Annotated in this window: 57 protein-coding genes and 1 pseudogene (1 of these 58 running past the window's edge); 17 read left to right on the top strand and 41 right to left on the bottom strand. The window is 35.7% G+C overall.

Annotated features, from left to right (window positions below):
* Positions 1 to 544 precede the first annotated feature (544 nt).
* Positions 545 to 931, top strand: a complete 387-nt coding sequence (locus tag MKY80_RS10080) for a hypothetical protein (protein ID WP_107922193.1) — start codon at positions 545 to 547, stop codon at positions 929 to 931.
* Positions 932 to 1,217: 286 nt separating this feature from the next.
* On the opposite strand, the gene MKY80_RS10075 is transcribed toward MKY80_RS10080, so the two are convergent.
* Positions 1,218 to 1,472 carry a transposase domain-containing protein gene (locus MKY80_RS10075; RefSeq protein WP_275444019.1) on the bottom strand — a complete coding sequence of 85 codons (255 nt, stop codon included), beginning with the start codon at positions 1,470 to 1,472 and terminating at the stop codon, positions 1,218 to 1,220.
* Positions 1,473 to 1,627: 155 nt separating this feature from the next.
* Positions 1,628 to 2,236, bottom strand: coding sequence for a YpjP family protein (locus MKY80_RS10070; RefSeq protein ID WP_008175017.1), 609 nt, complete (start codon positions 2,234 to 2,236; stop codon positions 1,628 to 1,630).
* 407 nt (positions 2,237 to 2,643) lie between these two features.
* Between MKY80_RS10070 and MKY80_RS10065 the strand changes: the two are divergent.
* Positions 2,644 to 2,835, top strand: a pseudogene (locus tag MKY80_RS10065) (LysR family transcriptional regulator); the annotation flags it as partial.
* Positions 2,836 to 3,597: 762 nt separating this feature from the next.
* Here MKY80_RS10065 and MKY80_RS10060 read toward each other — a convergent pair.
* The 7 genes from MKY80_RS10060 to MKY80_RS10030 all read right to left on the bottom strand — a co-directional run bounded on the left by MKY80_RS10060 (position 3,598) and on the right by MKY80_RS10030 (position 9,445).
* A complete protein-coding gene (locus MKY80_RS10060) occupies positions 3,598 to 5,553 on the bottom strand; it encodes an AraC family transcriptional regulator (protein WP_342532825.1) in 1,956 nt (651 codons plus the stop codon).
* Positions 5,554 to 5,863: 310 nt separating this feature from the next.
* Complete coding sequence (locus tag MKY80_RS10055; protein WP_239355067.1) at positions 5,864 to 6,016, bottom strand: hypothetical protein; 153 nt, start codon at positions 6,014 to 6,016, stop codon at positions 5,864 to 5,866.
* Between the two features lie 549 nt (positions 6,017 to 6,565).
* Positions 6,566 to 6,751: a DUF4097 family beta strand repeat-containing protein gene (locus MKY80_RS10050; RefSeq protein ID WP_258954671.1), complete on the bottom strand. Its 186-nt coding sequence runs from the start codon at positions 6,749 to 6,751 to the stop codon at positions 6,566 to 6,568.
* Entirely contained in the window at positions 6,748 to 6,978 is a 231-nt protein-coding gene (locus tag MKY80_RS10045) for an AraC family transcriptional regulator (protein ID WP_342532823.1), read from the bottom strand. Before MKY80_RS10045 ends, MKY80_RS10050 begins: the two co-directional genes overlap by 4 nt.
* Positions 6,979 to 7,136: 158 nt before the next feature.
* A complete protein-coding gene (locus tag MKY80_RS10040) occupies positions 7,137 to 7,928 on the bottom strand; it encodes a PhzF family phenazine biosynthesis protein (RefSeq protein ID WP_043989862.1) in 792 nt (263 codons plus the stop codon).
* A gap of 279 nt (positions 7,929 to 8,207) precedes the next feature.
* A complete protein-coding gene (locus tag MKY80_RS10035) occupies positions 8,208 to 8,411 on the bottom strand; it encodes a cold-shock protein (protein ID WP_090001655.1) in 204 nt (67 codons plus the stop codon).
* Between the two features lie 557 nt (positions 8,412 to 8,968).
* Entirely contained in the window at positions 8,969 to 9,445 is a 477-nt protein-coding gene (locus MKY80_RS10030; protein WP_008175037.1) for a CarD family transcriptional regulator, read from the bottom strand.
* Between the two features lie 449 nt (positions 9,446 to 9,894).
* On the opposite strand from MKY80_RS10030, the gene MKY80_RS10025 reads away from it, so the two are divergent.
* Positions 9,895 to 10,032, top strand: coding sequence for a hypothetical protein (locus tag MKY80_RS10025; RefSeq protein ID WP_175487824.1), 138 nt, complete (start codon positions 9,895 to 9,897; stop codon positions 10,030 to 10,032).
* A gap of 415 nt (positions 10,033 to 10,447) precedes the next feature.
* Here the strand turns inward: MKY80_RS10025 and MKY80_RS10020 are convergent, their stop codons facing one another.
* The 5 genes from MKY80_RS10020 to MKY80_RS10000 form a co-directional block, all read right to left on the bottom strand.
* Positions 10,448 to 10,837, bottom strand: coding sequence for a hypothetical protein (locus MKY80_RS10020; RefSeq protein WP_089984643.1), 390 nt, complete (start codon positions 10,835 to 10,837; stop codon positions 10,448 to 10,450).
* 216 nt (positions 10,838 to 11,053) lie between these two features.
* Positions 11,054 to 11,971, bottom strand: coding sequence for an LCP family protein (locus tag MKY80_RS10015; RefSeq protein ID WP_008175040.1), 918 nt, complete (start codon positions 11,969 to 11,971; stop codon positions 11,054 to 11,056).
* Positions 11,972 to 12,028: 57 nt separating this feature from the next.
* Positions 12,029 to 12,721 (bottom strand): hypothetical protein, encoded by a 693-nt coding sequence (locus tag MKY80_RS10010; protein ID WP_174804736.1) that lies wholly within the window; start codon positions 12,719 to 12,721, stop codon positions 12,029 to 12,031.
* 42 nt (positions 12,722 to 12,763) lie between these two features.
* Positions 12,764 to 14,539, bottom strand: a complete 1,776-nt coding sequence (locus MKY80_RS10005) for an acyltransferase family protein (protein ID WP_008175042.1) — start codon at positions 14,537 to 14,539, stop codon at positions 12,764 to 12,766.
* Between the two features lie 442 nt (positions 14,540 to 14,981).
* Positions 14,982 to 16,163 carry a DUF418 domain-containing protein gene (locus MKY80_RS10000; RefSeq protein ID WP_090001659.1) on the bottom strand — a complete coding sequence of 394 codons (1,182 nt, stop codon included), beginning with the start codon at positions 16,161 to 16,163 and terminating at the stop codon, positions 14,982 to 14,984.
* 192 nt (positions 16,164 to 16,355) lie between these two features.
* On the opposite strand from MKY80_RS10000, the gene MKY80_RS09995 reads away from it, so the two are divergent.
* Genes MKY80_RS09995 through MKY80_RS09985 form a run of 3 tightly spaced genes read left to right on the top strand, consistent with a single transcriptional unit; the run spans position 16,356 to position 19,612 of the window.
* Positions 16,356 to 17,051 (top strand): response regulator transcription factor, encoded by a 696-nt coding sequence (locus tag MKY80_RS09995; protein WP_342532814.1) that lies wholly within the window; start codon positions 16,356 to 16,358, stop codon positions 17,049 to 17,051.
* A gap of 3 nt (positions 17,052 to 17,054) precedes the next feature.
* Positions 17,055 to 18,512, top strand: a complete 1,458-nt coding sequence (locus tag MKY80_RS09990) for a HAMP domain-containing sensor histidine kinase (protein WP_008175053.1) — start codon at positions 17,055 to 17,057, stop codon at positions 18,510 to 18,512.
* A complete protein-coding gene (locus MKY80_RS09985; RefSeq protein ID WP_089984649.1) occupies positions 18,509 to 19,612 on the top strand; it encodes a hypothetical protein in 1,104 nt (367 codons plus the stop codon). The genes MKY80_RS09990 and MKY80_RS09985 overlap by 4 nt, the downstream gene beginning before the upstream one ends.
* A 1,089-nt stretch (positions 19,613 to 20,701) precedes the next feature.
* Here the strand turns inward: MKY80_RS09985 and MKY80_RS09980 are convergent.
* The gene (locus MKY80_RS09980) at positions 20,702 to 21,577 is read right to left on the bottom strand and encodes a LysR family transcriptional regulator (RefSeq protein WP_342533027.1); all 876 of its coding nucleotides are present in this window, start codon (positions 21,575 to 21,577) and stop codon (positions 20,702 to 20,704) included.
* 105 nt (positions 21,578 to 21,682) lie between these two features.
* Between MKY80_RS09980 and MKY80_RS09975 the strand changes: the two genes are divergently transcribed.
* Positions 21,683 to 22,579 (top strand): DMT family transporter, encoded by an 897-nt coding sequence (locus MKY80_RS09975; RefSeq protein WP_171364778.1) that lies wholly within the window; start codon positions 21,683 to 21,685, stop codon positions 22,577 to 22,579.
* A gap of 483 nt (positions 22,580 to 23,062) precedes the next feature.
* Here MKY80_RS09975 and MKY80_RS09970 read toward each other — a convergent pair whose 3' ends face one another.
* The 9 genes from MKY80_RS09970 to MKY80_RS09930 form a co-directional block, all read right to left on the bottom strand.
* Positions 23,063 to 24,484, bottom strand: coding sequence for an MDR family MFS transporter (locus MKY80_RS09970; RefSeq protein ID WP_090001661.1), 1,422 nt, complete (start codon positions 24,482 to 24,484; stop codon positions 23,063 to 23,065).
* Positions 24,485 to 24,554: 70 nt separating this feature from the next.
* On the bottom strand, positions 24,555 to 25,133 hold the full coding sequence (locus MKY80_RS09965; RefSeq protein ID WP_008175062.1) for a TetR/AcrR family transcriptional regulator: 579 nt from the start codon (positions 25,131 to 25,133) through the stop codon (positions 24,555 to 24,557).
* Between the two features lie 272 nt (positions 25,134 to 25,405).
* Positions 25,406 to 26,302 carry a hydroxymethylglutaryl-CoA lyase gene (locus tag MKY80_RS09960; protein ID WP_089984658.1) on the bottom strand — a complete coding sequence of 299 codons (897 nt, stop codon included), beginning with the start codon at positions 26,300 to 26,302 and terminating at the stop codon, positions 25,406 to 25,408.
* Positions 26,303 to 26,321: 19 nt separating this feature from the next.
* Positions 26,322 to 27,677 (bottom strand): tripartite tricarboxylate transporter permease, encoded by a 1,356-nt coding sequence (locus MKY80_RS09955; protein ID WP_008175065.1) that lies wholly within the window; start codon positions 27,675 to 27,677, stop codon positions 26,322 to 26,324.
* The gene (locus MKY80_RS09950; RefSeq protein WP_237068776.1) at positions 27,674 to 28,123 is read right to left on the bottom strand and encodes a hypothetical protein; all 450 of its coding nucleotides are present in this window, start codon (positions 28,121 to 28,123) and stop codon (positions 27,674 to 27,676) included. Before MKY80_RS09950 ends, MKY80_RS09955 begins: the two co-directional genes overlap by 4 nt.
* Positions 28,116 to 29,372: a hydroxymethylglutaryl-CoA reductase, degradative gene (locus MKY80_RS09945; protein WP_342532808.1), complete on the bottom strand. Its 1,257-nt coding sequence runs from the start codon at positions 29,370 to 29,372 to the stop codon at positions 28,116 to 28,118. The genes MKY80_RS09950 and MKY80_RS09945 overlap by 8 nt, the downstream gene beginning before the upstream one ends.
* Positions 29,373 to 29,510: 138 nt before the next feature.
* The gene (locus tag MKY80_RS09940) at positions 29,511 to 30,059 is read right to left on the bottom strand and encodes an XRE family transcriptional regulator (RefSeq protein WP_008175072.1); all 549 of its coding nucleotides are present in this window, start codon (positions 30,057 to 30,059) and stop codon (positions 29,511 to 29,513) included.
* Between the two features lie 288 nt (positions 30,060 to 30,347).
* On the bottom strand, positions 30,348 to 31,232 hold the full coding sequence (locus tag MKY80_RS09935) for a ribokinase (RefSeq protein WP_008175073.1): 885 nt from the start codon (positions 31,230 to 31,232) through the stop codon (positions 30,348 to 30,350).
* Between the two features lie 17 nt (positions 31,233 to 31,249).
* Positions 31,250 to 32,203 (bottom strand): nucleoside hydrolase, encoded by a 954-nt coding sequence (locus MKY80_RS09930; RefSeq protein WP_171364776.1) that lies wholly within the window; start codon positions 32,201 to 32,203, stop codon positions 31,250 to 31,252.
* A 93-nt stretch (positions 32,204 to 32,296) separates the two neighbouring features.
* On the opposite strand from MKY80_RS09930, the gene MKY80_RS09925 reads away from it, so the two are divergent.
* Entirely contained in the window at positions 32,297 to 32,929 is a 633-nt protein-coding gene (locus MKY80_RS09925; RefSeq protein ID WP_342532804.1) for a Crp/Fnr family transcriptional regulator, read from the top strand.
* A gap of 152 nt (positions 32,930 to 33,081) precedes the next feature.
* On the opposite strand, the gene MKY80_RS09920 is transcribed toward MKY80_RS09925, so the two are convergent.
* The 6 genes from MKY80_RS09920 to MKY80_RS09895 form a co-directional block, all read right to left on the bottom strand.
* Positions 33,082 to 33,624, bottom strand: a complete 543-nt coding sequence (locus MKY80_RS09920; protein WP_043989898.1) for a histidine phosphatase family protein — start codon at positions 33,622 to 33,624, stop codon at positions 33,082 to 33,084.
* Positions 33,625 to 34,004: 380 nt separating this feature from the next.
* Positions 34,005 to 37,454, bottom strand: a complete 3,450-nt coding sequence (locus MKY80_RS09915; RefSeq protein ID WP_342532801.1) for an immunoglobulin-like domain-containing protein — start codon at positions 37,452 to 37,454, stop codon at positions 34,005 to 34,007.
* Positions 37,455 to 38,040: 586 nt separating this feature from the next.
* Complete coding sequence (locus MKY80_RS09910; protein ID WP_342532798.1) at positions 38,041 to 38,832, bottom strand: nucleotidyl transferase AbiEii/AbiGii toxin family protein; 792 nt, start codon at positions 38,830 to 38,832, stop codon at positions 38,041 to 38,043.
* A 572-nt stretch (positions 38,833 to 39,404) separates the two neighbouring features.
* On the bottom strand, positions 39,405 to 39,965 hold the full coding sequence (locus MKY80_RS09905) for a hypothetical protein (protein WP_342532797.1): 561 nt from the start codon (positions 39,963 to 39,965) through the stop codon (positions 39,405 to 39,407).
* Between the two features lie 64 nt (positions 39,966 to 40,029).
* On the bottom strand, positions 40,030 to 40,818 hold the full coding sequence (locus MKY80_RS09900; protein ID WP_089984670.1) for a class I SAM-dependent methyltransferase: 789 nt from the start codon (positions 40,816 to 40,818) through the stop codon (positions 40,030 to 40,032).
* Entirely contained in the window at positions 40,806 to 41,237 is a 432-nt protein-coding gene (locus MKY80_RS09895; RefSeq protein WP_342532793.1) for a BrxA/BrxB family bacilliredoxin, read from the bottom strand. Before MKY80_RS09895 ends, MKY80_RS09900 begins: the two co-directional genes overlap by 13 nt.
* Before the next feature lie 258 nt (positions 41,238 to 41,495).
* On the opposite strand from MKY80_RS09895, the gene MKY80_RS09890 reads away from it, so the two are divergent.
* Complete coding sequence (locus MKY80_RS09890) at positions 41,496 to 42,023, top strand: GNAT family protein (RefSeq protein WP_090001672.1); 528 nt, start codon at positions 41,496 to 41,498, stop codon at positions 42,021 to 42,023.
* A 217-nt stretch (positions 42,024 to 42,240) separates the two neighbouring features.
* Here MKY80_RS09890 and MKY80_RS09885 read toward each other — a convergent pair whose 3' ends face one another.
* Positions 42,241 to 42,423, bottom strand: coding sequence for a hypothetical protein (locus MKY80_RS09885; RefSeq protein WP_043989873.1), 183 nt, complete (start codon positions 42,421 to 42,423; stop codon positions 42,241 to 42,243).
* 1,221 nt (positions 42,424 to 43,644) lie between these two features.
* On the opposite strand from MKY80_RS09885, the gene MKY80_RS09880 reads away from it, so the two are divergent.
* Complete coding sequence (locus tag MKY80_RS09880) at positions 43,645 to 43,767, top strand: YjcZ family sporulation protein (RefSeq protein WP_080709324.1); 123 nt, start codon at positions 43,645 to 43,647, stop codon at positions 43,765 to 43,767.
* A 200-nt stretch (positions 43,768 to 43,967) separates the two neighbouring features.
* Here the strand turns inward: MKY80_RS09880 and MKY80_RS09875 are convergent, their stop codons facing one another.
* The 5 genes from MKY80_RS09875 to MKY80_RS09855 all read right to left on the bottom strand — a co-directional run bounded on the left by MKY80_RS09875 (position 43,968) and on the right by MKY80_RS09855 (position 47,277).
* Positions 43,968 to 44,195 carry a hypothetical protein gene (locus tag MKY80_RS09875; protein ID WP_043989875.1) on the bottom strand — a complete coding sequence of 76 codons (228 nt, stop codon included), beginning with the start codon at positions 44,193 to 44,195 and terminating at the stop codon, positions 43,968 to 43,970.
* A gap of 191 nt (positions 44,196 to 44,386) precedes the next feature.
* Complete coding sequence (locus MKY80_RS09870; RefSeq protein WP_008175097.1) at positions 44,387 to 44,587, bottom strand: cold-shock protein; 201 nt, start codon at positions 44,585 to 44,587, stop codon at positions 44,387 to 44,389.
* Between the two features lie 303 nt (positions 44,588 to 44,890).
* The gene (locus tag MKY80_RS09865; RefSeq protein ID WP_089984672.1) at positions 44,891 to 45,451 is read right to left on the bottom strand and encodes a DUF4256 domain-containing protein; all 561 of its coding nucleotides are present in this window, start codon (positions 45,449 to 45,451) and stop codon (positions 44,891 to 44,893) included.
* 1 nt (position 45,452) lies between these two features.
* Positions 45,453 to 45,755, bottom strand: a complete 303-nt coding sequence (locus MKY80_RS09860) for an RNA polymerase alpha subunit C-terminal domain-containing protein (protein WP_043989877.1) — start codon at positions 45,753 to 45,755, stop codon at positions 45,453 to 45,455.
* A 91-nt stretch (positions 45,756 to 45,846) separates the two neighbouring features.
* Positions 45,847 to 47,277: a hypothetical protein gene (locus MKY80_RS09855; RefSeq protein ID WP_342532789.1), complete on the bottom strand. Its 1,431-nt coding sequence runs from the start codon at positions 47,275 to 47,277 to the stop codon at positions 45,847 to 45,849.
* A gap of 439 nt (positions 47,278 to 47,716) precedes the next feature.
* On the opposite strand from MKY80_RS09855, the gene MKY80_RS09850 reads away from it, so the two are divergent.
* Entirely contained in the window at positions 47,717 to 48,700 is a 984-nt protein-coding gene (locus tag MKY80_RS09850; protein ID WP_090001723.1) for an AraC family transcriptional regulator, read from the top strand.
* A 30-nt stretch (positions 48,701 to 48,730) separates the two neighbouring features.
* A complete protein-coding gene (locus MKY80_RS09845; protein WP_090001675.1) occupies positions 48,731 to 49,525 on the top strand; it encodes an SDR family oxidoreductase in 795 nt (264 codons plus the stop codon).
* A 180-nt stretch (positions 49,526 to 49,705) separates the two neighbouring features.
* On the opposite strand, the gene MKY80_RS09840 is transcribed toward MKY80_RS09845, so the two are convergent.
* The gene (locus MKY80_RS09840) at positions 49,706 to 52,924 is read right to left on the bottom strand and encodes a collagenase (protein ID WP_342532785.1); all 3,219 of its coding nucleotides are present in this window, start codon (positions 52,922 to 52,924) and stop codon (positions 49,706 to 49,708) included.
* 420 nt (positions 52,925 to 53,344) lie between these two features.
* On the opposite strand from MKY80_RS09840, the gene MKY80_RS09835 reads away from it, so the two are divergent.
* The 4 genes from MKY80_RS09835 to MKY80_RS09820 all read left to right on the top strand — a co-directional run bounded on the left by MKY80_RS09835 (position 53,345) and on the right by MKY80_RS09820 (position 54,869).
* On the top strand, positions 53,345 to 53,476 hold the full coding sequence (locus MKY80_RS09835; protein ID WP_139150585.1) for a YjcZ family sporulation protein: 132 nt from the start codon (positions 53,345 to 53,347) through the stop codon (positions 53,474 to 53,476).
* 103 nt (positions 53,477 to 53,579) lie between these two features.
* Positions 53,580 to 53,807 carry a hypothetical protein gene (locus tag MKY80_RS09830; protein ID WP_253734783.1) on the top strand — a complete coding sequence of 76 codons (228 nt, stop codon included), beginning with the start codon at positions 53,580 to 53,582 and terminating at the stop codon, positions 53,805 to 53,807.
* A gap of 189 nt (positions 53,808 to 53,996) precedes the next feature.
* On the top strand, positions 53,997 to 54,197 hold the full coding sequence (locus MKY80_RS09825) for a hypothetical protein (protein ID WP_342532782.1): 201 nt from the start codon (positions 53,997 to 53,999) through the stop codon (positions 54,195 to 54,197).
* A 201-nt stretch (positions 54,198 to 54,398) separates the two neighbouring features.
* On the top strand, positions 54,399 to 54,869 hold the full coding sequence (locus MKY80_RS09820; RefSeq protein ID WP_342532780.1) for a DinB family protein: 471 nt from the start codon (positions 54,399 to 54,401) through the stop codon (positions 54,867 to 54,869).
* Between the two features lie 37 nt (positions 54,870 to 54,906).
* Here MKY80_RS09820 and MKY80_RS09815 read toward each other — a convergent pair whose 3' ends face one another.
* Together MKY80_RS09815 and MKY80_RS09810 are read right to left on the bottom strand one after the other, a co-directional pair.
* A complete protein-coding gene (locus tag MKY80_RS09815) occupies positions 54,907 to 55,527 on the bottom strand; it encodes an HAD family hydrolase (RefSeq protein ID WP_342532778.1) in 621 nt (206 codons plus the stop codon).
* A gap of 16 nt (positions 55,528 to 55,543) precedes the next feature.
* The gene (locus MKY80_RS09810) at positions 55,544 to 55,942 is read right to left on the bottom strand and encodes a pyrimidine dimer DNA glycosylase/endonuclease V (RefSeq protein ID WP_008175115.1); all 399 of its coding nucleotides are present in this window, start codon (positions 55,940 to 55,942) and stop codon (positions 55,544 to 55,546) included.
* Positions 55,943 to 56,020: 78 nt separating this feature from the next.
* On the opposite strand from MKY80_RS09810, the gene MKY80_RS09805 reads away from it, so the two are divergent.
* Complete coding sequence (locus MKY80_RS09805; RefSeq protein ID WP_008175116.1) at positions 56,021 to 56,482, top strand: GNAT family N-acetyltransferase; 462 nt, start codon at positions 56,021 to 56,023, stop codon at positions 56,480 to 56,482.
* A gap of 105 nt (positions 56,483 to 56,587) precedes the next feature.
* Here MKY80_RS09805 and MKY80_RS09800 read toward each other — a convergent pair whose 3' ends face one another.
* Both MKY80_RS09800 and MKY80_RS09795 read right to left on the bottom strand, forming a co-directional pair.
* Positions 56,588 to 56,974 (bottom strand): hypothetical protein, encoded by a 387-nt coding sequence (locus tag MKY80_RS09800; protein ID WP_008175117.1) that lies wholly within the window; start codon positions 56,972 to 56,974, stop codon positions 56,588 to 56,590.
* A 57-nt stretch (positions 56,975 to 57,031) separates the two neighbouring features.
* Positions 57,032 to 57,671, bottom strand: partial view of an oleate hydratase gene (locus MKY80_RS09795; RefSeq protein WP_008175118.1) — the 3' portion only. It continues 1,133 nt past the right edge of the window; 640 of the gene's 1,773 nt are visible here — the last part of the coding sequence; its start codon lies beyond the right edge, outside the window; it ends in the stop codon at positions 57,032 to 57,034.

The following is a 57,671-nucleotide window of genomic DNA, read 5'->3' as shown; positions in this document are numbered from 1 at the left end:
ATTTTAAAACGTTGGGAACTAATATAAGTTCCCATATACATTTCTCCTCATGGAAGTATACTGCTTCGTTAGCTGCAGAAGAACCAGTTCTACCCTCTTAGCCCTCCATCAGTAACATTTACCCTAAACCACCTTGATTAAAAACTTTCAAAGTGATTTGATGTGGCTCTATTGTTAGCCTTATTTATTAATATTATCATCAATGTCGGTCTGTCTTTTCCTAATATTTAGGTTTTTATAAATACCAAGAGAGGAAAACCTTATCGCACCATCTTGCCTCCCATTTTACAAGATAAATTTTTGAGTACCTAATCTATAACGAATGTAACATCTATTACTTTTGTAAGAATTATATTGTAGTTATTAATGCTATAATGTTTGTGCATCAGCAAACTGATATTAAAAATACTGAATGAATTTTCAAAAACCCCCATTTATTAACTATAAAGGTTATAATAAAGTATAAAAAATGCTAAATTAAACCTATTTCAAATTTAACTAAAGTGTTTGACTTAAAATATTTTGTAATTAAGGAGAATTATTAATGCAAATTCAAGCCAGTAATACATTAAATTATTTGAAAACAGAGGTAAATAAAAATATAAAAAATGAAAGTCTCTTAGATTTATTTGGAATTAAAAATATACATAAAGACAAAGACGAAAACGAGAAAAATATCAAACCTAAATTTGAAACCAGATATGAAGATGGTTATATACGGACATATCTTGTGAAATCGAATGGACAAAAATTAGTTAGATTACTTGTTAAGGAGGTTAAACAAACCTCAGAAAACATGAAAGAGTCCATAGATTTAGAGGATATGTTGATACAAGAGCTTGAAAAGTTATCTAATCCCAAAAAATATGAACATAATACTTCTATTTTTGAAAAAGAAAAAAATATTTATAAATATAAAACAGGTATTTGAGGACGAACAGTAAAAACCCTGATTAGAATTGATTATTAATTTGCGAGGTTTAAAAATCCTTATTTATTGCTTATTGCCACAATCCAAAGATTGTGGCAATAAATTCATATAAGGCACGAAGCCTCTGCATCACTCCATCATCTGTTTTACAATGTTATCCTTAATGCTAGTTGCTGATAAAGCGTAAGCCTGAAATACAAAAATTAGCGCACCTTCTTGGTACGCACGACGTATAGCCAGCTATCTGAGTTTTTTTCAGATAGCTGGGCTATTTTAAACATGTGGGTTAGATATTTTTCGACCAAGGCATGTAATCTTGTAAGATCTCTGGCTGTTGTTGAATCGATAAATTTGGTAGCTCCGTTAATAGCTTCACAAGGTACCGATAGAAATCAATGCCGTTTGTTTTGGCTGTTTCTGCTAAACTCAAACAGATGGCATTTGCTTTAGCACCGGCTTCACTAACAGAAAAAAGCCAGTTCTTGCGACGAATCGCATTTTCGGCTTGATTATTATCCATCTCAATTCGACCATCGAACAGATGATTTTAGGGTACAATTTGGGGTACGTACTATTCCCTAACACCCCTCTCACCCTTTCATATTACTTATTACTTAACGAACCACAACAAACATTGATATATCAACGTTTCCCTACAAAAAAACACTCGCTATATAAACGAGTGTTTTACGTTTTTTATGACAACCACTTCGGTGGTGTGTTTTTTTCCCAGTAAATATCGCCTAGATTATAGTGTGCCATGAAGTCGTCCTCGACGCTGTGATAGTGGAAGTTGTAATAATAGCCTTCCTGAGGTCTTTTTTCAGTACGTACATGGAAGCGGATGACATCTGATCCTGTATCGTTATTGATTACATTGAAAATTTTCTCACCATAATTACCACTTGGCTTTTCAGAGATGGTTAAAGATGCTAAGGATTGCTCGTCCAAACTAGCGACAGTCATGGCAATCGCCTCCTCCATTTTTGGGAAGATGATGTTGTCAAATTCATGGCTAATTTTAGGACCAATTTTAGTACCAAACTTTATGTATGATTGCTCTCTCGCTGCATCCATAAGCAAGGCATTATAATCAATTTCTTCCTCTTGGATATGAACCTGCTCGTCACTACTATAATCAGGTTCAGCAGCTAGAGCTGTGCTTGTCCCCGATGCAGGACCGATAGATGCACGATTCGAAGGATTTTGATCGAATGCTTCCCATATTTCATGCGTTGGCGTAATTAAACCAAATGTTAAAAACGCAACCATTATGACAATACTTTTTTTAACCCACGTTTTCATTCAGTATCACCTACTCTTTATGTACAAATTGGTAATTCTCCTATTATTATATACGTTCTCGCCATTAAAAGGTTTCATATTTCTATAATTCATTGTACAATATTTATGAATAATGTGTCGGTTTTTTAAAGGAGGTACAAAGCATGAGCATCGTAATGGGTATTGGACTTTTATTAATGTTAGGTTACTTATCATCTTTATGTTTCACGGACTAATTTTTTTATTTTGTAATAAGCACTTTATTAAGCCCTCAGAAGCCTGTTATATGCAGTCTTTTGGGGTTTTTCATTTTTCTTTACAATGCATATTAACGCAAAATAATGTACAAAGTTGGGGCTAATATTATTAATAATTCTTAGCGGCGTGTAAGCAAAATTTTTTAATTTAGTAATACGTATTAACTCAAAGTGGTTATAGAAAACATGAAAGCATTTGTTATGGTGGCGGAGTTAAGAAGCATTTCAGGAGCTTCAATTGAACTAAATCACCTTCAATCCAATATGACTGCAAAAATAAAAAAGATTGAATCACATTATCACCAAGAACTGTTTATCAGAAATTCAAAGGGAGTAAAATTAACAAGATATGGAGAAAAATTATAGCATCAATATAAAAAAATACTTTTTCTTTGGGAAGAAACAGAGAATTAGATGAAAAAGAATGAGGAAAAACTTTGCTCTTTTTAACTGAAGTAATCAATCGAAATTGATAGTACTATACAGATCCAACTCGTTAGCTTCTTCCACATGTGTACTCACCTCTTCACCATCATACAGTACAAAACTCTCGTAATTCTATCAAATTTGAGATGTTATAGACATTAGAAAGACAAATATCGCACCATATTAGGGCGATATGATAAAGCATATATTGCAAATTTGTCAAAGTCTGATGTAAATACAATTTCTACGCCTGGTAATAGTACTCGGTGTAAATTTGGAATAATCATTTTTCAGCTATGTTGTTCAACAAACGCGCCCGATTGTTGAATAACTATTTTTTATTATTAATAGCGTTTTCTCATGTATTTCTATATCAATTTTAGGTAGTATAAATACTAACAATTTTCTCGTTTAATAAATTTTTTTTGCTTTTTTAAACCAATTTTTATTGTGAACGGACTACATTCACGTTTAAAACATTGGATAAATCGTTTTAAAGGTGTTGATTCTAAATACTGTTTCATTGAACTCTTATACAATCCTTCACTTATTAAATAGATATGATTTGTCATTTGGACTATAGGGGTATCTACATTATATTTTGAAAAGACATGATAAAAGAGACATTTCCAAAATCGAAAATGTCTCTTTTCTAAATGTTTGATATTTATATATCACAGACGTTCTTTAGCTACACTTTTATTTTGTTTTGGTAGCTTCAATAATCCATTTAGCTAAGTTGTCTATTTGCCCTTCTACAGCAATCGGGTCTCGAAACCATGACTGACTTTCGTTCCACAAGTATACTTTTCCATCTCGAATTGCAGGTAAGTTACCCCAAATCGGATCAGCCTGCAGTTCCTCTAACGTCGATTTAGTTGTTAAAACCAAATAATCACCTGTATACTCAGGAAGCATTTCTAACGAAAACTCATAAAATGATTCTGCTAGCATGTGTTCTGGCACAGTTGAAGGTGGAGTTGCACCTAATATTTCATACATAATTCGACCGCCACGCCCAGATTTCGGTCCAAATAAGAATACTTTTCCATCGTATTCCTGCATGACAGACACTGTTTCTCCCTCATTAAGTACATGTTGAACTTCTTCACGTAATTTATTTGTGTGACTTTCAAAATTGGTAATCCATTTTTCAGCGACATCCTTTTTATCTAATAAATCACCAAAATAACGTATTTCCTCCTGAATCGTTTCAAAGCTATTGTAAGGCATAGCCACAGTTGGCGCAATCAGCGAATATTTTTCTACTGCTTCTTCTTGATTCAGTTGGGTAATGATTAAATCTGGTTTCAATTGAACCAGTGCTTCTAGCGAATCTCCCACATCTGTCACACCGTCAAGCATCCCTTCTATGTATGGACTATCCATTAAAAAAGAAACAGATGCAACTGGTTGGACGTCAAGTGCCAACACGGTTCCTAAATAGGCAGGTGCCGCTACACGTTGTGGTTGGGCAGGCACTTTCACATCTCCGAGTGCCGTTGTCATTGTTCGCATTTGAATGTTGGCAGGTGCTTCAGACTTACTTTGATTCGATTCAGTTGAGTCACTATTTTCGTTTGCCCCTTCTGATGATGTCCCACATCCCGATGTGACCATAGTTAGACACAATAGCGCCATTGCTAACAGATTTTTCTTTCTAATTGCCATATCATTTCCTCCATCTAGCATTAATTGATAATGAATATCACTATCAATTAAATGATACATTGCTGGATGTGGAGCAACAATGGACAATTTTGTCCAATTCATTGTATCTTTTGAACCTATATCCTGATATTGCTTGCGGTATTCCCCTGGTGTTATACCTGTTTGCTTCTTAAACATACGGTTAAAATAGATAGTGTCAGGATAACCAACATAAGCAGCTACTTCCTGTAGTGTCGCTTCGGTATCACACAGTAACCTTCGCGCTAAGTCTATACGTAAGCGTATCGTATAATCAAGTGGACTGCATCCCATCTGTTCTTTGAATTTCCTCGAAATGTATTGCGGAGTGTAATTCATTTGCTGGGCCAGCTGCTCCATGGAAATCATGCCACAATAATTTTTTGCGATATAGCGGACAACTTGTTCGGTTAGCGATGGGGCATGTACATGCTCCATCCGCTCCTGTAACGCTGCATGTACGAAACGGATGAAATCCCCTTTGGCCTTCAGTCTCATCAATTCGTGGTCATTCTTTAGATTATTCTCTTTGTCTACCTGTTTATTGTTAATTTGTTGCCAGTCTGCAAACATAGATTCTAGCATCTCCAACATAAAAAGTGGTTCGGAGGGGGACACTGCCCAGCTTTTCATAAATGGATTGTCTGTTTGCATCATCATATGAAACTCTCGCATTGCGGAAGCAGGTAAAGAAGCATTATATAAAATCATATAGAGATCAAGAAAATCAGTAGTTTGAACCGTTAGCCGCTGCCCCTTACCAATATGTAGTAAATGAAACCTTTCGGATAGCCACACTTCATCATTTACCCACAGTTCAGCATGTCCATTTGCAACAAACATAAACATGCTTGCTGGTGTTACATAATCATAAATCACATCGCCTCGCCCTATTCGTTTAATTCGAACGTCCAGTACACGAATGACAACTTGATTCCACAATTGAATTTGTTCACCTATATTCATAATAAAACCATGTAACGAATACTATCTACCCAGTCCATTAGATTGCTCCTTCCTATGCTATTACAATTTAATCAGTTATGATAATCATTTTGATTTTCGTTTCAAGTTATGTCAAGAACAGTACATTAAAGTGTTGGATGTAATTTATTATGGTTTCAAAAAAACTTCTACGCCCCTTTATATTTATTTTACCGCAGCAGTAAAATACTGCTCCACCAAGTGTGCTGTCTCTATTTTTCAAAAAATGCACTTACTTATGGTACGGTTCACCACTATTAATGCGAGATTACCTCCTCCACAATCTGGCCCTTTAATTAAAACGAGCGCTAATTCTTGTTACAGAAACGCGCCCGACAAGTGCATCGTCCCTATTTTGCACATACTGGTAAGCCAGTCTGTAGTACTTCTCTTTATTCTGCATCACAAAATCTGCGATGTTTGTTCCTAAATCTGTTTTATTCATCTTTTACAACCTCTCCTTAAGGTAAAAAATTCATTATAAGCGCACTCTATTGATTTTGACGTACTACTAACTTAAAAAGTTTTTCTACCACAAATTAAAATATAACCATTCAAATATTCTTCTTTTACTACGTTACAGATTATTATTTATGAATCTCCAAAGAATAAAAAAGGTAGCAACATTTACTGCTGCTACCTCAATACTTAAGTATATATCAATAACAAAAAGTCGTTCTTCTTCAACTATTCTGCGCCGTTAGTTTAAATGAGAAACTTCATAATCTTACTCTATAAATCAACAATAAAATCCAATTTTATTGAAAACGTTCCTCAACAATCTGGCCCTCACTTTATATTATTTGAATTCAAATGCCTGAACTTCCTTTTATTGTTTTTTTTCCAACTTCTTAATTCAGCAATTGCAATTGTTTTTTTATATAACGACAGATAGAATGGCTCTCACTAATATCAATCCCAGTAGATAAATGTGGTCCCTGTTGTTCAAGTTCTCGTCTTAACATTATTTATTAACCACACAGATTGTAAGTTTTTATTTTATAGTTATTACACCTTCTTTGCTAATTAATTCTAATTTGTTTGAGGCTTCTCCAATCTTTCCTTTTTTTAATTTATCTGTATGTTTTTCTTTCTGATAACCTTCTAAATTTACACTTATGTCGGATGATTCACTGTTCGCTGTAAGCTCTAATGATTTGGGTGTTTCTTTATATGCTATTGTAATATCTCCCTTAACCGAATATATTCAGTTACTGTCATGCCAATCGTGGATTGGAATATTCGATGAAAGTGATACTTTGAAAAATTTGATTGTGCTGCAATATTTTCCAAGGGTAGTGGTTCATGTAGGTTTTCTTCCCCATACAAAATAATTTTCTTAATTATAATTTCATGGTTATACAACGAAGGCACCTCCTTTAAATATAGGATATCAAAGTTCTTCATTCGCTTTTTGATATATCTTGCGAAGTAATCGCTGCATCCTAAAAATCATTAAAAAGAGGTTGATGTAATGTCAGCCTCTTTTTATATCTGCAACAATAGGGTCCTTTAAAAGAAAAAGACGCGTTCTTAAATAATCGCGCCCTATTACGGAAGATTAGCTAATTATATAAATGTCCTTTCAGTAAAGTTACACAGTCCCCAATTAACTCAACTTTTTCTCCTTTTATCTTTAGTTTTATTTCACCCCCGCGCTCTGAATCCTGATATGCTGTAAATTCTTTCTTATTTAAGAGACCACTCCAATATGAAGCTAATGCGCAGTGTGCAGAGCCTGTAACGTAATCTTCGTTAATTCCTATCTTTGGAGCAAAATACCTTGATACAAAGTCATACTTATCTAATCCACGACTAGTAATAATTATACCTGGACCCTCTAGTTCTCGAATTGCATCCAAATTAGGCATTACGTTATGAACCATATCATGGTTTTCCAGTTCTAAAATGTACCGATCTTCTGCCCAAGCAGCATCTTTTATGTGGAAATCAATAACACGTTTTAATTTCTCAGTCACTTCTGTTTGAGTTGATTCTTTTAAATTAAACTTTAGAATTATTTGTTGTTCAAATAGCTCAGTTTGAAGAAGTCCTGATTGAGTATAAAAGTTAATTGTTGACTCTGATGAAGAAAAACCCTCACTCCATAAAATATGAGCAGCTCCTAATGTACCATGCCCACATAAATCAATCTCTTTAGTCGGTGTGAACCATCTAAGTTGATAGTTATTTCCATTTTCCTTTGAAATAAAAGCTGTAATAGGTTGATTGAGTTCTTTTGCTAAGTATTTCATCCACTCTTCTGATCTTTTCTCTCTTAAGAAAACTATTGCTGCAGGATTTCCCTTAAATTTTTCTTTTGTAAAAGCATTGATAAAATAAAATTGGCTATTCATATGCCGTCCCATCCCTAAATTTAATAGCTTCATATTCTTATCTATATTTTAACATAAATATCCATTTTTCTTTAAAGGTATTGTTAAATTAAATGGCCAGTTTGTGGAACAATAAAAAATCCTGCATACCAACACAGGATTTTACTTAAAACTATTTATTAACGTCATGACTTTTTTTCAAATCTACATCCAATTCTAATTGCCTTTTAATTGAGTAAATAGTGTTTCTAGAAAGAAGCAGACTCTCATAAAAGAGCCTGCCTTCCCTGTTTTGTAAAATTAAGCAGCTGTACGTACGTTTGAAGCTTGAGGTCCACGTTGACCTTCCTCCACATCAAAAGTCACTGCTTGACCTTCTTTTAAGGTTTTGTAACCTTCGCCTTGAATCGCTGAGAAATGAACGAATACGTCGTCTCCACCTTCACGTTCGATGAATCCGAAGCCTTTTTTGCCATTAAACCATTTTACATTACCTTTTTCCATTTGTTTTGCCTCCTAGTATGTAAACACACACAATGTAATACTATCCATGCTCTCAGTGATCATCAAGATGAAAAGTTACAAATCCTTTACATCGAACAAAAATAATTCTTTTTAAGAAGAATATTTTTTAAATAAAATGTAAATACATAGAAAAATCCACTGACCGTCTATGTAGATGTAAAAAATTCTTAAAGTATAGAGGTGAGATTGATTGTTTTTTCTTCTAGAAAAAATGACTTAAATAATATATTGTATACCTAAAACAATGAAACCCCTACCTCTCTTTCATCCTTATGGCTCCTTGTCCGTGCCAGTGTGAATCAGGATTGCAAAAATCAGGTGACTATTTTATAAAGTTATTTTTTGAAACTTCAAACCTTCGTAAAAGAAATTTAAATAATAAAAATTGATGAAATTGTAGAACAAAAGAGGTTAATGCTCTAAAGGTGAGTGGGAGAAGTTGAATGTCTTTAAAATGATTTACTTTTAATAATAAACATATTCCCTAAAAATTCAGAATATTTACGCAAAATGTAATACATTATCTTAAATTAACCTTAACAGAAACTTTTTATTTGATTTACAGTAATCCCTTTAATTAATACTAGTTCACTAATCAAAAATTCATGTGCGTTATCTAACATTTTTTTTTCGCTTGAATTAAGTCCTTGTTCTTTCTTCATACGAATTAAATCACGTACAACTTCAGTACATTCTTGTATTTTACCCGTATTTATTTTGTCCGTGTTCACTTTATACCTTTGTTTCCAAGGCAGTAATCTATCTGATTCTCCATGTTGAAAAATGTTTATGATGTGTTTTAATGCAATTATGTCAGTAACAGGGCGTATACTAGAACTCAATATTTTACCTGTAGGAATCATGATTTGCATATTACCGATTAACATTTTTATGACATAATACTGTTGCTTTTCCCCTGAGATTTCCTTTTCTTCTATAGCTTTAATTATACCTACTCCGTGCATTGGATAAACAATGTTATCGCCAATTTCGAACAAATAATCCACCTCCAATATGGTAATCTTCTTAACCTTAACATATAAATTGTTTATTATCAAATTTTTTAATAATATCATAAATATATTTTATTTGTCAAATACTTTTTATTTAAAAATCAGAAAGAGGACTCTGTATCCCTTTAACTGTTAGTTCAAGAAGAATATTATTAAATTCATTTTTCAAACCAAACTACAGTACTTTTTAGCGGAAAATTATCGTATGAGAGGATAGACGACACTCAATTATACGAGGTTAAATAATATAATTACAATAGAACGTACACGTGATGATATTGGTACGCGTACCCCGAAAACTAAAAATAGTTATCGAAGAATTTTGGTGGATAATCTTGTAATTGATCTATTAAAAAAATACCAAGTATGGTGTAAACAAATTTTATTGAAACATGGCAAACTTGACATTCAGTTATTTGTATTTATAAATAAATTCAATAACCTATTGCATGGCCATTCATAAAATATTTAGAGATACGATTTTAAAAGCTGGTTTCCATGTAATGAAAGAGTTAGAAGAACAAGCAGTGGAAGTTTTCAGTAGAAGTTTGGAATGCGGAACTGGGGCTAGCAGTGGGGCTAATTAATGTAAAAGTCCGTGTAAACGTTGATAAATCAATATTTTTGCCATTTATTTAATGTTTCACGGACTAATTTTTTTTATTTTGTAATATGTACCCTACAAAGCCCTCAAAAGCCTGTTATACGCAGTCTTTTGTTGGGGTTTTTCATTTTTCTTTACAATGTATATTAACGCAAAATACATTGGCTCGATATCTGAATGTACTCTTTCTACAAAAGCATCATCTTCAAATATTTTTTTAGAATATTAATAATTTGGAGAGCAAAGCGACAACTAATATAGCTGCATATTTTTCTAGGCTAAATATTTGTAAAGTTCGTAGAAATCACCTACCAAATCAAAAACAAAGTTTTTTGGGAGTGTGAGTACACTCCCGTTGTTTGCGCTTCTCTTTCTTTTACCTTTATCTTTTCATTGTTTTATTTACAATTCTTAAAGCCTTCATTGTAAACCATTTTTAGGAATTGTAAACGTTCTTTACTCTCCAACCTATTTAACAGTCTACGCCATTCTTTAAAGGCATCCCCAGCTGTTGTTAATGTATCAAGAAAGTCTTCATCCAATCCTTCGTTTTTCAAATTTTCTTTGATTATAATAGTCATATCTGAAAATATAAGTGTATCGCCTTCTTCAGCAAATGCAACGTAATTAGGTGTTACACGCATAGCTTGCTTGAACGTTGGTCGTTCCATTGTTGGATGGGGCTTATCAAAACTACATATTAACTGTTCACCTGTTGAGTAGACGTGCACATATATAACGTTATAATCAATTTGATGTTTTTTAGCCTCTTTCTTCTCTTCAGTCATAACTTATACCAACCTATCTTTTACGCATCTTCTAAAGATTTTTAAATAACATTAGCAAGTTCGGCACCAATCTTTTTTGGGGATTTCTCCAGATTCTAGAGCTTTTTTCTCCAAATCCGTTTTCGGTAGAAGATTCTTTTTTTACACATTTTGTCTCACTTCTAAAGTAGTTGTTGAGATATTTACACGTTGTTTTTATATGCCACTTCAAATATTTTACATTAACTCATCTGAAATCTCTAACCTTGTATCATCATTTACAATGTAGTACCAAATACCATCTATTGTCTTTCCCTCACCCTTGATCTCTATTTGCTTTATTATTTGAGCAGCAGATTTATATGCTTTTTGAATATCAATTAGTTGTTCTAGTTTTAAGTTTGTTTGTACATTTTTTTCTAATATTTTTAATATTTTCGGATATTTTACCAATGAAGAAAATTCAGTACCCTTTTCAATAATTTTACTTATCACTTCTCTTTGCCTTGTTTGCCTACCGAAATCTCCAAGAGGATCTTCTTTCCGCATTCGAACATATTTAAGAGCAACATGACCATTTATTTGTTGTTTTCCCTCAGGTATAAACACATCTTCAAGAGTGAAAGCAAATTTATTATTTACTGTCACTCCACCAACCGCATCAACAATATCCCTAAAACCTTCCATATTAACCTTAATGTAATAGTCAATAGGAATATTTAAAAATTGTTCAACAGCCTGGACTGTTCCTTCCACTCCACCATAAGCATAAGCCGCATTTATTTTACTATAAGAATTTTTCATAGGATTATAAACTCTCGTATCACGTGGAATGCTTACCATTGTTGATATTTCTGATTTAGGATTAACAGTAACTACTATCATAGAATCAGAACGACCAACATCATTTGGTCGCTCATCCACCCCTAGTAGTAAAAATGAGAGGGGTTTTAAATTTTCTATATTAGTTTTATTTTGCTGTTGTTTATCATTATCCTTGTCTTTATTCAAAGGTTTATAAATATGGTCAACTGATTGTGCTACAGTTCTATAGATCCCATAACTAACTAAACCAGCAAAAATAATAAATAGAGTTAGCACAAGTATTATTATCTTTCTGATATTCAATTTTTTCTTCTCTTTTAATTTATACATATACTTCACTGTCCTTACTATTTACTTAGTGTAAGTAATCTTTGAAAACATACATCATTAATTATTTTCATTTATTGTTTCTAGAATCAAAGAAGCATAGAATTCAGCACCTTCTGGTTTCAAATGTACTCCATCCTGATAAAAGTAATTTTCTTTTCCTTCACTAGCTGCATACCAATCAATAATAGTTGCGTTTTTAAACTCAGGAGCAACCTCTGAAATCGTATTGTTTACAGTTTCCTCCCATTCTTTAGGGACACGTGTATTTATAAGGTAAATTTGCTTATCGCTAAGTAAGGAAAGTAAATTACGTAATTGGTTTGAAGTAAAGGGGCCATTTGTCCCAAGCTCTATAACAATTTTCCCACCTAATTTCCCTTCTGTTTGTAGCTGTTTAATAGTTTCTTCCCCCTGTATCATTTGACGACCAACTTTTCCATCAACTAAGATTCCTGGAAGTAACTCTTCTAAATAAGGAGCGACACCAACAATGACCGAATCCCCAATAACAGTAACCCCTGTCACATCTTGAGTATTAACATTTTTTGAAACTTCCGTCTTCCCCTCCACTTCCACCTTGTCATGAATCTCCTCAATGTGAGTTGCTTTTACTTCTTCTATGGATTTATTTGTCGGAACGGTTTTATTCATACCATAACTAACAATGCCAATGGAAATGAGCAATAGTGCTAGTACAAGGATTAGTTTCTTTTTACCTTTTGTTTGTTTCTTCTCTTTTAATTTATACATAATACTTTCCTCTCTTAATGTGAATATAATTTAAAAACTCTCCTAAATATTTTCCTTAACTGCTTCTAGTATTATAGAAGCATAGTATTCTGCACCTTTTGGTTTCAAATGCACTCCATCCTCATAAAAATAATTTTCTTTTCCTTCACTAGCTGCATACCAATCGATAATAGTCGTGTTTTGGAACTCAATAGCAACCTCTGAAATCACTTTGTTCACATTATCCTGCCAATCTTTAGGGACACGTGTATTTACAATAAAAACTTGCTTATCATGAAGTGATGAAAGTAAATTACGTAATTGATTTGAATTAAAGGGACCATTTGTTCCCAGCTCAATAATAATCTTTTCGCCTAATCTCCCTTCTGTTTGTAGCTGTTTGATAATTTCTTCCACTTGACTCATTTGACGACTAACTTTTCCATCAATCAAGATTCCCGGAAGTAACTCTTCCAGATAAGGAGCAACACCAACAATAACCGAATCCCCTATGACTGTAATCCCAGCCCCATCCTGATAAACAAAATTTTTTGAAACATTCTTTTCTTCCTTAGTGTCAATTTTTTCCTCTACATAAAGTATTTCCTCTTCATTAGCCGTGGCTTTAGATTCAATTTGGGTGATATACACTCTAAATATAATAAGAAAAAATAAGCTATAAAGAATGCTTGCCAAGTATATCGCACGCATATAATATCTTCTTAAGCGCCATTTGCTACGTGGATTTTCTTTAGAATTTCTTCGCCTAAAGGGTTCCTCTATATACTTGTAAGATAAAGATGCCAAAATAAAGCTAAAAACTAGTTGAATTGTGATGTGTGTAATACTAAATTCTTTGTTGGTTGTATTTGATAAAATAATGATTGGAAAATGCCATAAGTATAAGCTATATGACCTAACCCCTATCCAGCGTAAAGGTTTACATCCCAACATTGTTCCAATAATGCTTGCAGGATGTGCAAGGACCGCAACTAAAATTGCAGTAATAAAACTTAAAAATACAAATCCCCATGGATAAAGTGATTCATTAAATTTGTTGGTACAAACCATTAATATGAGAGTTATTAATAAACTTACTACTCCTATTACGTCTAAAATTAGTCGTGCTTGATATGGAACTTGATCTCTTTGTTTTAATTGTTTACTTGGCCAAATAAAAGCCAGAGTTGCACCAATAAGTAAGCCAAATGCTCTAGTATCAGTACCATAGTAAACTCTACTTGGATCAGTGCCAGGTTCATAAATCCATCCCATTGATATAGCTGATAAAGCTGCAGCTATTAAAATCCATTTGATAAGATCGCTTCTTCGTTTAACTATTGTTAATCCGATAACTAGAAAAAGTGGCCAAATAAAGTAAAATTGTTCTTCTATGGAGAGAGACCACAAATGTCCAATAGGTGAAGGAGGACCGAAACTTTCAAAATAAGAAACTTTGTTAAAAATTAACCACCAATTATTCACATAAAATAAAGCTGATACAAAATGACCCTTTAATGAAAGTAATCTATCTAAATCAAATATTAAAAGCCATGTTCCTACACAGAATAGCATCCATAGCATAGCTGGAAGGAGCCTCCTAAATCTTCGTATCCAGAAATTTAGCAGATTAAATCTTTGTTTCCCTTTCCACTCGTTGATAATTTGATCAGTAATGAGATAACCAGAGATAACAAAAAAAATCCCTACCCCAAGGAGACCTCCTTGTGCCCACTTAAGGTTTAAATGATATGCTATGACTGCAAGAACTGATATAGCTCTAAGACCATCAAGACCTGGCATATAGTGTTTATTTTTTTGATTTTGGATTTTATTCATGTTGTTACTTCAGTCCTTACTCTATTTATTGAAGGTTGAACAGTGGCATCAAAATCCTTTTTGCTCTCATTCAAACGCCACATCTTTAATATAAGGTTTGAATATCGCAGAAGTTTAACATACTTGTAAACAAATTGTCACAACAATAAAAAAGCTAAATTTGATATATGTGAAACTAAAATGGAAGTTTAAAATTTTGTGTTATCATACGAACACACTAAAATTTGTCGTACAAAGAATTTTGTGATGAAATGTATTACATGGATTTAGTTTGCTTTTTATTTATCGAGTTTTTATATTAAAAGCGATGGGACAGTCTTGTTTAAAAAGACTGTCCCATCGCTTTATTTTAAATGTATGATTTTTTTGAGGTGTATTTTTAATTTCTATTTCATGTATATTGCTATACCTTTTAATAAACCTTTATTTGTGGCAATAAATACTATATTTTTTCTTTCAAGTGATTGCTAATGCACCTTTCGGTTTGATTGCGTAGGGTAAAAAAACTATCAAAATGTCGCAAGGATGCCTCTAGTGGACCTTTAGGAAGGCAAGATAATAACCACCCTACCACCAATGCTATTATAACGATTAACATGTCTCCAAATGGTATTTCACCTAGACTAAAATTACCGCCAGCTAGTTGAATACCCCATACCACAACAAACTGAATTGCATACATCGTCAACGCCATACGTCCAACTAAGGCGAAAGGAATCACTAATTTAGAAATTTTTTTGGATATGATACAAACTATTCCAAGAGCAAAAAATGCTGCCCCAAGACCCATCAACGTCTGGAAAGAGGATGCACTATGTGAACTTGTTAAAAGTAGACTGTGCCACATTGGTGGTTCCACATTATATGGCCAGATTGCGTACGGGTCTAGTTCAATACTGTTTACCCCTTGAACACTTATAAGCCAATTTTCAAAGGTTTGACTTAAATCAGGAAGTACAAATTTAGACAACATAATACTAATTATAAGCATAATTGAACCACTACCTGCCAATGAAAGAGCAGTATGTGTACTAGTAAGATCAAGACGACCAATAGCCATTCCTGCCACAAAAACAGAGGAAAGTGCTAAAGCTGACATTGGACCCCCGGCAATATCATACAGAAGAAAAGCTTCAGAAAACAAACTCCCTCCAAGTACCATTACTGGTGGTCCTAACAAGATTAAACAAATTGCTGTTGTAACAAGCACACGAGTCGAACGGTACACCAGAGGTAAAGCAAGTACAAAAAGCGCTGCATAAGCGGGTAATATCACCCCAAACGGTGTATTTAACATAATGAGAGTATACCCAATAAGATCGATAAAAACCGCCCGTGCTAGCATGCGTGACCTAAAAGCAGTTTTTTCTATACCTTTATCCCTCATTCCCTGTGCCATGAGAGAATAAGAAATACCACCACAAAGTACAAATAGTAAAGTTGTATTTCCTGAAACGATTGCTGCATTCTTTTCATTCAAAGCAAAGTGTTGCACATACATTCCTAAGACTGCCAATCCACGCGCAACATCAAGAGCGACCAAACGACCGAGACCACCTGAGCTCCTTTTAGAACCATCAGGAGTTTCATTTTCGATTAACAATAAACATTCCTCCTTTTCCATATTGGGGCTATAACCATAGCCAAATATAACTCTCAATTGTCTCTAAAGATTAATCAATATGTAAACAAAATGTCACAAAACAACTTTGTATTGGCTTTCTTTGAAAGCTTCTTGTATCATCTAGACACTGGATAATACTAAATTTGATATGGGACTATACTTAAATAGATATAAAAAAAGGTGGACATTTACATGGACAAAACTAAAATTCTCATAATAGAAGATGACGAACCAATTGCTGATTTGCTGTCATATGGTTTAATGATGGAAGGTTTTCATACACGCATTGAAGCAACAGGATCTTCTGGGTTAAGTGCAATAGCAATATACAAGCCTAATCTACTTTTACTTGACTGGATGCTTCCCGATTGTAGCGGGTTGGATATTTGTAAACAAGTAACAACCACTTACAATATTCCCATTTTGATGATAACTGCTAAATCTGATATTACCGATAAAGTAATTGGGCTAGAATATGGAGCAGATGACTATATCACAAAGCCGTTTGATTTGCGTGAGGTAGTTGCTAGGATTAGAACAATTTTTAGAAGATTAGATCAAACGAATAGCTTGGAAAAGCAAGAAAAAAGTCAAGATATTAGATTTAAAAATATTTTAATTCTACCAGAAGAAAGGCTGGTAATAAAAGATGATATAAATATAGAGCTTACTCCCAAGGAATATGATTTATTAATGACTCTAATAGGACAAAAGGGTAAAATCTTTACTCGATCAGAGTTGCTCGATTTGGTATGGGGGTATGATTTTGTTGGTGATACACGTACTGTTGATACTCATATTCAGCGTCTTAGAAAAAAACTTGATGCAGGAGACATTATTACCACAGTATTTGGAATTGGCTATAAATTTGAAAAGCAGGTGAAGTAAAGGATGCTAAGAACTATTAAAGCAAAATTTATTTTTGGTTTTTTCGCCATCTTTTTTTTATCTTTTCTAGTACTTAATTACACTGTAAAAGAAGTAACTTGGACTAATAACGAGAAGATTATAACTTCTGATTTAGTTGAGTTAAAAAAAAACAGTAATGTGTATGTTCGCCAATCTTTTTTAATTAATCATTATAAAAATAACAAGCTTTATTTTGGTGAAATGGCAGAAGAAATGGTACACGACTTAAACTTTTCTACAGGTAGTAATGTAAGTGTTTATAGTTTAGATGGTTCGTTATTATATTCTTCTGATAAAAAGTCCTTTTTAGAAAAAATAGATACTGATCTTCAACAAGCTATTAAGGGAAAAACTGCTTATCATATCTCCTACTATCAAAATAAAGCCAAGGTTCTTTTCTCTTACCCTGTTGTAATTGATGGATCAGAGGTTGGAATTTTACGTTTTTCGAAAGATTTTAGCCTTCTTTATAATCAAAGTAAAAGGATTTTAGATATTATTTTTTATATAGCCGTGGTTATTTTTACTGTAGCATTTCTTTTTTCATATATTCTTTCAAGACATATCACTATTCCCCTCGTTGAATTAACACATGCATCTAATCAGGTTAAAAAAGGAAATCTTAATGTTAATATTCATTTTAAAAGAAAAGATGAAATAGGTGAATTGGCAATGAATTTCAATGATATGATCAAACGAATTAATAGTCAAATATCTACAATAGAAAGTGACCGTGATCGTTTAAAAGAGTTAAACAAGAAGGAAAAGCTATTTTTTGACAATATTACTCATGAGCTTAAAACTCCTCTTACTTCCATTCTCGGATATGCAGAAATTATAGAGCAAAAAGGAGAATCTGATAGAAGTTTTTTTAAAAAAGGTATGAAACACATTATTGAGGAAAGTCGGAGACTCCACAATATGGTAGTTAAACTTCTTGAAATATCTAAAGGCACAACGAGAGAATATCCATTCGAAAAAGTAGATACTAGTGAAATTTTAAAAGATGTTTGTGATTCTATGTCGTTTCGAGCTGAACGTTACAAAAAAAGTATAAATAGCGACATTCAAGAGGATTTGTATGTTTATGGTGATGACAATCGAATTCGCCAACTTTTTATTAACCTATTAGATAATGCTATAAAATACAGTTCACCTTTTTCACAAATAAATATTAGTGCAGAACTAGTAAAAGAAAAAATAATTTTAAAATTCATGAATCCTAGTAATCACATTGAACAGGAACAATTCACCAACCTATTTCAACCCTTTTTTTCAATAAATCAAGAAAAAGCAGAGGAAGGAAGTGTAGGATTAGGTCTAAGTATTGCAAAATCTATTGTAGAGGATCATAAAGGGATTATACGTATCTTTAATGAAAATCAAAATACCATAGTATATGTAGAAATGATATACATGAAGGATGAAAATTTATTATGAAGAAAAAACATTGGTTACATTGGTCAGCCGTACTATTTTCCCTTACCTTAATTATGACAGGTTGTAATATAGGAAAGCGTACAGAAACCATTATAATTTCAGACAATTCGGAGCAGCCTCCCATGGATCAGATGAATAAATCTTTTAAAGTTAAATCCATTTATCGTCTTCCACCGGCTAGTAAATTACTTGGTTGGTCTGATAATAAATCAGTCATTGGAATCTTTAAAGAAGAGGGATTATCTCATCTACAACGATTATCTTCCCCATATGAAAAACCTGAAGTTTTGCAGAAAATGAATAACAACATTTTTAACTTATATATGTCACCAGATGGTAAAATGATTGCTCAAACTAGATTGTCATCATATGGTCCTTCATTAAAGCTTATCTCTGTAAAAGATGGAAAAGAAAAAATTGAGATACCACTTAAGTCTAACCAGAATATCTACCTCCAAGATATAGCATGGTCTAACAACAGCAGATTTCTATGTTTTCTTAGCTCTAGCTCAATGATTGATGAACCAACAACTATTGGTGTATTTGATATAGTTTTAAACAGCCTTCAAACATACGAATTAGTTGAACTCAAAGATAAGGGAACTTTCGTAGGGGTAAATATCTCAGATGATGGAAAAAATTTGTTATTTACTATAATTCCGCCATCTAAACCTTCTAATGATAGTAGTCTTATTTTCGTGACGATAAACAGTAATAAAATAGAAACTAAGTACACACATCAAACAAATGGAAGTAAAACTACTTGGTTAAATAATTATCAATTTGTATTCCTTGGTAAAGATGAAACATTATACGAATATGATAGCCGTAATGGTGATCTTGCCATCTTATTAGAAAAAGTAAGTATATATGAATTTTCAAATGATCAAAAGAAAATCGCCTATTCTCTGAGTGATGAAGATAATGTTTATATAGGAAGATTTCAAGGTAAAAATATACTCAATGTAGAAACCATTTATCAAGGGTTAACACCCTATGAACTCTATTGGAGCCTTGATAATCAAAGCTTACTTTTACAAGGTAGAAAAATTTCTCAAATTCTTCAAACAGAAGAACAAGTATTTATTATTGATTTTTAGTTAAATGTATTAAAAATACTAAACCTTTAACTGTAGAAGAATTTAAAGGGTTAATGAATTATTAATACCGAATATACATTTTCAATGATCATCGTATACTCATCAAACTTTTTGCATAACCTATTTTTTGTACAATTAAGGTAAGAAATATGTATGGGAGACTTATTCACACTCAGTATTGTGAAATGATTGGCTATTCTTTATAGTTGAACTTCCACAAAATTTGAAGAAACATTTCTTACATGGTAGTAGGAACAAAACGAGGACAATCAAATAAACAGATTAGAACAATCAATCTTGTTTTGAATTAAAAATTGAAGATGAAAAATAAATTAATTATAAATGTTAAAAAAGGTTCATTTGATTCATGCCAGAGAGAACTAAATGATATCAAATGAACCAAAAAAACAATCAATGTTGGAATCTCGTACTAAGTATTGATATTGCAACATTGTTTTTGGTTTTTCTCATACAATATGATTGTATTTTTCCACTTGCTTATTATCCTTCCTTTGCCCGTTCTGCAAACAACTTTCTTCCTAATCCTGTAATGACACAAATCATTTCCAAAATCTCCTTCCCCTTAGGCATTTTTCGGTAATTTCTAACTGCTATCTTGCAATACACGTCATATAAAATGATATTTTAATTTAAAAATAAAGCCTTTGAAACGGAAGTCCCCTCTTTAGGTTTTATAGTAACTTGTTGTAAAGGATAGCTGTTGCTATCCCTGCTTCTTCTGCGACTGTTTTAAAGCTATGAACGAAGAAATTAAAAAGTTAAAAGAAGAAAAAAGAATCTCATTATTCCATTAGTTGAGATGCAAGAATTGACGGCTATGATCGTCAATTCTTTCATAAGTTTCCGTTCCTAATAAATAAAATTCGATAACATTAATTTTTATCTTCTAGTGTAAATTTAACGATATAAAATCTGCCCCCTAAATGTTAGTTATTGTCTAACAATTGGAGGTCGGTTCATCCTTTCCAATGATTCTACAGAAAGAATAGCGTATTATTTCATTTTAGGGAGTATTTTGTTTTGATAGCTTGATAGCAATGTGGCGGTACCCTAACCTTATAATTGACTTTACTCATCAAAAGTTTCAACTAAATTTTGCATCTCATCAATTAACAACTTTACTGAAATAGAAGCCTTTTTAATTGAGGGTACTGCTAGAGCAATTTCTCTGCTATATTTAGGTTCTAAATTTTTTATGCAAAGGTCATCTGGTAAATGCACTATGGTAAGCTTATGAACGATTGCTATTCCTAGTCCTTCTTGGATCATCTCCAACATTGTATTTATATGGGAAACAGTAAATTCCGCCTTTAACTTGACTTTACTCTTTTTAAATATACTGATAATTGGTAGTTCAAATCCTCCTCTGCATAATATGATTGGTTTATTATCCAAATCATTAATATGAATAAACTCTTTATCGGACAACGGGTGAGTCTTTGATAAAACGACAACCATCTTGTCCGTGGCAATTGGTATAACATCCATCTCTTTTCTGGGAAGGGTGATGAATCCTACATCGATGACTCTAGTAGATAGCCATTTTTCGATTTCATCTAAAGTGCCTTCGTAAATGACAATCTTTAAAGAAGGATATTTTTGTTGAAAAATCTTTATGATTTTAGTCAAAAACTTAGAAGCACTCGAAAAGCTTCCAATTCGTATAGTTCCAACCTCAAATCCCTTTTCCGCAGCTACTTCCTGCTCAATTTTGTCTACATGATTCAACACTTCCTTAATATGGAATAATATACGTTCTCCTACATCTGTTAGAATTAATCCCTTTTTTCGATCCCTCAACAGTATGGTAACTCCTAATTCTGCTTCTAAACTCAATATGGCATGACTAACAGCTGGCTGAGTCATATGTAAAGTATGCGCTGCTTTTGTAAAACTCCCCGTGTCTATTGCTGTAGCTAACACCTGTAATTGTGATATCGTCATCATAAGTAAATACTTATACCTCCTATTAAAATAATTGATTTTATTTATACTATATAAGTATAGTATCATAAATGATGTAATCATACCAAGGAGGCGTTATGTTAAATGAACAACCATATAAAAGTGAAAAACTTTTTTCTTCTTACTTTTCTAGTCATCATATGGGGGATACATTGGCCACTGGCTAAATTTTCCTTAAATTATTCATCTCCCCTATTATTTTCTGGACTGCGATTATTTATAGGGGGACTTATCTTACTTATAATTGCTATTCCAAGATATAAAATGCTTCGTTTTAAAGAAACATGGCCTATTTACTTTGTATCAGCATTCTTCAATATTATTTTATTTTACGGTCTACAAACAGTTGGTTTAAATTACTTACCTGCAGGACTTTTTACATCAATTGTTTATCTCCAACCAGTTTTAATGGGTATATTCTCATGGATTTGGCTTGGGGAATCCATGCATTTTCTTAAATTTGCTGGGTTAATTTTAGGTTTTGCAGGTGTGGGTGTCATTTGTTTAGGAGGATTAGCAGGACATATTTCGATTATCGGCGTTCTTCTTGCTTTATGTACTGCTGTTAGTTGGGCGTTCGGTACAGTGTTTATGAAAAGAACAGCTCAAAAAGTTGATGGAATTTGGCTAACTACACTTCATATTATAATTGGGGGACTGTTCCTACTTGCGTTAGGAACGGGAACGGAAAGTTGGTCTTCTATATCATGGAACATACAGTTTACTCTATCCTTATTATTTATTTCTATATTTGTAATTGCATTTGGTTGGCTTGCTTTCTTTACATTAGTTAGTTCCGGGGAGGCAAGCAAAGTATCAACATATACTTTTTTAATCCCTGTTATCTCTATTTTAGTGAGTTCTTTCTTTCTACATGAAGCAGTTACAATTAATCTTTTCGTAGGAATGATCATAGTCGTACTTAGTATTGTGCTTGTTAATATAAAGCCTAAAGAGAAGACTTCTGTTTCATCAGCATAAATATCATTTTAAGAATATAAAGAGGTATTGCTTTGAAATAAAGTTAACAAAAACAACCTGCACAATCCCTTATTTAATAATAAAAAAGAAGAATCCCTTTTGAAAAAAGATTGATCAAAAGAGATTTTTCTTTAGCAGTTTTAAGTTAGGCTTTTATAAAAAAGTTTGATTATTTTCTACCTGTGTTGCTCCACAATCCGCCGATCCTAATGCCCCTGAAAGTTTAGGAACGATTAAAAATGCAAATTTACGTAAATAGATTGTCTATTGATACACGTTTTATTCATATAGCATATAGTTTTTTCAGCAAAATCTTGAAAAGTATTATTGTAGCTATGTTTATATACCTTTGTATAAAAAACTGTTTAAACAATGTCCATTAGAAAAATCACGAAACGTTGATATACCAGCGTCCGTGACTTTTTAGTGTCGGCCCAAGCTTTGATTTAGGAAACAATTTTAAATTTGCTTTGTAAAAACTACTTAATCTTTTTCCACATGCACTCGCTTCACAAAGAATGATAAAATAAGTCCGATGATTGAAAGGCCAACGATAAAGATGTACGCATGCTTTGTTCCTTCCGCCATTAATTCACCTGGTGTAGCGTTTGGAAATTTCTCCATATGCAATGTTTGGCCATTTACCAATAATGTAATTGCCAACGCTGTTCCGATACCACCAGCAATTTGTTGTAATGTACTCATGACTGCGGCTCCATCACCATATAATTTGCGTGGTAATTGGTTTAATCCATTTGTTTGCGCAGGCATAATAATCATGGAAACACCGATGAAAAAGATGGTATGTGCCAAAATTACTTGCCAAATTGGTGTATCTACAGAAATCGTAAAGACAAAAAGTAAGCTTGAAATAACCGCTAAAAGATACCCAAGTGGCAAAAATTTCTTTGCGCCATATTTATCAAATAACTTTCCTACAAAAGGAGAACAAAAAGCATTCATTGCACTACCAGGTAAAAGAATCATCCCAGCTACTGTGGCACTAAATAGTAAAGATGCTTTAAGATACATTGGTAATAGAATGGCTGATGATAATATGAGGAGCATGCCGCTGAATAATAACAGCGTTCCTAATGTAAACATAGGAAATTTAAACACTCTCAAGTTAATCATTGGTTGTTTCATTTTCATTTGACGAATACTAAATAATATAATGGATACCGCACCTACAATAAAAGGCATATATACCGAAACAGAGTTAAATGATTTCTCCGCAATATTACTTAAACTATACATTAAACCGCCAAATCCAAGCGTGGATAACAGGACAGAAAACAAATCAATCGCAGGTTTTGTAATAGTTGATACGTTATCAATCTGTTTAAGCCCGATAATTACTAAAGCTACATAAAAGATAAGACTAATCCAGAAAATATAAGCCCAATTCAACGAATCAACAATAAGACCAGCTAAAACAGGACCAACTGCAGGTGCTGTTGTAATGACAAGTCCCATTAATCCCATCACAGCTCCACGTTTATAGATCGGAAAAATTAGTAAAATTACATTCATCATTAATGGTAAAATAATTCCCGTTCCAAGAGCTTGAACGATACGACCAACTAGTAAAACTGCAAAACTAGGTGCTGCTGCAGCTAAAATGGTTCCTACAATAGAGAAGATTAACGAACCGACTACTAGTTGTTTTGTTGTAAACCATTGAATGAGTAGTGATGAAACAGGTACGAGAATACCAATTGTTAATAGATAGCCCGTCGTAAGCCACTGGGCAGTCGCTGCTGACACACTAAAATCTGACATAATGTTAGTCAGTGCCATATTCAAGGCCGTCTCACTAAATAGCCCGATAAATGCAGCAAACATCAGTACAAAAGCCATACCTTTAGGGCTACGTACTGGTACAACTTGATTGGATGAAGACATAAATTACTTCCTTTCTTCCCTAGCAATAATTAGACCGGTCTATATAAATTTACGATGAATAAGTCCCTTTTTACTGGGACAGTAGTAAAGGGATCATCTTGTTAACATGATGTAATGGCTCACACGATTTTTTTGTAAAACATAACGTAACGCCCCCTTCAATTAAGGCACTAATTGTTTCACTAATTAAATACGCGCGATCTTCGTTATAGCCACTTATTCTTAATTTATCGTAATAAAGATTTTCCCACATTGTAAAGGTTTCTTCACAAGCCTGTCGTAGATTCTCATTGACAAATACAGTTTCCATCGCGAGCAATCCGAGTGGGACGTTTTTAAATTGTGTTTTGCGTTCTATGTCTCTAAAATGTTCAGCAATATTTCCGATATGATATTGAAATGCTTCGACTGGGTCATCGTAAACGGCTAAATTTTCTTTGATAGCTGTTGAAATCGTCTTTGCAGATAAATTAATCGCTTCAATTGCTAATTGTTCCTTACCATTAGGGAAATGATAATATAACGAACCTTTAGGCGCTCCGCTCTCTTTAAGTATTTCACTTAACCCCGTAGCGTGATAACCTTTCAAATGAAAAAGCAAGGTTGCTGCTTCTAAGATTTTCTCTCGGGATGTTTCTTTACTAGACATATATCTTGCCTCCTTCAAAATTATAACGAACGGTCTAGATAATTGTAAATACATTTTTTTATGTTGTCAATCTAAAATCTTTACTTTTTCACTACGTAAACGATTATCAAAATTTAGAACGCTTAGTTTAAAATGGTTGTCTGTAAATATGGTTCAAAATAGCTTCTTTGTCGTTATGTTCGTATTTTAGATTCTTCCTAAAAAACAGCGCCCCCAACTATTAGCATATAACTAACAATTGGGGGCGCTGATTGATTCCCATATTCTCTTTCCTATTTACTTTGCACTTTATAAACTTTACTATCAGGCTGTCTGTTCATTGCCTGTTGTAAAAATTGAGTTGCGGTAAATAATTTGTCTTCATCAATAGTTGTTTGAATGCCTAAGCGATGTAGGAAATTCACTAAATCATTCGTTGAGACATTGCCGCTTGCACCTGGGGCATAAGGGCACCCACCCAAGCCACCAATAGCACTGTCGTATTTTGTGATTCCGAGTTCAAGAGCAGTAAATATATTGGCTAAAGCGCGGCCATACGTATCATGAAAATGAAGGGCAAACAGATTACTGTCGTATTGCGTGAGCAGCTCTGTTAAAATAGCCTTCACCTGTACAGGGTCTGCTACACCGATTGTATCGCCCAGCGAAATCTCAGAAACGCCCATTTCTATATAGGCATCAATTATTCTCTTGACGGTTTGAATTTTTACCTCGTCCCCAAACGGACTGCCAAATACAGTTGAAATATAGCCTCTTAACGCTATACCTTCACGATTTGCTGCTTCAGCTACAGCCTTTAGGTTATGCAAAGATTGGTCGATGGAAGCATTCAAATTACTTTGATTATGCTCCTCAGAGGCAGAAATAAATAATGCAATTTCATCAACTTTTTGTTGAATGGCCCCTTCTATCCCTTTTAAGTTAGGGACAAGCGCTGCATACGTTATTTTTTCATTACGTGTGATTTTCTCGAACACTTCATGATGATCGGCCAAGGCTGGTATCCATTTTGGACTAACGAACGAGGATACTTCGATATGGCGGACACCTGTTTCACTGATTAAGTTAATCCATTGTACTTTCAAATCAGTAGGAATAAATAAATTCTCATTTTGTAAGCCGTCACGCGGACCAACTTCTCTTATTTCCACTTTTTTTGGTAAAGTCATAAAGATACACTTCCTTTAACTAAATGCCGAATAGCTGCAGCATAATCCAGCTTGATGCGTAGAATACCATGAATTGCACGCCGGCACCTACACCTAAAATACGATTTAATAAACCACCAACCGTTGCGACTGTAAATGTTAAAACTACCCCTAACAATTGTGCCTCGTTATAGGCAAGCAAGAACGCTAATCCTATGAACATGGCTACGATTGCTTCCTGGCTAATATATTTTAATACTAATACGGACGCTTTACGTGCATAATTCATCGCAAACGGATAAGCAATTAAAGCCGCCACACTAATACCGATTAACCCAAAAATGAAAAAATCCCATGAAGACATTAACGTGTGTAGGTTGTTTACCGGATCCACAGTAAAAATCGGTGGTGCATTAAATAAAGGTGATGCTGGTCCAAGTGCTACTGGGCTTAACGGAATACCGAATGCAATTAATGGAATAATAGCTTCAGCGATATATGTCGATTCCGTTACTCCATTCATGACAGTAAGACTCGTTGTTGATTTTTTATAGGCACCTTTTGTGCGAGAGCCTACAATTTCTCCCATTAAAGAAGTCATCCCTACAGGACTAAAGACAAATGTTAAGGAAGAAAGAAACGTTGTAATGCTCGTGAAAATCGTCTGTCTTTTCGATAAAATTTTAAATGGATTCGGAAAATATCCTTTCCATGATTTCGTTTCAGGTGCAAGATTATATTGATTTTGCTTACTGCGCGTTAAATCATTTTTAGCAACAGGAGATGCTGCCATTAGAATATTACTAAACATTGGCCCAATGGCGATCCCTAAAAAGAATGTAATACTTAAATGTTTATCAAGCATTGCAAAGCTAACGCTATCTAGAGCCTTAATGAAAAACGCAAATGGAATAATGATTAAAAGACTTGCCCATTTCCCTTTTGAAAAGAACGCGATTAAAATAGCGGCAAGTGTAAAAATAATGCCTGACGAAGATTTAAAAAAGTCGGCAAATTGACCTAAAAACTGACCTAATAGGACGGCAGTTGGTAAGGCGATAAATGCACCGATGACACCGCCTGAAATCATTTTACGTAGTGCAACATGCGGCATGCCTAAACGGCGTAATGTATTTGCATGGTCGATTAACGGTACAGCCGTTGTGTCACCAGGAATACCTAATAACGCAGTTGGTACAGCATGTGTTAAATGCTTAGCTAACACCCCCGCCATGAAGAATGCGAACACACCTTCAGGAGGCGCTCCCAGTAAAATAACTAGCAATGTAATGGGTACCATAATTGCAGTTTCATCTGTACCTGAGATAAGACCAATGACAGTGAAGATAGCTGCACCTAGAAGAGCAAATAGCAGAGCAATTAAATATATACTCATTTTTTATCCGCTCCCTTCAAGCCTTGTAAGCTAGAAAGAATACCAAATTCCTCGAGCTCTTTTTTTGTCACAGGGTCTTCCTCAATTAAGCGTATTTCCTCATCGATATCAATTTGTAAATCTTCAAACGCTTCCTTTAAAGAATGACTAGATGTTTCATCCTCTACTAAAATACGCTTTGGTTTAAATAGAATGGTATTGATAACGACAACTATTAGAATACCTGCAATTCCTGTTAATAGTGAGTAGGAGTTAATCATTTGAGGGTCTGCAAACTTCGGAAATACCCACTGGCCTAATTGATAGCCCAAAAAGCTGGCTGCAACGCTTAAAATAATTGAAATGATTAACTGATTACCAGAAACCGTGTCACCTAGAATTTCGATAAACTTTTTTTCATCTACATTTTTTTGCTCATTATATGGAGTATTCGCCAAGTTACTCACCTCGCAGAGAATTTGTAATCTCTAAAACACGATCATAACGGAAATCTTTCTCTTCAACTGCCTGCTGCACAACACGGTCAATAATATCGCCTGTTGCTCCAGCCATTACAGCCAAGTTTTTGGCATGCAGACGCATATGACCTGATTGAATACCTTCTGCGGAAAGTGCTCGTAAGCTCGCTAGGTTTTCTACTAATCCTACCGCGGCAATATAGCTGGCTAGTTCCTCTGCAGATTGCACATCCATAATTTTTAGCGCGGCTTTTGCAACAGGATGAGTCTTTGTAGCCCCTCCCACAATACCAACAGCTAACGGTAATTCCAATGTACCAACAAGATTGCCTGCTTTATTCAGCTCCCAAGTCGTTAAAGAACGATATCTGCCAGAACGGGCAGCATAGGCATGAGCGCCTGCCTCAACAGCACGTGTATCGTTACCCGATGCTAATACTGCAGCAGTAATACCATTCATAATTCCTTTATTATGGGTAGCAGCACGGTACGGATCAGAATCTGCAAATTCGTAAGCACTTACAATATTTTTCGCGATCGCTATCCCCCCGAGCATTTCTGTCGAGAATTCACCACGAGCACGAACAATACGCTTATCTGCTAAATTTGAAATTATTCTGAGCACAACTCGTCCATTTGTAATCCGTTCGATTAATGGTGACACAGATTCTGCCATCGTATTTACAGCATTTGCCCCCATCGCATCCTTCGTATCTACGATTAAATGCACAACAACCATTGTTTCTTTTGCTGTGTCGATTAAGTGCACCTCTACATCCTTTACTCCGCCGCCCAGCTTTACTAACGTCGGATCTTTTGCATTACAGTGTTCGATGATTTCATCTTTATGTTCAAAAATTTTCGCCCTTGCTGCATGAGGGTCATCAATATTTAATACTTGAATCTGTCCGCGCATAACTGTTCCTGAGCTGGAAGTAAAAATTCCGCCTAACTCATATGCTGCACGTGCAGCATTACTAGCTGCAGCAATCACAGACGGTTCTTCCGTAGCCATTGGAATAAATACCTCTTTACCATTTACTTTAAAATTGGCTGCTACCCCTAAAGGAATTGAAATGTGTCCAATAACATTTTCAACCATTGCATCTGCAAGCTCTAATGAAATTCCACTGTTTAAAGCTTCAACTTCCTCGTTTGTTAACTTTGATTTTTCAGCGATTAACTTAACTCGCTCTTCCACTGAAAGTAAATAAAATCCTTTAATTCGTGAAGTCATCCCCATACCCCCAAAAATATAAAAAGTGTAATACAATTCAACTAAGTTGAATAGCATTACACCAATTGTAAATTGTCTGAATAGTATTGTAAACAAGAAAATTGTATTTTCGATCATATTTACGTTTAAAAGATAGATTTAATCCTCCACATAAATTGTTAATACTTTTGAGTTTTCCGAAGAGTTGTTAATAAAGATATGTTCTTTTTTTCCTGAAAAATACGCCGAGTCACCTTCTTCTAAATGGTAAAACTTATTATCGTATTTCAAGATGATACTACCTGAAATGATGTAAATGAATTCATCATTTTCGTGTGTATAAAGGGCTAAATTTTCTGCCCCATTATGTACAGTGACAATTGAAGGATTGATATTGCTCATATAGCTCTTATTCGCTAACAGCTCGTATTGATAACCGAGCTGATTCGTTTCAACCGTCTCATTGCGCTCTTTTTTCGAAACAATAGAAATGCCATCAAATTGATCCTGGATAACAAACCAAGCCATAGGCACATCAAATATTTCCGCAATTTTGGACAATGTCACCAGGCTCGGTGTCGCTTTGCCATTTTCTATTTTTGAAATATGACTTTTCGTTAAATTAATCTGCGAAGCTAAATCATCCTGAGACATTTTATTTTTCTTTCGCATCTGCTTTATTTTTACTCCAACTTCTAGTAAGTTCATTCATTCCAGTCCCTTCGATCAGTTAGGCTTTTTACATAACTATACTATATTTTTAAATGTAGGATAGAAAATACGGAAAGTAGCTATTTGAGGTCTTGAAATGATGAGGATGTGTAATGTTGTTCACTACACACCCTTTACTATGTTTTATGAGATAGATTTATTAGCAGTCTGTCCATGCATTGCGCCCTGTTTTGTGAATCAGCTAAACAACGTAAAAGTTTGTAAAAAGAACCCAAAAAGAACGGAGTCATAGCCATGATGAAATATCGGCAATTTTCCTATCTATTAGGCATCTTTACCAAGTACCTCTGCCAAAAGCGGGATAGAGGAAGAGGAGCCTTTTCTAGATACTGCAAGGGAAGCAGCCTTTGAGGCTATATTTAGTGCGGATGTAATGTCTGCTTTTTGAGAAATCATACTAAGGAAATAGCCTAAAAAAGTATCCCCTGCTGCCGTCGTATCCTTCACTTTGACTTTATAGATTTCTTGCTTGTGTTCTTGAATTTTGTCTCTATACACGACGCCATTTGTACCTAAGGTCAACACAATTTTTAAATTACTATTGTTTGATAGTAAATGATCGAGTATTTTGTTAGGTGATGTTTCTCCACTAATGGCTTGTCCCTCGATCTCATTTAGTAGTAAAAAATCAATTTTCGAAAGGTCTAAATCCTTCATCGTATCACTTATTGGAGAAGGATTTAACGCAATGGTTAAACCCTTCCTATATGCCGCATTGATTAGATAATCTAGACTGTTTATTTCGTTTTGAAGAACGAGGAAATCATCCGCATTGAAGTCCTCTAGCACTTGATCAATTTGTTCGACCGTTATTTCTTTATTCGCTCCACCATAAAGGAAGATACAATTCTCACCTGTCGGCGTCACTTGGATAATGGCATGCCCTGTAATTAAACCATCCTCAACTATTCCCTCAACATTAATTCCTTCTGCGGTTAATTTTTGTTTGAGAAATAGACCATCTTTTCCAATTTTACCTGCATGAAACACTTGAGCGCCCGATTTTGAAAGAGCTATGGATTGGTTTAATCCTTTTCCACCGGGATATTGTTCAAAGCTGTCCGAAGATAATGTTTCACCTTCTTTCACAAAGTGAGGTAATGTATAAACCTTATCAATATTTAATGATCCGAAATTCAAAAATTTCATCTACCCACCCCATTCAATTAACTTATCAATAATTCTATTAGACGTTTCTTGAATAATGCATTGTCAATAGTCTTACAAACTGTGGCATTAGGCGTGTGCCCGGCAAATCCATCCGAAATGGCAAGTTTACTACCGTCATTTAAGATTACTTGACCATAGGCAGCAGCTTCTGTCGTACACACATAGCAATAGCATAATTTGTCCTCCACAACGATTTCATTCCATAATACAACACCCATTGCAACGGCATCTGGTAAATCAACAATATGTTCATTACTTCTTTCTAAATTATACGCAAGCAAGGAACGGTTACATTGAACAGAGAACACAGCCTCTTCTTTACCGCTTGCCAGTAATACATCCATATCTTCCTTATTCCATGCTGCTTCGCCTAAACATACATCAAATCCAATGATGGTAGTAGGTATACCAGAATTGAGCATAATACTATAGGCCTCTGCATCTACATACACATTAAATTCAGCAACAGGTGTAGTATTTCCAGGGCCAAAGCCAGAAGTACCCATTGTGTAAATATGCTTGACCTTTTTCATTGTCTCTGGTGCTTTCAATATAGCAAGGGCAATATTTGTAACGGGACCAATCGTTACAATTTCGATTTCACCAGGGTTATTTTCAATCAATTCAAGGATCGCATCGACGGCATGCTTGCTTTCTGGCAAAAGTGTGGGATGTATTAAATGACAATCGCCCATTCCATCTTCACCATGAACATTCACAGCTGTAACTAAATCCCGCATAAGTGGCTTGGCTGCTCCAACATAAAGCGGTGGCTTTTGACCATTCGCGACCTCAATGGTCATTAGTGCATTTTTTGTCGCTAATTCAATCGGGACATTGCCACAAACAGTGGTGATCGCCTCTACTTTTAGATTAGTTGATTTTAATGCCATCATTAAGGCTACTGCATCATCACTTCCAGTATCTGTATCAATAATTAATTTCCTCATAACAAGACCTCCCATTCATATTTGCTCTGATTATATAATTCAATCTATAATGAAAATAGGTCAAATGACCAAAACTAAAAAGATGGTGAACATATGGATTTTCAAGCTATTGTGAATGATGCACCAGCGCATATTAAGAAAGAATTTATTTATAGAAAACATACAAAAGGCAGCCCTATCATTCACCCGCATGAACAAAATAATTATCTTTATATCCTAACTACAGGAACGGCAGAAGTGTATAGACAATCCTATGAGGGAGCGATGCTGTCGCTTTATATTTATGATGCATATAGTTGTTTTGGGGAAATAGAAATTTTTAATGAAAAGATGAAAACACTCGGTGTAATCGCGAAACAAAATTGTGAAACGATAGCTATCCATAAAACAAAGGTGTATGAATGGATGAAAATCGATTTTAATTTTAATGTTTATATCGTGAAACAACTTGCCTCCAAGTTAACATTAAGCTCAGATACTACAGCAAAATTATCATTGCTAACTGTTAAAGACCGTATTTTATTAAGCATACATAATCACTATAAAATCGGTGATTTAGACCATCTTACAAAGCAAATTTTATCAAGCGAGGTCTGTGCCCCTATTAGAAGCCTAAATCGTTCAATCAGTCAGTGCATCAATGAGGGCCTTATACATTATAAAAATAAAAAATTCTCTATTCATTCATTAGAAGAACTAGAAAAACACCTTAATCATTTTTTATAAAGTTTTCGATTTGTTTTCATTTGGCAACAGTAGATTATTCCAGCACATAAAAAAGTCAGTTTCCTGTGCGCTCAGGATACCGACTTTTTTTTGCTTCATCTAATTTGGTCCATTACCTAAGGAAACATGTATTAACCGTCCTTACTACATTCTTAGAGCCTCTTCACCCCTACTAATTCCTGTCGGTTAAATTCCATTTTGTATATATCGGGCTTGGTTGTTTGTAGCAAAAAATCTAAATTGTACGCTTCATGATAGTATCCCATCATCAAGGTCATGACTAATGCGTGAGTTCCTATTACTACTTTTTGCCCCTCATAGGTATTTAATAGCTCTTTTAAAACTTTAACAGCTCTTTTTTGACACTCGTTATTCGATTCTCCACCCTCTAATGCTAAATTGGGGTCCAAGAAGGATTTCTCTAATAGCGGAAATAACTCATTATCAGGTAATCGCTTTTCTTCTGATGAAAAAATTCGCTCTTTTAATTCTTCACAAACGATAACTTCTTGACTCAGTTGTTTAGCTAATGGCTCAACAGTTAAAATGGACCGAGTATATGGACTGGATATTATAGTATCAATTCCCTCACCCCTTAACAAATCAGCTATACTTTGAGCACTTAATTGGCCGTTCACAGTTAACCCTCTTGTTCGGTCAATTCCCTCATACGGAGATTCACCGTGCCTCACCATATAAATAAACGTCGTTTTCCCCTTAACAAATGCCACTAATCACTCACCTCATGTATTATTTAGCAGGAACAATATATTAGAGTAGGTATTTCAATGAAATTCCCAAAAATATATGGTTTATCCTTTTTTATGATCCATTTTATAGAACGAATCTGGATGAAATGAGTTTCAAGAAATGTAATTTAACACCAAATCAATCACCCTGCACTGATAATTCGATAAAGAAAAAAGAGTTGCCTATAAGACTCAAATATTCTCATTCAAAATTAAAGAGCATCATTCTTTTTCAGGAATGATGCTCTTTTAAACCAAATCTACTTATGTTCAAATGTCTTACTAAGTATAATTGACAACTGTTAAATGACGCTCCAACGGCGTGTTTACATATATCCTAGCTTGTTAAGAAGACGGTTCATTATTATTGCCATTTCAGCACGGGATGCAGTTTGATGTGGTTTAAAATCACCTTCATTATCACCTATCATAATACCGTTGGAAATGATTTTTTGCACTGCCTCAGTAGCCCAATTGGATACTTCTTTTGAATCATTGAGAGATATCGAATAGTTTACAGAAGCATTTGAAGGAGTGCTGCTACCATATTCAAGTACTCTCGAAAGGATGACCGCAAGTTCTTCCCTTGAAACATATTCATTCGGTCGGAAACTACCGTCCTCATACCCATTCACAAATCCGGCTTCTATTGCAGAGGAAACCTCCTCTACATACCATTGACCAGAAATATCAGATAATGCTGCAGGATGTGCCGGCTCTGGGATGCCTATTGCCCTGACCAATAGTGCTGCTGTCTCCGCACGCGTTAAGTGGGCATTCGGGTCAAAGATTCCCTGTCCTTTTCCCTCAAAGATAAGCATTGAAGCCAACTTTTCCGCTTCTTTTTTGGCCCAATGTCTTTTCATATCAGTAAAAGTTTGTTGGTTACCAATATTTAAGTACAAGCCATCACTGCTGACGGGAAGCAACGCATAGACTTGGCCTCCGATATTTTCATAACGGACCGGAACATATTTCATTTGCTTAAGCTGCTCGTTCCATACCGTTACAATCGTATCTGGAGGGTTCTCGGAAACGACAATGCGTCTTTCAACCTTACTACCTAATTGTTTGATAGCAATACCGGCTTCGTCTCCAATACTCATAATAATTTCAAATTGAATAGGGCCAGACAATAATTTTGCACCTCGAGATTTTAGATCATTTAATAAATTAACTGGAGCTTCCGTCTCTCCAACGTAAATTGAAAAGTTGATTTTATCGCTATTTTTCCCTACAAATTGGTTCTTTGCAGAAGCAATCAATTCAGAGACAGGCAGTTTCATTATCCCACCAGCCGCTGTTATTTGAAACGCAAACGAAGGATTCAACTTGAGTAATTTGTGTGCCGTTTCTCCGCTCACCTCGAAATATCCCTTTGCTGTCTTCTTATCGAGCTCAATAAAGCCAGATTTCACTTGAGACTGGGTAAGGTTCATTCTTTCCTTTTGATTATTTTGGTCAATGAAATCAATGTGAAATTCCGATTGTAGCTGTTCAGATTCCTTAGTAGGTTCCTTAATTGGTTCTTTAATAGGTTCTTTAATAGGTTCTTTCGGCTCCTCAACATTTGTATTATTCCTTAAAACAATCAAATGAAACTGTCGACTCTCTGATTCCAGCCCTTTTGTTACCGTAGCTGTGAGGGTAACTGTTTGGTTTCCAGATGATGGCTGAGAAACTGAACCGTCAGCAGGATTAATCAGTTCTGCCCGACTAGAAGTCCATGTAATGGAAGAACCATTCTTCCCTGTAACTGGAAGACTCAACCGATTTCGTACGTGCTTTTCGTCATCACCAGCTGTGTAACCAATCGCAAGTAGCTTTATGTCTCGAGCCACTGCCTCTTTATCCATCATATCGGTAGCTAAAATCGTTAGGTTATATCGGATTTTATAAGTTGTCTGATTCGCATCAACCTCTGCCTCTAGCGTTATGGCTGAGTCGCCAGCTGGGTAAGCCGGCCGCTGCACGGCTCCTGTTGTTGCATTAAGTAAGCTGTTGTCCGAAGACGTCCAGCGAATCGGACGCCCTGCATCATCTGCACTTGGTAACCCAACATTTGACTTCACTGCATTGGACGTTTCTCCTATGGCGAACACTGGCTTTGGAGCAGCATAAACGGTTAGCTGGCCTAAGTCTTTTATAACCTCGTAATTGGATAAACGGTTCAATGGATCAAGAAGCTGTGCAGTAATATCATAAACACCTTCAGCGCTATCTTCCCTCGCTAGTGAATCATACTTTGCCGTAATGGAGTCATCGGCAACTGCGCCTGTAAGATTGCCAGTGAATGGAGGATTTGCTTTACCTGCCCAGCGTGATATCGAATCCGATGCAACATGAAGCTCAGCTTTCTTAACTGTTAGCACTCCCTCCTCAATAACAACTTGGTAATTATTCAGCTTGCCTTCGGGATCAGCTAAGGACGGAATGATTGTATACGATCCCACTGGGCTTGATTCGGTTGCTGCTGTCGAATAGGACGCTAGAATTTCATCTCCATTCACAATTCCAGTAATTGAACCACTCAAAGACGGATTGCTTTGTCCATATGCCCGGGATTGATTGGCAACCATGACGGTTAAAGACGCTGGTATTACAGTTAAAGTTCCTGGCGAATAAGTGATTGTGTACTTCGTTGATGCCAAACCACTGGCTGTTATATTATAAATGCCGATTGGGCTTGAAGTAACAGCTGCTGTCGAATACACTGGTTGCCCGATCGAAGCAGCTGTGTCCCATGCCATCAGGCCGTTATAGTTCAGTGTGAAATTGTTATTAGTTGTTCCATATTGTCTAGTAACATTGTTAGGCGTTACAGTAAGCGGGGCTTTGTTGACCGTAAGTGTTGTTGTCTGTTCTGCCGCAGGGTAAGGATACGAAGCTTCTGTCGATACTTTCAATTCATAGCTTCCCGCAGCTTGTCTAAGTGAATAGGAGCCGGAACCAATACCTGCTGAATTGGTTGTAATAAAACCTATGGAACTTCCATTAATGGAGACATTAATTCTCTTTCCTACGATAGGCCCATCAGGTGTTGTCAGCATTGCCGAAATAACTACCGTTTGGCCGTATGTACCATTCAAAGGAGACACTGCGAGCGTAGTTGTATAATCCCTTGGTGATTGTCCGACATAGGTGTTAAAGCCGAAGTCATAATTTGTCCAATTGTTTTCCGTATAGGCTTGTCCCCCTCCATATACGTTGGAAGTATAAACCTTCCAAGCCGTTTGCGGCGTATCGCCGATTGAGGAAGTTAACAGCATCGTATATTGCTGTCCCGCTTGTACCTGCGTAGGCTGATCGAAAAATACGCTCACCCAGCCCCCTGGATTGTAAGGGATATCAATGCTCCTAAATGTCGCAGTTGCCAAAGCAGCTCCGGAAACACTTTCACCATCATAAATACTAAGTGTAAAAACAATACCTGAGCTTCCGTAATCTACCATATACAGATCAATTTTATTCAAATAACCGGACAAGCCTGCCGTAAAGCTTTGACCTTTTCCGTGCGCTCGAAAGATTCCACCCGGGTCCCCCGCTCCGGATGTTTGGTCAAGCGTATCAGCAGCCGATGCAGATCGAAGACCATTAATTGTTTCTGGAATGACTATATCTTCCGCTTGTCCTGTATAGTCAGTTATCATGACATCCGAATCAATAGGTGTCACAACAAAATCATCATCGTTTGTATCATTTGCATTGGCAGACATATCCCCCCAAGATAAACTAAATAATAATAAAATGATGAAGATGTTACTTATTTTTTTCAAATATAAACGCCCTCCTTTACGTTATTTGCCGTTTTTCTCTATGTATCATTATAGAAATACATACATTTTCACTATACTATAGAAAAAAAAAGAGTAATACTGAATAATGTTAATGATTAGCAAATTAACATTCAAAATTAATAGATTTTTGTATAGCATCTAATGTAAAGCGGACTGTCAGTAAAAATCCGTAACTTAAAACCCTAAAATGCTTCATTCACACGACCACTTCAACTACTCTCAAAACAAGAAACCTACGAGAATAGTCATCCGCGAACCTATAAAAAAGGTAGCACCTGAAATTTTTCCTGATGCTACCGACAAATTATCATATTTCTATAGTAGTTTTTCAAGCGGGACTTAGTACAGATTCATATATTTTCTCATGGCAAAAAGCTCTTTTTAATGATTTTTACACATAATTTATTGAAAGTGCTCTATGCACGTCTTTTGTACAACTAGCGATAAGATAGCGCAACGACTGCTCCCCAGCAAAATGCGTTTTGATCATCTCCCTTTTCCAGTTATACGAAATCATTTTATGAAAAACCCCGCGAACTTTTTATTGTTCGCAGGGTTTCTATCGTTATTGCCAAGCTTGCTCCGTACCATTCCACTGTTTAAAAAACTCTTCATCTGCCAATAGGACTTCATATATTGGGTTGAAAAATTGTTTAACAATTCCTTTTTCTAGTATAGGCGTTGACTCCCATGTCAGGTGACGTTGGTCAGACAATTCCTCAAGATAAGCCTGTAATTTACGACCCTCTATGTTTTGTGTTTGTAATACCCTCTCAATATCTTCTACTATTTTTGAAGTCATAGAGGGATATTGGAAAATGTCAAGCAAGGCTTGGGCAACTACAAATTCGACTGAAGAGGTAGAGAGCTCCGCTGGCTTCAAGTCTAGCATCGACGGGAAAGTATAGGTCGTTGGTGCTATTCGATTTTCTATAAAGGTTATTTTAACTTCTATGTATGTAGTGATTGTGTCCAATGTTGCTGGTATTTTTAATTGAATACTCGTATCCGTTATTATACTTTCGATGTCATTTTCTAAAAATTGAACGCCGTCCTCCTGTATTTCGAACGAACAAATTTCTGTAAATGCCTGTTGGACTATGTCGTGTTGATACGCGCTTTTTCGTGCTGTGAGTGTTAGTTCATTCGGTGGCATCCCTACTCCTTCAGCTAATGTAAAGAAGAAAAGATCCCCTTCTATGTAAAATTGATCATAATGGGATGATATTGATAAACGGTAGAGAAGTCTTTCCTGACAATAAAATGCTACTAGTTGCTCAATGCTTACTTTCTTCATTTCTGCTATTTTTGTTAATTGCGTAATTACATCTGCTGTTATTGTATTGATTTTCTCCATAAACTTCCCTCACCTTTTTGATTTTTCAGATTTTTAACTATAGAATTTAGACTTTTACTAAAATTCTTGCTTTTATTATTACTTATTTTACTAGCATAGTAAACGGTAATGTATACCAGCATAATTTTGGCAACAAAAAAACTGCCAGCAACTCATGCGACAGCGTCCAACAATTAGACAAGGGGCAGCCTCGCTCATGCGAAACTACCCCTTTAGTATTTATAGGTAACATTTTCGTAAATTGTAAAAGTCTCAACCCAATCATCTGGGGAATATTATCTTGAAACAATAGTTGTTTCATCACCGCGGTAAAATTCCACTGTGTGCTCTCTAACTTAAGCAACGCAAACCCTACCATCTTTTGCGTCCTTGCAGCCCCAAAGCATGCGCCAGTGTGAATAAGTATCTACAAAAACAAAAAGCAGAATGCCAGATTACTGAAATATGCCACCTAAAATAGCACATCTTTAATTATAGCACTCTACATTAAAAATGTAAAGCACTAATTATAAAATCTCTCAAACACCAACCAAATTATCGTTCAAAAATAAATAGAGTTACCAAATGGAATGTCATTCTTTTCTCGAATAGATTAAGGCACCACCTGATCCCATCATCATTAAATGTTTACCAGAAGGAGAAAATCCACATTTTATAGCACCATCCAAACGCTGTATATCAATAGCTGTAGCATTACTTAAATAGCTATAACGGGGTGTAAATAGATAATCGAGGACTACTGTTGCCCGTGGCCACCATGGGTAAATGACTTCAACCTGCCAGCCATCTAATGTCACATGTATCCCATCCCCCGCTTCCAAGCCAAAAATGGAGGTAGGTTTCTTTGTTAACGGATAGTGAAAGGTTAAGCGGTCCTCACTGACACAGTCCTCCGTCCATTCCGCATCTCGTTCACGATGAAGACAAAGACCCGTTATCGGTTCAGTGATACTATAGCCCGACCCACTTATGAGAATGATATTTTCATCTTGATCCCAACCACAGGCTAGTACACCATTGGCAGAAATTATCGTTTCATGCTCCCACGGACTCGGAGGTTTTGTAGCTTTCAATGATTGTGCTTTGGCTAATAAATCTAGTTCAAAAGGGGTTCTAATTTCGCTATTCGTCATATGGATTTGGAGCCTCCTTATTATTTCCCTATAATTAAATAGAGGCCTGTCTTAAAACAAGCCCCTATACTTCGAGAACACCATAATGAAACTTAGCTGTCACTCGCTCATATTGCTGAAAATGATACTTCGTAAACCATTCTGATCTAAAATGAGCCTTCAGCACTACACGCTTTTTCGCGACCCTCTTCGCTTCTTGCACCCATTCATCGGTTAAAGTAACATGCTCACCCGCTAAGCGCAATGCCTCGAAATTATTGGACTCTTCAATAGTTTCCTCGAACATTGGATCCATATAAACGACATCAAACGCATTCGCTGGCAATGTTTTTAAATAACGAACTGCCTCGGACTGAACGACCTTAATTTGTCGCATACAAGCCGTTAACGGTAGCTCTGTTGTATCATAATTTTGCATTCCCTGCCCGACAATAAAGGCGACATTTGGATTTGCTTCTAGGCCTACAATACGCCCCTTTTCCCCAACAGTATAAGCGGCTAACATCGCATCGGCCGCTAGTCCAAGCGTACAATCTAGCACTGTATCTCCTAGCTGTAGCTGTGCGGCTTCTAAAAATGGCTCTGCCTCACCTCGAGCAATCCGTTTTAAGCGAAATGCTGCAGAATTAGGATGGAAGAAAAACGGCTCCTCTGCCCCAAAAGCATAATAATCATAGCGATTTTTCCCCGCCACTATAATATTTGCCTGAAACGCCTGTGACATCTTCCGAACAGAGCGCTTTTTCCTCGGCTCAAATGCAGCCCCTAATGTTTGACACGCAAAAGCAGCGAGCGCCATCGATTCATCGTCTGGTCTGCCCGCTGTTGTTACAATCGTATTTATTGCTCGCATGTTTGTTCTAACACGCCAGTTAAATGGGAAACAATTTGCTCCACAGGGAAGCCTTCAATTTGTTCACGTGGAATAAAGTAAGCCAATTCTCCATCCTTTAAAATCGCCATGGAAGGTGAGCTTGGTGGTACTTCATCAAAATAACCGCGCATCGCTTCAGTCGCCTCTGGGTCCTGCCCCGCAAACACTGTCACAAGATGATCCGGCTTCACTGCCGCAATCGCCTCACGCGCTGCTGGACGAGCAAGCCCTGCCGCACAGCCACACACCGAGTTAATGACTACTAACGAAGTCCCCTTCGTCTCTGCCATAAATTCATTTACCGCATCAGCCGTCGTCAGCTCCGTAAACCCAGCTCCCACTAGCTCCTCACGCATCGGTTTCACAACCTGCTTCATATATTCATCATAAGCGTTCATGCTTTTACCCTCTTTCATATGTATTCGCAAACCTTATTATAGCAAGGTTTTGTGTGAATGTACAAAGACATGCTTTTTCGATTTTGGTGTAACGAGAGGAGCATATTTAATTATATGAGCCCACCCTCAAACTTTCAGTAAACATCGCAAGGCACAGGGTCAATTTTTTCACTAGTATGTAAGGTTTTCTATTAAGCACCTGAACATTGTATGTTTTTAGTTAATTTTGTAGAATGAATGAAAGGGAGGCGAACTAACTTGGAATTCACAACAGAAAGATTAATGATTAGACCTTTTAAGAATACCGATTTACAGGATGTATTTGCTATTTATAATAATGAAGATACTTGTAAGTTCCTATTACATAATCAATGGACTCATGAAAATATGGAGGAAAAATTCAATAAGAAACTAGCGAATGATTTACTCTCTCAAGAGTCAATGTTAAGTCTGGCAGTTGTCTATAAGAATAAAGTCATTGGTGATTTGTCTGTATGGTATACAGATATGAAAGACACTGTTGAAATTGGATATAGCTTTTCTAATGAAGTGGCTGGGAAAGGTTTGGCAACCGAAGCAGTAAGTAGTTTAGTAGTTCAATTATTTGATGTTTTTAACGTACATCGTCTACAAGCTAAACTGGATGCACGGAATATTGCTTCACAAAAATTATGTGAACGAATAGGCATGAGAAAAGAAGCCCATTTCACACAAGATTTTTGGAATAAAAATGAATGGACCGATAGCATTGTGTACGGCATGTTAGCCTCTGATTTGAAGAAATAGAATTAGTTATTTACTGTGCTAACAGAGGGCTCATACTTTACCCTTTACTATTGTTTAGCCCTCCAGTTAGATACATATTAACAAGCATCCAAATTATCATAAGAGGATGCTTACTAAAAAAGTTTATTCAGCTTTTAGCTTCGAAGTCTTCATCCAATTAACGCTTTACTGAATAGTATAGTGTCATCCCCTAAGCAAATACATTGACCCTCCTCCCTTAACTTTTACTATTTATTTTGTAATCTGAAATAAAGAAAAAGAGTGAAAGCCCTAGTAAAATAATGGGGAGGAAAAAGAGTCCTGCATCATATTTGACGGAATGCTCCATTTTTATGCCAAACAAATAGATGAATAACGTAAATGAAAAACATAATGATAGTGTCCCTGCTAAACTTTTCATTTAAATCCTCCTTATGTCAATCAGATATAATAAAACATGAATAAATCCATGACCCACTTCTAGTTATTTTCGTTTCACAGCCCCTTCGATTTCAGCTATCCACTCTTTTCCACCATAATGACAAAGGTGGTTTCCGTACCTTTCCTATCAAACATCTTCATTCTTTAAGAGATAAATAAAGTTTAAACTAAGCACGGCTCAATCTACGTCAGCTAGATGTATTTCTCACTATAAATTTGGATACAGATTCCACGTATGAGTGGAAAAATCAGACATTGAGTTGTTCATAACAAACGTCCGACATCCGATTTAAGCATGCTATAAAAATTTTTCGCCATACCTGATCGTACCGAAAATTCATTATGTCCCATTTCAATTTCGTGAAAAATATATTTTTTATAGGTGGGCTTGAATTCTTTTAAATGATGGTGACTTGTCTGGCTTCTGGCGTAATTATGTAACTGCCACCTTACGCACATATAGAATCTTGGAGATAAAACGTTGTATCCCAGTTAAGACACCGTTTCATCGCCCCCATTGATTATTTACGGCACATTCTATAGTATACTTATAATCACTTAATATTCCATTATTAGGTTAAATAAAAGCCATATGCTTCCTTTTGGCATTCTTCATCAGCTTGTATTTTAGTGGTTCCCCAAATAGAATATAGTCCCATAAAAAATGAAAGAGGTGGTTAATCATTAGTGAGCATGACTATAAAAAGTATAAAATTTATCCAAAATCAGAAAGATATACGGCTGTGTTTTTATTGGCTACTGTAATGGTTTGGGGAATTTATGATCGGATTACGACAGGGGAGATTGGGGCTCCGTGGTATATAATCATTTCCACTTCTGTATTTAATGCCATCCTTAGAACCTATTATGCAAGAAAAGAAAAAAGGCGAAAAATGAATATGTAATGATGGTCCAAATGGATGTAGTCCCTATCCAAAGCAGGTGCTCGTGCGCTTGCATTTTTTGATCGTCGATTTTTCATACAGCTTACAAATGTATGTTAATCACTTAGTCTCCGTTAAAAATACCCACACCCTTCCTCTTCATAATTCAAAAAATCATCTGTTTCCCTTTGGATCCATTGCAATTTCTCCTTCATGAATTAAACTTTTAATTTTTTTCTGATGTGTCCTATGACATTTATCGCTAATCATCTGGTTAGGCATACATATTATAAATTATCGAAAGGAGGTTTATCATTATGTCTGGATACTATGGTGGTAACGGTGGAGGCTACGGGAATGGTACAGGGTTTGCACTTCTCGTTGTTCTATTCATACTTCTCATAATCGTTGGAGCTGCTTTCCTGTATAATTCATATTAATATCTTTAATAGGGATCAGCCTATTAATCCGTCCCGTGAAAACAATAAATCCTCCAATACTGGTAATAACAATAATCCATACACCTATCTATTTTATGAGTCACTTTCCGGTGACTCTTTTATTTTTTTCTGCCCCACTACTAAACTAAACGCCATGATAAAAGGCCACTCCGACATGGGATGTGGCCTTCGACATAAAATTAATCAAATTGTATAGTCTGTTGCACGATGGATACCTTATAAACGTCTTTCGTATTTATTAATATCGATTTAAAATGTTCTGTTTCCGTAAAGGTATACCATGGTTTCTCGTTGAACCCATTAAAAACTTCTTCTGTAAAAGTTTCTTGTCCAATATTAGTTTTAATTTTATATTCTTCTTCGCGATTTTCGTTAAAGTGGAACTTCACTGTATATTCATAATCCATGAACCAACACCCCCCATCTATCTTTATCATGGGATAAATAGTGTGGAAGTAATCAAAAAAATATAAATGTAATAAAACCCCATGCCATTGAAGGGTTCTTATGTAATCCATAGAAAAAAACCAGGTACTCATTATAAATGAGCGCCTGGTTTTATTATTACCCGATAATGGGTATTGAAAGCATGCAAATATTAAAGTTTTACGATGTTTGCAGCTTGTGGTCCACGTTGACCATCTTCGATTGTGAATTCTACTTTTTGGCCTTCTTCAAGTGATTTGAAACCTTCACCTTGGATAGCTGAGAAGTGTGCGAAAACGTCTTGTCCGCCTTCTACTTCGATGAATCCAAAACCTTTTTCTGAGTTAAACCATTTTACTGTACCTTGTGTCATTTAAATGACCTCCATTAATTGTATTAAATAAAATCTTACATCGTTAAAGAAAAAATTCACATATTGCAAAAAGTATCAAAAAAACACGATTACTCTTTGTAATATGTGAATTCATTGTTTCTTTAGCACCGATTTTATTAATATCATTGTATAATAAAAAATCACATTTGTCTAGTACTAAGTAAAAAAAACCAAAAACAATTATTTGGCTCGTTATATGTTTGCGTGTATTTCTAAAAAAACTCAGGTAATCAAGTCAATTGATTACCTAGAGAAAATTGTTTTTTCATGATTATTTTCCACTTAAACCTTTAGTGATCCTCGAAAACCTCTAGCTGCATAATAAGAATCTGCCCCATTATGATAGAGGAAGATTGTGTCGTAGCGACGATCACAGAAGATAGCCCCGCCCAGTTTACGGATTTTTTCAGGGGTTTGAATCCAGCTTGACGTTTTTAAATCGAATTTACCTAGTTGCTGTAACTCTCGATATTGTTCTTCCGTTAAAAGCTCAATCCCCATTTCTGCTGCCATATCCATTGCGGTCGTTTCGGGTTTATGATTTTTTCTTGCTTCCCATGCCTCTCGGTCATAACAAACACTTCTGCGACCTTTTGGACTTTCTGCCGAACAATCATAAAACATATATTCATCCGAATTTGGATGATAGTGAACGACATCCGGTTCTCCGCCAGTTGCTTCCATTTCATGGAGCGACCACAGTTTGTCTACATTCGCTTCCAGCTTAGCCTGTATATTTGTCCACTGAAGGCCTTCGTGGCGATTCATATTTTTCTCAAATCGAGCTTGCAATGTTTGCAATAGTTCCTCGCGTTGTTCAACTGATAGTTCTTTATTTGTCATTTTAGTTTTCTCCCTCACGCTTAAATGATAGTCCCTCTTCTTCCAATAAAGCTCTCATCATAGGGATTGACGCTGGTCCAATTCCATGAATTTTTAATACATCTTTTTCGGTGTATTTGGATAGTTCATGCAAGGTATCAATCCCCTCGTGAATTAAAGCATTTCTTGCAGGAGAACTCAGTTTTGAAAGGAAACCACTCGTAGGCTTATTTTCTTTATCGCAGGTCGGGCAGCTTGGACAATCTGTGCTTTTGTAAAAACGATGTCCTTTTTCGCAAAACCTTAAACGTTTTTCTGCTTTCACTATCATCCCTCCAACATACATGCTATTAGTTTATAGTATCATAATTCACTTGTCGGAATGATAAGAAGAACTGTATCAAAACTTGTTCGATTTAAAACGTTTGTAATTGATTATCTGTTAAATTTTGTACGCCCATATATTGAACTTTTGGTTCTCCATCCACATATTTAACCACCGCATATCTTTGTATATCTGGCTTTAGCCATACCCGAGCATCCATTGGCCAACTTGCAATGTCCTTCTTAAACATTTCCTCAGAAGTGACCGTCACATCTTTTGTTAAGGAATAATCTAAGCTATTAAATTCAGAGTCAAGAAATGTTACATAATATACATCATTTGATACTTTATAGACATCCTGATAATTACGATGAATGGAATCGAAATAAAAGCCAGTTGGATAGATATAAAACTTACCTAACTCATAGGTTACAATGTCTTGGCTATCTCTCGATGGAAAATTCATACTATCTATAGCAAGTTCAACACCGAATGCTTCTTTATATTTCGCTTGAACGATAGCTCCATCGAAAACCATTTCGCCATTTTCCGAATACTCATGATCAATATTGTACTTCTGGACAACGTCTAACACTAAAGACATAACGATTTGCGGATCATGATGATTAATGCGTCTCATACTACTAAATTCATCTAATGCATCAACAATTTCTTTCTTTTTATCCTTCTCAAGTAATTCATCTTTGCCCACAATATTATTTACACTCGGCGAAAGAGTTGCAAGGGTTTTTCCAACAATAGTGGCTGGACTTGAAGCACCAAAACCGTAATTTTTCTCAGCAAAATTACTAATCAGTATGGGACGTTCTTCTCCATCATATCGTGCAAACTCTTCTTCGAACGTCATTCGATCTGTTTCCTCATCATTTAATGTATAAAATAGATCGCCTTCATTATTATGACCGAAATTACCGGACGCTACTAATTCCATCTCTGATTTTTTGGGGTCCTTTGCGTAAACCCATATGTTGTTATTAGCAATACCTTGACTCATTTGATAGGAAAACATTTTAAGGAAAGTACGACCATCCTTCCCCTTTACTAAAGAAACATTCATGTCACAAGCGGAATATACTAATTTATCAATTTCACTTGAAAAAGATAGCAGCGCATCTTCTCCATTAGCATTTCCCGTCCAAATTTCTTGTATGTAATTATCTTTATTACGATGAGGATAGGCGGATAATGGGTAGTCAATTCCTTTCATGAATGTATAAACCTCGTTAACACCATCATTATCAAAATCGACTAATTCCGCATATAAAACTCCTCTATCATGCTCATTTTCTGCAAAAGTATGCATGTCATATGTATAACCTAATGTTTCAACTGCTTCAGATAGTTTTTCGTATAATTGACGATTGACCACTTGCCTCTCTTGATCGTTTGTTACTATTTTTTCAGCATCCTCAACTTTAGCAGTAGGTGTCTCCTTTACTCCGTTAGAACATCCATACATCAGTACAACTAAAAATAATAATAATAAATAACTTTTTTTCATTTAAAGCTACAACCTTTCAATACCTTAATAATATCTATATCAATTTCCTATATTTACAACTTTATACCAATATTGCTAAGCTGTACCTAATAAAATTTTGATTTTACTTAAACACTTTAAGAAAAAAAGGATGTTTATAAAAAAGAAATTATTATGGTACACAATGTATATCCGTTCCTAGTAGCAAAATAAATTGATGACAATTAAATTCCTTCTGATTCTTCTATATATGTACCGGTTATTTTCGAAAAGTAATGCCCCCCTTGTCATTCAAAAAAATTTGGCGCCATTTGCAAGTTGGTAGTCAGTGTTTGCTAGTTACATGGCGTGATGAAAAAGATACTATATATACTGTTCCGTTTAAACGCAACTTCTTAAAGACAATAAATGAATAAAGGAGCCTGATACATTGACGTTACATACCTCTACTCGTATTAAAATGCCGTTAGGATTTTGGGAGGGGCTCCGTCAATTAGGGATAGCCCCCCACGATGTCATCCGAAAAGCACAATTACCTATCACTTTGATGACTGAACCAACTGTTTCGCTAGCACAATATTACGCGATTTGGCAGGCATATGCCGATCACATTGACGATATGGCTAAAGGAATCATCCAACTGGCAACTAGCTTTGATAGCAATCATTACCCACCAACAGTCTTGGCAGCTTACCATGCTCGTGATTTCCGTGATGCTCTCAAGAGAATGGCACGCTACAAACAATTGTGCCCGCCTGAGAGCCTCCGTATTACTGAGGAGGGAGAGAATTGTACAATCGAGCTGCAATGGTCAGATAGGGAGCAGTCGGGTCCGCCGATGCTTGTTGGCATCACACTGGCATTTCTTCTTGAGCTTGGACGGCGAGGAACGGATAGTCCCTTGACAGCAAAATGCGTTGAATTTTCACATTCAATGGGTGATATACAAACGCTTGAAGCCTATTTCGGTTGTTGTATCCAGATAGGTACAAAATGGAACCGGTTGACGTTACATCGAGAGGATTTAGACCACCCCTTCTCTTCATATAATTTGGAGCTATTAGAGATGCTGACTCCGCTTCTAGATCAATCGTTGAGCGAGCACCAACAAAGCCATACGCTTACCGAGACGGTCAAGTGGATGATGAAACGCAGCTTAATGGGAGGACGCCCAGACATTCAGACGGTTGCCAGCGAGTTAGGGATGAGCGACCGTACTTTACAGCGTCGGCTTTCAGACGAATGTACGAGCTTTAAGCATCTGTTAACTAAAGTAAGACATGAGCAGGCACAGGTATATTTAGCAGACCCCACTCTTGATATTAAAGAGGTTGCCTTCTTAATTGGCTATGAAGATCAAAACTCGTTCTACCGCGCCTTCCGCCTTTGGGAAGGTGATACACCAGCAAATTGGCGTACTAAACATATAGAAAGAAATGTTTAAATTACTATAATAATAAAGGAGAAATAGCGTATGGATATGGGATTGAACAATAAAACAGCTTTAGTTACTGGATCAACGAGAGGTATAGGGAAAGCCATTGCTTTTGAGCTAGCCAAGGAAGGTGTTCATGTACTCATTAATGGGCGAAATTATAATGAGGTAGAACGCATTGTAAATGAAATAAAGTCAGCTTACCCATCTACGTCTCCTCAAAATGCCACAGCCGATCTTGCAGATACCCAGCAAAGAGAAGCTTTATTCGAAAAGTATCCCCATATAGATATACTCGTGAACAATATGGGTATTTATGAAATGATGTCCTATGAAGAAGTTGACGATGAGATATGGGAAAAATACTTCCGTACGAATGTTCTGGCGGCTAATGGTTTATGTAAATTTTACTTACCTACAATGCTAGAAAATGAGTTCGGCCGCATTATTTTTATCGCGAGTGAAGAGGCCATTATGCCTTCTGGGCAAATGCCTCAATATTGTATGACAAAAACGATGCTCCTCTCTTTGTCGAAAAGCCTATCTCAATTAACAAAAGGAACAGAGGTTACCGTCAATACAATTATGCCTGGCCCAACACTTTCTGAGAATGTGTATGCAATCATTGATAGTATGTATACTAATCAAGAGATGAGCTTTACCGAGAAAGAGCACAAATTTATGACTACAAACCTCCCTCAATCGGAAATACAAAGGTTTATCAAACCCATTGAAATCGGGAGAATCACTACCTTTATTTGTAGTCCCTATGCTTCCGCCTTTAAAGGCTCTCCGATTCGTATGGATGGAGGTATGGTACCGACTATCTTTTAATATGTAGAGCTCAAAAACGTATAGCCGATGTCACCACTACGGCGAGTCGAGCTGCCTACCTTATGTGTCGCCGCCCTTTAACTTATGCTATAAAAGCCATCAAGAGTGTGAACTCTCGATGGCTTTGTCAACCGTTTGGCCAGCATATTTCTATACTGTTATTTGCCTTCTATCAATTCATTACTGTACATGAACGGTATATGTTCCGTTCTCATTTTCAAATTTATAAACATATAAATAATACTTTCCAGGCTTTGCATTCAATTTACCGTTTATCATGTTTCCGTCTTCCTGTCCAAAAGACGCATAATTTTGGCTATCTGATTCATGATAAAGCACCCATGTCATGCCAATTTGGTTTTCATTTAAAACAGATATATCTATTTCTTTAGGAGATGTAACATTGAATTCGTATACATCCGTATGATCATCCTCCATTAAACTACCGCTTAGTGGTGTATGAAATGGAAGCATAGTGGCTTCTTCTGGACGATTGTTTGGTTCTATCTCCGTTTTTGTACTATTTTGTACTTGAACGGTATATGTTCCATTTTCATCATCAAACTTATAAACGTATAAATAGTACTTTCCTGGTTTCGCATTGTACTTACCTTTTATTGTCTGTCCATCTTCCTGTCCATACGCTACATAGTTTTCCTTATCAGATTCATGATAAAGCACCCATGTCATGCCAATTTGATTTTCATTTACGACAGAAATATCTATTTCTTCTAGCGATGTAATGTCAAATTGATAGACATTTGTATCGTTTTCTATCAAACTACCTTTTATTGGTTTATTAAATGGAATGGTCATCGCATGTTCTTGCCCTGTTTGTCCTCCTTTCTGTACAGTGGCAGTTGTTTGCCCTTTACTTTCTTGTCCCTTATTATTTTTCACGGTTAACGTCACTTTGTAAGTTCCTTCATTTTCGTATACATGAGTAGGATTTGCTGCTTCACTTGTTGCACCATCACCAAAATCCCAAAGATAAGAAACTATTTCTCCATCCGTATCCTTTGACCCATCACTGTTAAATTGAATTTTTTCATTGATCATGCCAGTATATGGACCATTTACCTGTACAATTGGTGCTTGCGTTTCTCCGTCATCAGTGGAAACACCGTGGAAGACTACATCATACTCGAACTGGTTTGCCGCATTTACACGATAGTTGACAAAGTACGCAGTCATTGTTTTATAGCCGCTCCACTCTTTTTGAGACAGTTGCTCCAGCATTTGGTTTACTTGCTTACTCATCGTTTTCCAATCTTGAGATTCACCCTGTGTTGCACTACCTACATATGTTCCCTCGAGTGTAAACGTATTAAAAAATTGAGACTGGTGTTTCGTCATATTTGCATCTTTCACATGTGCAATATCGACAATTTCTTGCTGTACTTCGTTTAACGCTTTTGGTTCATGCGGCATTAAATAATCCTCTGCTACTTGTGGTACTTCGTATGTTTCTTGGTTATCGATCAATTGCTGCATATACGCTTGATATTCCATATTCAGCTGTGAATCTTTACTTAAAGTGTCACGATAGGCATCATAATTTTTCACATCGTTCGCGCGAATTAAATCTTGAATTCTATCAAACATATCGAATTGATGAGTATACATATAAGACTGTAAAGCAAATGAATAATTGTAAAAATCCCAGGAACCATATGTCGCAAACATTGTTTGTTCAGCTGTATAGCGTTGTGATGGATCATGTGACAATCCACTAATAATGCTCTTACGAGGCACAACGTCATTTGTACGTGTTGACCCTGCAAAAAATTCTGCATTCCCTTCCTGGAACCATGTTAGTCGCTCATTTTGATACATATCACCCGTCCCGAATAGACCAGGCACCTCAAATCTACCTTGTAAAAAGTGCGTATATTCATGACGGAACAGCTCTTCTAAGCTATAAATACTTTGCTCAGGTGTACGTTCATATGTAAAGAATGTTCCAGTCTCTTCAATATAAATACCACCATTATTTGTTTCATATCCGTACAATTGTCGGTTTAATCGGTACTGATCGGGAGAGTTATAAATGACAACGGTTAAGATATCGTCAGCATTACCAGGCTCTAGTGCTTGATCATTCCCGATTACACGATGATATTGTGCCTTTACCTCTTTTGCAGCCCAGTATAATCTTTGAATTTTATCTTCCGTTACTTGATCTCCCGTTTTGAATACAATTGATCCATCATCAAATGTATATGTTTTCGGTAGATACTGTTTTTTTCCTTCTTCACGTACTTTTTGTAAATCAACCGTATTTCCGTTTAAGTCACGTCCACCATAATTTGTCGTAATTTGCTCTACTGCCACAAAATAAGCTTCACTTAAATAGGGATACATATGCATCGCTTGTGTAACGACTTCTAAACCCTTATTCGGATTGCTATGGAACTGCCCTAAACGCCCTGCATAATAAATGCCATTATTAATTAACCAACTATTGCTATCCGTCACATTATGTATTAGGGCAATGTTATTAACTTCCTCTATGAAGCTATCAATCTTCCCATACCACATCGTTGTATTGGCCTCTTTACGAGTGTCATATAAATAAGACTGCAAATCATAATCAATGCCGTGTATTATATCGTAAATAGCTTGTCCTTTTGAATTCTCACTTTCATAGGTAGAAAGATTTTCATTATATTGTTTTAAAATGTTCGTAGCATGTTGAACGGTTTCCACATCACTAGAAGCATTACCTATTAATTTTCCATAGGCAGATACAACTTTATCTTGCTCATCTGTACCAAGTTTAAAGTTTGGATTTTTGGCTATTTCATTTAATGCTGGTAAACACTTATCTTGGAAACTTCTCTCATTTAAATAACCTAGTTCATTATTATAAAACGCTACATAAAAAGCAGAACGTAGTACCTCAACAAATGTTTCGATCCCCTTTGAATCATCCTTCGTAAACGAACTTCCTCTATTACCTAATTCATTGATGATTACTTGCATGCGCTCTTCATTTTGATAAAAAGCTTTTGTGTCATCATTGAATTGGAATAAGTCTGTAATTTGGTACCAACGGATACTGCCAAGCGTATGGATGAGCTCACGATTGCTCATATTATTAAGCTCTGCCATCGAGTACTGCTCCTGCAATTGCTGTGTATCCATCTGTTCCATAATTGGTGCTGGACGTTGTGAAAAATCTCCCATTTCTAAACGTTCTTCATAGGATAATGTTTCTTCAGCCATTGTCGAATGCACCATTTCATCTTTCGACATTTCTATGCCAATGGGTTTCATTTGTAATACATTATACGGCGTTTTTTCTGCTGCCGATGCTTCCGCCTGTAATCCACCTAACGAAATGGCCATTGTACTAACCCCAATTAACAAGTGATTGAATGTAAATTTTTTCTTCATTTTATATCCTCCTATAGTCCTATGTAGTTTTTTTGGCAATATAGTTATTATTTTGTACTATATTACCTATATTAAAATAACATATTATGTAAAAAAATCAACATTAAATGTTATATTTAGGAATATTTCCTTCCATATTTTGAACACTAAGACACATTTAGATCGTTCCCTTATTAAAAAAAGAACCCGAGATGCGGATTCTTTTTAGAAAGGAGCGACCATACAAGGAGTGAGAATACCCCTCTTTTCCTTTTGTCTCACTAGACAAACAAAGAAATTCCCCTCTATTTATGATATTCTTGAAAATAAATAAGCTAGTATAGGGTAAATACCATTTCTCTTCCCTCCCCTCCGCATATTATAGGTTGTAGAAAGGAGGGATTTTCAATGGGATACGGATACAGCGGAAATGTAGGTAATATGAACAACGGCGGTTGTTATTATGGCGGCGACAATGGCGGCAGCTACAACGGTTCAGCTTTTGTATTAATCGTTGTTCTTTTCATTCTTTTAATTATCGTTGGCGCTAGTTTTATGAGTGGTGGATACTAATACATCCCTTTAGCACCTAAAAAAATCCCTTCAATATAATGAAAGGGTCACTTAAACCAGCCTAGTGATCCTTTTGCTTTTCAGAAAGGAGCGATTCGTTTTTTTGCAGCATGATAAACCGAACATCTTTATGAGAATAATAAAAGGGGGCATTGGCTCTGCATTACTAACGATGGGTCTCTTGTTCATCGTAATCACGGTAGACGACAAGCAATTTCTCCAAAATGTAGTAGTAAGAATTATCGGTGTCAGCAGTATTTTTATTGGCACCCACTTATTACATAAACAGTTTCACCCTTATTCATACAAAAAACCAGGCACGCCTAAATAATCGGTGCCTGGTTTAATTTTTTTCATTTATCTAAATCTGTTTTTTATGGTGGGATCGTTACGAAGGTCTATAAAACCAAGTTATCTTATCATATAAATAGTAATGTTAAGCGAAAAGCGTTTAACAAGGCATCTCCTGATTTGTTACTATGGGGTACTCTCCATGAGTGCCCCTCCCATTTTTCGGTCATTGAATAGGCAATTCCATTCCATTCGTTTAACAGTTTTCCATATGATTGGTTGTGAAGCCATGTTAGCTTTTTTAGCAAATGCATTGAATGGTTCTACCACTTTACATACAACAAAAATCGATCGCAATATGGAAAGACTACGACAGAATGATTGGTTTGAGGAAATAGACCAAGGTGATCGGTACCACAGATTTTTTTAACAATCGCCAATCGCCACATCAGAAAATACCTTCAACATAATAAATGAGCCAATCAGATGATGAAGAAAAAAAGAGCGCAAGCCAAATTTATAGATTTTTTACATAAACAATTGAAAAATCGGCCTCTAGGTGGTAGAAATAACTTCCAACAGAACGTATATTCGTGTATAATTTTATTATACTTGCGAATGGAGGAAGAATATGAACGCAATTGATCTACTTGTATTAAATTTCGAGGAGGTGCGTAGACGTAGTATTAAGCTATGGACATCTATCCCTCAAGAAAAGTTACTTTGGAAGCCCGATCATGAGGCAATGTCTTGCATCGAGATGATACGACATGTGCTTGAAAGTGAACATTATTACTACCAGGCAATAAAAAATAAAGGTAGTCTAGCTAATTATGAATCCCCATTTGAAAACCAGCCTTACACCACTGTTGAAGCAGAACTATTATTAGCAGAGCCTTATCGACTTGAATTTATGGAAACGGTTCAATCATTCGCGAATGAGGATTTAACAAGTATTCAAATTGACCGCTCAGATTTAGGATACATAAGAGATTTGGGAGATATGTTGCTGAGGGTTGCCTACCATGAGTCAGTTCATACGGGGCAATTATTGGATTATTTACGATCAGCGAACGTAATGATTCCGAAAATTTGGGATTAATGATGAAAGGTGTATCACTAGTAGATACACCTTTTTTCTAAATGATGGTTAAAATATCCGTTGGTTCCTGTAAAACATAATCTGCCTCTTCATACCCCTTAGTCGTTTTGGCCCCCCACAGGGCAAGGGCAAATTTCACTCCTGCTTGTTTTGCACATTGCAGATCATATATCGAATCCCCAATATAAATAGCGTCTTCAGGGGCTACTTGCAATAATTCCAGACAGGTTATAAGAGGCTCTGGGTGAGGTTTATGTTGCACCGTATCACTGGCACTAATAATTTGCGTGAAATAATTACTTAACTTAAAAGGATCAAACTCATCTGTTACTTCTTGTCTTGTTTTCGATGTAACAATGCCGAGCTGTAATGGTTTACTTGCTAAAGATTGGATGACTGCTTCCATATTGGAAAAGACCGAAACCTCCTGTGAAAAATCAAGTACAGCTGCAGACCATTTTTGATGAACCGTCTCTAGATCATCAACGTTTAGCTGTCGTAATGTGTCCTTCCCTGGAATACCTAAGGCAAACCGTAATTCATCCAAATCATACTCTTTTTCTGTTTCCTCACGCAATGTCCTTTGCAGCGACTGTAAAATCGCTTGTTCTGTATCCAAAATTGTCCCATCTACATCAAAAATAATCGCCTGTAGCATGACCATTCCGCCTTCCCTATACATGATTGCTGTTTACAAACATACATAATTGATGGTACTTGTCCTCATCATAATCTTTCTGACCACGTATATACTTCTCTTTTAAATTATAAAAACAAATGTCAAGATATTCCCTATTATGATGCTGCTTGAAAGGTGTTTTTGCCTCGACTGCCCCCAACGCCTCAAAGTATTTATTCATCTTTTCAAATGTTCTAATTTGATAGCCACGCTTCTTCATTTCAGCAATGACCATTTCCGTATAAATAAACAAGTCGTCTTTAGGATATTCGTATATATAATTAATGAGTATATGCTTATCTTCCTTGGCAAATATACTGTTTAATTCTCGCCATTGAGAAAGTAGCTGCCCTTTTGGTAGGAAGGCTATTAAATCTACATGCCATAATCTCATACTCTCTCCCCTTTCTATTATTCATCCAATCATGTAAAATATTCCATATTAGTAAAACACAAACGGAGGTATATTACTATGGAAATAAAAATTGCCACACTTGATGCCATTCCACAAATAGAGGTGTTATACCAAGAGCTCTTTTTAGAAATGTCCATTCTACAACCTAAATATATCAGACCTACTAAACAAGATGTTAATTTTATTCGTTTTACAATTATCGAGGATGATTCCGATATTTTAATCGCTGAAAAAGATCAAGAAATCGTAGGGTTTTTATTACTAAAGGAAATGACGACCCCTCGTTATACATGCATGGTTGAATACAAATACGCTTTTATTATTGATGTCATTGTTGGAAAGCGATATCAAAGTAAAGGAATCGGAACGGCCCTACTGCTAGAAGCGAAAAAATGGGCTGATACTCGCAAATTGGATTATTTGGAGTTGAACGTTCTGTCTGGAAATAAAGGAGCTATCGCTTTATATGAAAAACTTGGGTTTCAGGATATGAACCATACGATGCGCTTTGAGTTGTAGAGAACTCTCTCTCAAGCAATGAAAAACTTGCACACAGCCCTTCTGATGCATATAATCAAAAAGTCGCCTATACGAAAGGGCGACTTTTTTGATGTTTATTTCGTTTTATGGCATCGGCTCATACATATTTTCGCTCAAAGAACCTATTACCCATTGATTATTTCTCTTCGTGATTAAAATCTGCTGAGAAACGTACTTAGATTGATTAGGTAAACTCTCGCTACGATAGATATACATATTTGTTTCTTTTGGATAATAATAATTATAACTTGTTGTATATGGAGACAAATCTGTATAGGTTACATTTCTCATAATAATTAAATTAATCATTTCATCAGTAAAGTACGGCTGTAAGTATTGTCTTTTTTGAGCAACATTCGACAAATTTTTCACTTTGTTAATCGCTTCATCTAGAAGCTTATAGCCATCTCGATAAAACAGTGGTTGTGCATAAACAACGAACCTATTTTCCTCTGAATAGGAACTAGCCATCCGAGCTTTTTATCCCAATACGTATTTTCGGAGCTGACTTCAGCCAATATCACTTGTCTATATTAATTCACTTTCTTTCAGTAAGTCATAAATAATTGTATCTTTTGTTTTGTGAATTCCTAATTTACCAATTTGTTTTAAAATAAATGGCGCATCAATATCTGTTAATTTTTTGCCATCTAATAAGCGAGCAGTTGAAGCTAATAATGTGCGAACATCAAAAGAAGATGCGAATACTTCTGGAACTCCACGATCAATATTTAATAATTGATAGACTGCCTCCATCGCAGTTCTTACTGAATATTCAGTAGTAAAAACGGTATCTCTTACAGTTTCACTAAAGTTGCCAATGAAGGCTAAATTAGCAGACCCTTCTGGCACAACTAATGGACGATCCCCCATGGCTCTTGGCATGAAATAAGAGGTGATGTAAGGCATATAGCATGGAATCGTGTTACAAGAATTTTGTGCGATGTCTGGAATTTCATCAACCGGTACACCCATATGGTACAACCACTCTTGTGCTATCTCAATACCTGAACATTCGGTAATGCTTTTTTTAATAAAATCACCTGGTTTATTTGATAGTAAACCATAAATCCAAACGACTAATTGGTCTTTTGGTTGATGTTTAAAATGAGGTTGTCGGTTTAACGTATAGCTTAGCATCCAATTAGAATCTGTAGCTGTGACAATA

It is taken from the genome of Lysinibacillus sp. FSL R5-0849, from assembly GCF_038595075.1.
GTDB lineage: Bacteria > Bacillota > Bacilli > Bacillales_A > Planococcaceae > Lysinibacillus > Lysinibacillus fusiformis.
The sequence above is the reverse complement of the archived record's forward strand: the minus strand, read 5'-3'. Positions and strand labels throughout refer to the sequence as shown.

Coding starts and splice junctions, on each gene's coding strand:
- MKY80_RS10080 (WP_107922193.1), top strand. CDS start 545: ATGCAAATTCAAGCCAGTAATACATTAAATTATTTGAAAACAGAGGTA.
- MKY80_RS10070 (WP_008175017.1), bottom strand. CDS start 2,236: ATGAAAACGTGGGTTAAAAAAAGTATTGTCATAATGGTTGCGTTTTTA.
- MKY80_RS10060 (WP_342532825.1), bottom strand. CDS start 5,553: ATGAATATAGGTGAACAAATTCAATTGTGGAATCAAGTTGTCATTCGT.
- MKY80_RS10055 (WP_239355067.1), bottom strand. CDS start 6,016: ATGAATAAAACAGATTTAGGAACAAACATCGCAGATTTTGTGATGCAG.
- MKY80_RS10045 (WP_342532823.1), bottom strand. CDS start 6,978: ATGAAGAACTTTGATATCCTATATTTAAAGGAGGTGCCTTCGTTGTAT.
- MKY80_RS10040 (WP_043989862.1), bottom strand. CDS start 7,928: ATGAATAGCCAATTTTATTTTATCAATGCTTTTACAAAAGAAAAATTT.
- MKY80_RS10035 (WP_090001655.1), bottom strand. CDS start 8,411: ATGGAAAAAGGTAATGTAAAATGGTTTAATGGCAAAAAAGGCTTCGGA.
- MKY80_RS10025 (WP_175487824.1), top strand. CDS start 9,895: ATGGCCATTCATAAAATATTTAGAGATACGATTTTAAAAGCTGGTTTC.
- MKY80_RS10020 (WP_089984643.1), bottom strand. CDS start 10,837: ATGACTGAAGAGAAGAAAGAGGCTAAAAAACATCAAATTGATTATAAC.
- MKY80_RS10015 (WP_008175040.1), bottom strand. CDS start 11,971: ATGTATAAATTAAAAGAGAAGAAAAAATTGAATATCAGAAAGATAATA.
- MKY80_RS10010 (WP_174804736.1), bottom strand. CDS start 12,721: ATGTATAAATTAAAAGAGAAGAAACAAACAAAAGGTAAAAAGAAACTA.
- MKY80_RS10005 (WP_008175042.1), bottom strand. CDS start 14,539: ATGAATAAAATCCAAAATCAAAAAAATAAACACTATATGCCAGGTCTT.
- MKY80_RS10000 (WP_090001659.1), bottom strand. CDS start 16,163: ATGGAAAAGGAGGAATGTTTATTGTTAATCGAAAATGAAACTCCTGAT.
- MKY80_RS09995 (WP_342532814.1), top strand. CDS start 16,356: ATGGACAAAACTAAAATTCTCATAATAGAAGATGACGAACCAATTGCT.
- MKY80_RS09990 (WP_008175053.1), top strand. CDS start 17,055: ATGCTAAGAACTATTAAAGCAAAATTTATTTTTGGTTTTTTCGCCATC.
- MKY80_RS09985 (WP_089984649.1), top strand. CDS start 18,509: ATGAAGAAAAAACATTGGTTACATTGGTCAGCCGTACTATTTTCCCTT.
- MKY80_RS09980 (WP_342533027.1), bottom strand. CDS start 21,577: ATGACGATATCACAATTACAGGTGTTAGCTACAGCAATAGACACGGGG.
- MKY80_RS09975 (WP_171364778.1), top strand. CDS start 21,683: ATGAACAACCATATAAAAGTGAAAAACTTTTTTCTTCTTACTTTTCTA.
- MKY80_RS09970 (WP_090001661.1), bottom strand. CDS start 24,484: ATGTCTTCATCCAATCAAGTTGTACCAGTACGTAGCCCTAAAGGTATG.
- MKY80_RS09965 (WP_008175062.1), bottom strand. CDS start 25,133: ATGTCTAGTAAAGAAACATCCCGAGAGAAAATCTTAGAAGCAGCAACC.
- MKY80_RS09960 (WP_089984658.1), bottom strand. CDS start 26,302: ATGACTTTACCAAAAAAAGTGGAAATAAGAGAAGTTGGTCCGCGTGAC.
- MKY80_RS09955 (WP_008175065.1), bottom strand. CDS start 27,677: ATGAGTATATATTTAATTGCTCTGCTATTTGCTCTTCTAGGTGCAGCT.
- MKY80_RS09945 (WP_342532808.1), bottom strand. CDS start 29,372: ATGACTTCACGAATTAAAGGATTTTATTTACTTTCAGTGGAAGAGCGA.
- MKY80_RS09940 (WP_008175072.1), bottom strand. CDS start 30,059: ATGAACTTACTAGAAGTTGGAGTAAAAATAAAGCAGATGCGAAAGAAA.
- MKY80_RS09935 (WP_008175073.1), bottom strand. CDS start 31,232: ATGAAATTTTTGAATTTCGGATCATTAAATATTGATAAGGTTTATACA.
- MKY80_RS09930 (WP_171364776.1), bottom strand. CDS start 32,203: ATGAGGAAATTAATTATTGATACAGATACTGGAAGTGATGATGCAGTA.
- MKY80_RS09925 (WP_342532804.1), top strand. CDS start 32,297: ATGGATTTTCAAGCTATTGTGAATGATGCACCAGCGCATATTAAGAAA.
- MKY80_RS09920 (WP_043989898.1), bottom strand. CDS start 33,624: ATGGTGAGGCACGGTGAATCTCCGTATGAGGGAATTGACCGAACAAGA.
- MKY80_RS09910 (WP_342532798.1), bottom strand. CDS start 38,832: ATGGAGAAAATCAATACAATAACAGCAGATGTAATTACGCAATTAACA.
- MKY80_RS09905 (WP_342532797.1), bottom strand. CDS start 39,965: ATGACGAATAGCGAAATTAGAACCCCTTTTGAACTAGATTTATTAGCC.
- MKY80_RS09900 (WP_089984670.1), bottom strand. CDS start 40,818: ATGCGAGCAATAAATACGATTGTAACAACAGCGGGCAGACCAGACGAT.
- MKY80_RS09895 (WP_342532793.1), bottom strand. CDS start 41,237: ATGAACGCTTATGATGAATATATGAAGCAGGTTGTGAAACCGATGCGT.
- MKY80_RS09885 (WP_043989873.1), bottom strand. CDS start 42,423: ATGAAAAGTTTAGCAGGGACACTATCATTATGTTTTTCATTTACGTTA.
- MKY80_RS09880 (WP_080709324.1), top strand. CDS start 43,645: ATGTCTGGATACTATGGTGGTAACGGTGGAGGCTACGGGAATGGTACA.
- MKY80_RS09875 (WP_043989875.1), bottom strand. CDS start 44,195: ATGGATTATGAATATACAGTGAAGTTCCACTTTAACGAAAATCGCGAA.
- MKY80_RS09870 (WP_008175097.1), bottom strand. CDS start 44,587: ATGACACAAGGTACAGTAAAATGGTTTAACTCAGAAAAAGGTTTTGGA.
- MKY80_RS09865 (WP_089984672.1), bottom strand. CDS start 45,451: ATGACAAATAAAGAACTATCAGTTGAACAACGCGAGGAACTATTGCAA.
- MKY80_RS09855 (WP_342532789.1), bottom strand. CDS start 47,277: ATGAAAAAAAGTTATTTATTATTATTATTTTTAGTTGTACTGATGTAT.
- MKY80_RS09850 (WP_090001723.1), top strand. CDS start 47,717: ATGCCGTTAGGATTTTGGGAGGGGCTCCGTCAATTAGGGATAGCCCCC.
- MKY80_RS09845 (WP_090001675.1), top strand. CDS start 48,731: ATGGATATGGGATTGAACAATAAAACAGCTTTAGTTACTGGATCAACG.
- MKY80_RS09840 (WP_342532785.1), bottom strand. CDS start 52,924: ATGAAGAAAAAATTTACATTCAATCACTTGTTAATTGGGGTTAGTACA.
- MKY80_RS09835 (WP_139150585.1), top strand. CDS start 53,345: ATGAACAACGGCGGTTGTTATTATGGCGGCGACAATGGCGGCAGCTAC.
- MKY80_RS09820 (WP_342532780.1), top strand. CDS start 54,399: ATGAACGCAATTGATCTACTTGTATTAAATTTCGAGGAGGTGCGTAGA.
- MKY80_RS09815 (WP_342532778.1), bottom strand. CDS start 55,527: ATGCTACAGGCGATTATTTTTGATGTAGATGGGACAATTTTGGATACA.
- MKY80_RS09810 (WP_008175115.1), bottom strand. CDS start 55,942: ATGAGATTATGGCATGTAGATTTAATAGCCTTCCTACCAAAAGGGCAG.
- MKY80_RS09805 (WP_008175116.1), top strand. CDS start 56,021: ATGGAAATAAAAATTGCCACACTTGATGCCATTCCACAAATAGAGGTG.
- MKY80_RS09800 (WP_008175117.1), bottom strand. CDS start 56,974: ATGGCTAGTTCCTATTCAGAGGAAAATAGGTTCGTTGTTTATGCACAA.